This window comes from Legionella sp. ST3F1 (assembly GCF_048553315.1).
Taxonomy (GTDB): domain Bacteria; phylum Pseudomonadota; class Gammaproteobacteria; order Legionellales; family Legionellaceae; genus Tatlockia; species Tatlockia donaldsonii.
This window is the reverse complement of the sequence record NZ_JBLZIO010000010.1, coordinates 57,672-114,672: the sequence shown is the minus strand read 5'-3', so window position 1 is coordinate 114,672 and position 57,001 is coordinate 57,672. Positions and strand designations below refer to the sequence as shown.

Here is a 57,001-nt window from a genome sequence, read left to right as displayed (position 1 = left end):
TACGTCACGTTGGTTTTTGCTGGAACCCATATCAATAAAATCAATGACTACCAAACCTCCCAAATCACGTAAGCGCAATTGACGAGCGATCTCATCAGCGGCCTCAAGATTGGTGTTTAATGCAGTCGTTTCAATATCTGAACCACTGGTTGCTTTTGCCGAGTTGATATCGATAGAAACCAGCGCTTCAGTACGATCAATGACCAGCGCGCCACCAGAAGGAAGAAGAACTTCCCGTTGAAAGGCCGTTTCGATCTGGCTTTCAACTTGATAGAAATTAAACAAGGGGATCGTATTGTTGTAGAGTTTAAGGTTAGGCAGAAAATCAGGTTTAACTTGCTCAATGTATTGTTTTGCCTTTACGTAAGAAATTTGATCATCAATGATGATTTCACCGATAGACTTGCGCAGATTATCGCGAATGGAACGAATAATGACATCACCTTCCTGATGAATCAGGCAAGGCGCAAGCTGAGAATTATAGGCCTGGCGAATGGCTTGCCATTGATTGCAGAGCATATCCAGATCGCCTTGCAATTCATCCTGGCTTTTACCAACACCAGCTGTGCGGATGATAAGCCCCATTTCTTCCGGCAATTGCAAAGCATTTAAAGTTTCTTTTAGCTCATCTCGATCATCGCCTTCAATACGACGGGAGATACCCCCAGAATTGGGATTATTAGGCATTAATACCAGGTAACAACCTGCCAAAGTAATGTAGGTTGTTAAGGCCGCGCCTTTATTGCCGCGTTCTTCTTTGTCTACCTGGATAAGCAATTCCTGGCCTTCGCGAAGAAGAGTCGTGATGGGCGGTTTTTCATCACCAAAATCATCAGGATGTTTACTTAAGTATTCAGGCGCAATTTCTTTAAGAGGCAGAAATCCTTGACGTTTTGCTCCATATTCAACAAATACGGCATCCAGGCTTGGTTCGCGACGAGTCACTACTGCCTTGTAGATATTACCTTTCTTCTTCACCTCTGCAGGACATTCGATGTCCAAATCATACAGATAATTATTTTTTACCAGTGCAACACGTACCTCTTCGGTTTGAGTTGCATTTATTAACATTCTTTCCATTATTCACCCCATAAAAGGGCGCTACCTCAAGTAAGGATAGTAAGGCTATTCATCCTTGCCTTTTTGAAGCTATGCGATACTACAAAGCTCGTTCCTGATTTATTCAGAATGAGCGTTGTGCATCTTGGTTTTTGCAAATAACATGAAAACAAGTTCAGGTTATTAACCATAGCTTGCAAATGACAAAAAATATTCTCTTTAAGCATGACCCAAGACCATAGGGACAGACCACATGCATGGTACCGGCAAATATTGCGGCGCATACTGGATATGTACATCTGTAGTGACAGAGCGATGTGGGGGAGAGGCTGAATAGATGGAATTTCATGCATATGAAAACATCCTTTGCCTAAAATCCGCAAAATGAGCTGTAACTGATGTAAAGCATGTCTGACATGCGTGGGTATCTGATGAGTTCGTTTTCAATTTTGCTCTGGTACTGGGTTACTTCCTTCTATCATTCACTTAAGGGAAGCGCGTTTTCAAACTCCTAGGATTTGTTTTCAATTCGGTTACTATGAGCCTAAAATATTGATTTTCTTATGCTATTTACTTGCAAATTTTGGTACTGTCGTACCACCAAAAATCTGTATTGCAGGATTCATACTGGCTAATTGGCAACTCATCCTATGTATGGCCGGTTTTTTATAGTCGGCCGATAAACTTTTTCTTTGTTTATGCGTTATAATTCGGTTGCGCGAACAATTTCCACGCAGTTCTAATAGTACCAAAAAAAAACAATTTCAGCAAATAGGTTTATGCATAAATGAGTGATGTACGTTACACAGAAATTAGTGCTGACGAAGAAGGCCAGCGCTTAGATAATTATTTGATGCGTATTTTGAAAGGTGTGCCTAAGAGTCATATCTATCGCATTATTCGTGCTGGAGAAGTGCGTATTAATAAAAAAAGGGCACAGGCGTCTTCGCGCCTCATGCAGGGTGACTGTGTGCGTATCCCTCCAGTACGTACAAGTCAGGGTAAAGATATTTTTGTTGGCGAAAAACTCGAGCAACGCTTGCGAGAAAGCATTTTGTTTGAAGACAATAGTTTGTTGGTAATTAATAAACCCGCCGGTATTGCGGTACATGGCGGCAGTGGTTTGAGTTTAGGCGTTATTGAGGCTTTACGAAAAACGCGTGATGATTTGTCTTATCTTGAACTGGTGCATCGTTTGGATAAAGAAACTTCAGGATGCTTGTTGCTGGCCAAAAAACGAAGTATGTTGCGAGCGATTCAAGCGTTATTAGAGGCGCGTGAGGTACAAAAAACCTATTGGGCACTTCTTAGTAATTCGTGGCAGGGCAAAAAAACAAAATTAGTGGATGCCGCATTGGAAAAGAATACTTTAAAATCAGGGGAACGAGTTGTCGCTGTGAAGGAAGAGGGGAAAGCATCACAAACTTCCTTTAAGTTGCTGGAAAATTATCAGCAGGCTTGCTGGGTCGAGGCCTCTCCCAAAACAGGACGTACTCACCAAATCAGGGTGCATAGCGCGTACTTGGGACATCCAATTGTGGGTGATGAAAAGTATGGGACAGAAGAATTGATAACAGGTTTGGAGTCGGTTAAATCACGACTTTATTTGCATGCCAGAGCAATTCAATTTAACCTGAACGGAAAAAATTATTTGTTTGAAGCAAATTTAGATGAACGGTTTGCAGAAACACTAAAAAAATTACGTGCGGGGAGCTTGTTGACTCATGGGTAAGCCATATCGCTTAGTAGTGTTTGACTGGGAAGGAACCTTAGGGGATACACTGGGACAAATTTTGGATACAGTGGCTACAGAGGCCAGGCGTTTGAATTTTGGTGAAATTGATGAAGAGCTGGCTCGCCAATCGGTTGAGCTGGGTTTGGTCAAGGCAGTAAACAAGGTATTTCCACACTTGAGTTTGCAACAGCAAGAACAACTACTATTAGCTGTACATCAATCATTGGTATCACGTACTACCCATGTTTATTTAATCCCTGGTGCAAAAGAGGTCGCTCGGCAGTTACATCGAGCAGGCATTAATCTGGCGATTGCAACCAATAAAGGCTATCAATCGTTACAAAGGATTTTGCATGCTTCCGGTTTGGATGAGTTTTTTAAAGTAACCCGTTCTGCGGGACAAACACCGCCTAAACCCTGTCCACAAATGTTAGAAGAAATTTTGGCTGAATTTGATGTAGGAATTCACGAGACACTGATGGTGGGAGATTCGGTAATTGATATCGAAATGGCAAAAAATCTCGGTGTTGATGCCATTGGAGTCGATTTTTACCATCAACAAGAAGCTGCATTACGCGCGGCAGGTGCCATGGAAGTTTTTGATGACTACCAACACCTTGCTGCTTACCTCCAATTACCTGAACAAGGGGGACTTTAGTGAGTAACCTGACCAGTTTACCCAATCTGTTAACGTTAATGCGTATTGTCTTGATACCCATCTTTATTATTGCTTTTTATATGCCTTTTCCCTGGGCACATGGGTTGGCTGCAGCCATTTTTGCTTTGGCTAGTTTTACGGATTGGTTGGATGGTTATTTAGCGCGTAAACTCAAGCAAATGTCACCTTTTGGTGCTTTTCTCGATCCTGTCGCAGATAAATTATTAGTCGCTTGTAGTCTACTCTTGTTGGTTGGTACCAAGAGCATGGATTACATCACCATTCCTGCTATTGTGATTGTGGGGCGTGAAATTGTTATTTCTGCACTCCGAGAGTGGATGGCTGAAATAGGGAGCCGCGCCAGTGTGACAGTAAGCTATGTCGGCAAAATCAAAACGATGATGCAAATGGTTGCCCTTTTTCTTTTGATTGCTTTTACACCAGCTCAATCCTGGTGGGGCGTTTTTGGTTTCATAATGCTTTATTTGGCAGCCATTTTAACGATTTGGTCGATGGTTATTTATTTAATGATTGCCTGGCCGCAACTGATGAAAAAAAGTCACAATATTGCTTAAAAAATTAAGGTTTTTCTGTTGACAGCATTCTAATTTACGGTAGAATTGCACCCCGTAGAGACGCGGGAATAGCTCAGTTGGTAGAGCACAACCTTGCCAAGGTTGGGGTCGCGAGTTCGAGTCTCGTTTCCCGCTCCAAATTAAAGCGACGCCATAGTCGCTTTTTTTTTACCGTTGAAGAGTGGCTGTGTGGCAGAGTGGTTATGCAGCGGCCTGCAAAGCCGTGTACGCCGGTTCGATTCCGGCCTCAGCCTCCATGACAAGAATATGCCCAGGTGGCGAAACAGGTAGACGCAAGGGACTTAAAATCCCTCGGAGGTTAAACTCCGTGCCGGTTCGACTCCGGCCCTGGGCACCAATTATATTTTATCTTTTCCAATTTTGAGGACATGCTCAATTAATAGCAGAGAACACTAACCCAAGTTCTATGTTTTTAATAGGTTTAAAAAGTTGCTGCAATCAGTTCAACGCTGTTCTTAGCTCTATCTTTTAATCCTGGCGCATCTAAGAGAGTCTGTGCCTTATCTCGAAGTCGTTCATCGCCTGTAATCAAAAAAGCGCGTTTTAAGTAATCAATTGCAAGAACTGGATTACGTTCTAGTTGATCAGATACTGTTTCATAATGTTCTGCTATCCCATTGAGGGATTGAAGATATTTTGTAAATTTATTTTGAAAGCTGCTATTAAATTCTACGTATTCAGTGCGCACAAAATCACTAGGAATTTTTGCTTTAACTGATTTAATTATGATGGTTTCTTTGCCTAGAGCTTGAGCTGCGCCCATCTCATAATAAATATTTTCCTGTGTTTGGGCAGGAATTTTTTCATGGCATATTCCAATAGCAATCGGGCATGACGCTATTAATTTCCATATTTTTAATAAAAAATCACGGCCTGTGACCTCGGTACTTGCATTTATTACTTCATAATTTTGCGATTTACATAGCTTGATAATTATATTTCCAATTTCTACAATTTCTTTACAGATCGGAGATCCTAGCCTTGTCATTAAAAAACAGTGCCGGGGTTTACTTGGAATAGAAGAAGTTAAGGCATCTCCATCTAATGGATTGTATATAATCACTTGGATTTTCTTCCAACGGGCACTCCTTTATAAGGGCCAGGGCTTTGCTTATGGGATATAATTTTACCCTCAGTACGGTCAATTTTTACGTAACGATCGGTTTTAGGATTTTTAACCTGCACAACGTCATGCCTTTTATTGGTTGGTTTATCTTTTTGGGTTCCCATGATCGATATCTCATTAGGTAGTATCTAATACTATTATAATTGCTAATGCCTCTGTGTATAAATTATCTGTTTATTATATGCAAGAAAATTTTCATGCCTTTTTGCAATTCCTCGAATATGTTATCATGCTTAAAATAAAGTAAGACTTTGGGTTAAATCCCTCGGAGGTTAAACTCCGTGCCGGTTCGACTCCGGCCCTGGGCACCATCCATCATTATCTCAGAATGCAACATATAATCATTGGCAATTTCGGAAATCATTCGTTGGCTGCAATGCAAGCCTTAATTGAAAAAGGCTTATCAGGAATTCACTTTGTCTATGTGGAAACAGGGTGGGCAGCTGCTTCCTGGGCAATGAGAGTGGCTGCTTGTGCTGACTATGCCCGCAAACAAGGGATTGTCGTGCATGTCTTATCTGCACAGGCGACTTTTGCCGAGATGGTTATTGACCGTAAACAATTCCCAAGTCAAAAATTTCAATGGTGTGCCGGTTTTCTCAAAGGATTGGCCATTCTTACGCATTTAGATGATTTGGATCCGGCCTGTGAGGCTTACATTGTCTCTGGGAAGCGGCGCTTCGATTCAAGGCGTTATGCCAACTTGCAAGAGTTTGAGCAACAAGATGATTTATATCAAGGACGAACGTTATGGTACCCTCTTTGGCAAACAGGGGATGAAGAATTGGGTGCCTTAATTAAGCGCACTGGCTTTCGCTTTTTACCTCATCAAAGTCGAGAATGTAGCCCTTGCATTCATGCAAATCTTGACGAGTTAAGGAGCCTGGATGCACACGCATTGCAGCGTTTGGACAAGCTTGAACAGCAAATTAGCCAAACCATGTTTCAGCAACCGATTTCTCAATTAGCGCAGTCACCGGCAGAGGGCAAGGCTAACGAAAACCTGGGGTTACAACAGTTTGATTTGGGCTGTGGAGCGCCTTGGGGATGCGGTGAGTAGACTCGCTACTGCCCAGGGAGAATTGCTTCGTCGATACGGTCCTCGAATCCTCATGCATTGACGGGGACACTGTAGGCCTGCAGCCGTTTCTCCTCGTACTTCTCCATAAGCAGCGAGTTTCGCAAGAAGTGGGAGCCCCCGATCTCTCTATTTCGTCGTTGCGAGCCTCGGCGAAGCAATCCAGAACGATGCTTTATGGAAGATTTGCACTGACTTGTTTCACTTTGTTCGCCAGACGCCCGGGACTTATTCTTCGCGTGGGGAACGGTTCAATAAATTGATTGCTGCTTGTTGTGGTGTGATCTCGCCTTTTAAAAGCGCATTGACCTGGGTACAAATCGGCATATCAATCCCTAATTCCCCGGCAAGCATGCAAATTTGTGCGGCGTTATGCTTTCCTTCAACGACTTGGCCTATTTGCTTCTCTGCTTCCACAAGGTTAATGCTTCGGCCTAATTGTAAACCAAAACGTCGATTACGTGATTGATCATCCGTACACGTCAATACCAGATCACCAACGCCAGCCAAACCCATAAATGTTTCTTCGCGGGCTCCCATACGAATGCCTAAACGGCTCATTTCCGCGAGCCCTCGCGTGATTAGGGCAGCTTTGGCATTTGCGCCATAACCCAAGCCATCACTAATACCGCAGGCGATAGCCAGTACATTCTTTATTGCACCGCAGATTTGAACGCCAACAACATCGTTGCTTAAGTAAACACGTAAATTATCGTGGTGCAAGAGTGATTGGATGGCATGTTGATAAGGCAAATTATTACTCGCCAGGGTCAGTGCGGTAGGTAATAATTTGGCGACCTCCGTTGCAAATGAGGGGCCTGAAATAATCGCTATGGGGTATGATTCGCCCCATTTTTCTGCAACCAATTGGCTCGGTAGTTTGTGACTAAGCGGGTCGATCCCTTTGGTGAGCCAAGACAAGCCATGGGCTGGTTTCGGTAATTGCTCTAATAATCCAGCAAAGGCATGAGAGGGAACGGCAATAATCACTTCGTTGGCTAACTTTAAGCATTGAGAGAGGTCAGCGATGGGTTGCAGCGAGTCTGGAAACCTATCGGAAGGCAGATAACGTTTATTACAACGCTGTTCAATCATGTCTTGAACATGCTGGGGGTTATGACCCCACAGCATGATCTGATTACCATAATTTGCTAGGTGAATGGCAACAGCAGTGCCCCATGAACCAGCGCCAAGTATGGCAATCGTTGATTTTTTCATAATTAATGGCTTGTTGTCTCAGTTTTGTCCGCTGCTTTTTGATTCTCTTCTAACTGTTGCATATAAAGCGCGTCGAAATTAATAGGTGCTAATACCAATTGTGGGAAACTGCCACGAATAACTTGTGAAGTAATGGCTTCACGCGCATAAGGGAAAAGAATGCTTGGGCAGAAACTACCTAATAAATGATCGAGTTGTTGGCCAGCGGCACCCTGGATTGTGAAAATACCGGCTTGCTTCACTTCTACTAAAAAAGCGACCGCCTTTTGATTTTTGACAGTTGCAGTCACAGAAAGTACAACCTCATAAACCCCTTCCTCTAATTGTGTGTTCTGGGTATTCAAATCCAGCGTTAACTCTGGTTCCCACTGTTGTTGGAAAACTGCAGGTGTATTAGGGGTTTCAAACGATAAATCTTTCGTATAAATTCGTTGAATCATAAATTGAGCTTCTGTATTTTGTTGCATATCACTGGTGTGTTCTGACATTGTTTATTTATCCTCGTAAAAGTTCATCTAATCGCCCCTGGTGTTCCAGAGCGTACATATCATCGCAGCCACCTATTGGTTGGCCGTTTATGAATATTTGTGGCACGGTATGTCTACCACTTTTTGCTATCATTTCATCCCGTTTAGCAGGTTCATCATCGATACGGATATCGGTATAGGAGACTCCCTTACTTTCCAATAACTGCCGTGCGCGCATGCAATAAGGGCAGTAGGCAGTGCTATACATAATTACTTCAGCCATGATTTTATTTTCCTTTGACTACTGGCAATTCAGCGGTTTGCCATGCGGCCATGCCACCCGCTAAAGCCATTGGTTGCGTAAATCCTTTTTCACGTAATTTGGTGGCGAGTTGAGAGGATTGCAAGCCACGTGCACAAACAAGAATTAGCGGCTTTGTTTTATATTTGTCCATGCGCTGTTCGTTAAAGTCATCAGCCGTAGCACGGATAGCGTCAAGGATGTGGCCATTCCGGAAAACCTCCGCTTCGCGGAGATCAATCACCACAGCATTTTCATGATTGATCAGATTAACAGCCGCTTGTGGTGAAAGTTCCTTGGCCCGCTTTTTCTGGGTTTGTAATTCATTAATAAAAATGATTAATAAAACAATGACCAAGGCAAGCCAGAGCCCCCAATGATTTACAATAAATTGACCTAACTGTTCCATACCTAACCTAATTAATGGCTGCAAATAGGCGAATTATCCTTAGAATGTTGTGATAACGCAAGTTATCCATGGCCCATCTTATTAATTAGCGTGAGGACATAAAAAATACCCATACTTTATTATGTCATTAACCCGGAAAAGCGACCCTCTTTTGAATGCGATTCAGTCCAATTCGACCTGGAAAAGTAATTCTATTTTCCTAAATCGAATTCAGGCTGATTATTAATTGCACGGTTTGGCAATTGGTTTTAGCAGCAAAGCTGCCGATATTAAACAAGGAAAAAATAGCCCTTGAATCTAAGGGGCGCTTCTTGCCATTTCTTGTAAACGCCTTATCCGTTCGCTGGTTAAAGGATGCGTTTTAAACAGTGCTGCTAATTGTTCCCCACTTAAAGGATTAACAATAAACATATGAGCAGTGGTTGGATGTTCTTCAGCCGCTTGAAATTGGCCCTGTTGGTTAGCATTTTCAAGTTTAGCTAAAGCACTGGCGAGCCATAAGGGATGCCCGCATAATTGAGCGCCACCGGCATCGGCTTCATACTCGCGCGAGCGCGAAACAGCCATTTGAATCAAACCAGCTGCCAGAGGGGCAAGCACCATCATCAGTATGCTTACCAACGCATTAGGGCGCTCCTCATCGGAGGAGTGGCTGAACATCGAGGTCCACATGAACAAATTAGCAACACTGCTGATTGCTCCGGCAAGCGTAGCAGCTACGACACTAATTAAGGTATCGCGATGGATAACATGCGACATCTCATGAGCAAGGACGCCCGTTAACTCTTCCTGGGTCATACGGCTTAACAAACCGCTGGTTACAGCAATACTTGCATGTTCAGGGTTACGGCCTGTCGCAAAGGCGTTTGGTGTGGGGTTATCGATGGCGTAAACCTTCGGCATGGGAATTTGAGCTTTGGCGGCTAATTGTGCCACGATGCTATAGACCGGATGGCTCGGATCCAATGGTTGGGCATTGTACATGCGTAAAACCAATTGATCAGAGTACCAATAAGCACCGAAATTCATAATAACGGTAAATCCAAGCGCTATTAATAAACCTGTACGCCCACCCAATAGACTACCAATGACCAGTAACAAGGCAGTTAAGGCAGCCAACAAAATGAAGGTTTTCATATTATTCATGACTAATCCCTACCCGTATTTAAGATCGTTTAACGATATAAAAACCGGATTCTGCTTTTTATATCGAACTGACGTAATTTAGATTAAAGGTAGTGGCAGCTATTGTTAATTTCAAGTCCTTGCTCCAAATAGTTCCATGACTTCCGGCAACGGCTGTCCGACAGCCGCAGAGGGGTATTTTATCGCCAGGATAGCTGCAAGGGTCGGTGCTATATCGGTGGTGCTGACTATTTTGCTAATTCGCTGCGCTTTGAAGGCTGGATTAACAAATAGCAAAGGAACGTAACTATCGTATTGCCAAGGGGTTCCATGGGCTACACGCTGTTCACTTTTGTCGGCCAGGGCTTGATAAGGCGGAGCAACCAGATACAGATCCCCGGAACGATTGGGAAAAGCCATTTTATCTACTTTGGCACTTAACCAATCATGCTCGGTGTTAGCAAGTGGCATTGGATAAGCTTGAAAAATGGCTGCTTGCTGCCGGAGAGCCTCAGCGAGGTAAGTACTGATTTCATTAACGGATAACCGGTGCTCGTTAATCAGTTGATGGTTAAGGTAGATGTAAGGTAGGGAAATAGCTTGCAAACTTTCAGGAGGTAATTGAAAACGTTTCGCTAATGTTTGTTCGATTAATGTTTGTAATGCTGGCAATTTTAGGGAATTATTTTCCTTGATTTGATGGGCAGCAAGGTAGACCGGCGAATCACTGACGCCGTGATCAGCGGTTAATACAATCAGGGTGTTTTCAAGGCCAACTTGTTTGTCAATGGCGGCTAATAATTTTGCCAATGTTTTATCGAGCCGTAATAGATTATCTTCCGATTCAAGGCTATTGGGGCCGAATTGATGTCCAATTGCATCAACGGCAGAAAAGCTGATGGCTAAATAATCGGTTTTATCAGTGCTGGCGCCTAATTTTTCTTCACGTAAGAGATGGATGGCAAAATCAGCGGTTAATTCATCGGCAATAGGAGTCATGGATAAAAATTTATAATAGGTTGGTGAGTCAGGGGCTCCCAAATGATGGGGGAATTCACGGCCAAAACCTGGGAAGCGATTTTTGAAGGTAGGGGCATTCGCATAGTGGTAATTAACCGCTTCATTGCTCAAAGCCCAGGTTTCATTTTTCGCTTCATAACGTTTATTCCATTGATTGACCCATTGCGGATACGCTTCGTAATAGTGACGACTGGTCACAAAACCACCGTTTTCTTTGTCAAACCAAAAAGCCTTCCCCGCGTGGCCGGCCAGGGTAATGGCGCCGCGATCTTTCAGGGAGACAGCAAACGCCCGACCCGCTTGAGACAATACAAGCTCATCACTTAAGGTGGAGGCCAACAAATTATGGGGAGAGCGCCCGACTAGCTCTTTTCTCGTGCGTGACGTGGGTAAGATCTTACTTTGCTTATCTTCAACACAATAAATACTTTGCTGTGTCTGTTTATCATACCAATCATTGTTGACGATGCCATGCAAGGCTGGGTAACTGCCTGTGGCAATAGTGGCATGGCCTACACAGGTGACGGTATTTGCATGTGGATGATGGGCATTATTGTAATCAAGACCATGCGCCAACAAATAATTGAAGCCGTCTTGACCAAATTTTCGATGATATTGGTTAATTAAATCGCCACGCAATTGATCGACAACAAGCTGGACAACAAGTCTGGGGGGCTTTATTTCGGCAAACACCGTGCTAACACAAAGTAAGAGTAAGACGCTGATGCTTTTTTTCATTATTGCTCCCGGGCATTAATAAAATTTAAATAGCGGCATCCTAAAGGAGTTTGAGCAGCTGGTAAATAGAAGGAGATGCCTATAATTTGGAAAATTTGCCCAAATTTGTGAATAACGTTTTGATTTTTAAAAGAAAAGCCAATTAGGCAGGACGCTTTAAAATTTAATCATGGGAATATAAATTGATTAATTAGATTAAAGAAAAGCCATGACGAATGAATTTAGTTAGTTTACACTGGTCGATGGTGAAATAGATTTCACTTAACCATTCATGGATTTTTAAGGAGAAACACAATGGTTTTTAAGGTAAGAGAATATCAACACATTATGGATGGTACTACCAGGGAGGACAGTACCAGGAATGAGGATGGCTTCACGGATACTAGAGCTACTCTTAGAGGGGAGCATCGTGCTGAATCTGTAGACAAGCTAAGACAACCACGACGCCATCAGGTGCAATTTATCGATCAGTCAAAATTGCTATTACATTCTGCAGGGAAAACGCAACCCGAAAAAGCACGGATTATGACCGGGTTAATGCTGCTTGAGTTAGCGATTATCGCTGACAGCTACGGCGAAAATATTTTCGATGTTATTGCAAAGGATTTGAAAGCTACCAAGCCTTCTGAGAAAAGTAAATCTTATCAGGGGAGTACTTACTTCCGTTGCTTGCTTGTTAATATAGGTTTAAAACCGGACAATCCGCTTGATTATGAAGACTACCGTTTGTTAATTGGTAAGGCCAAAAATTTTATTGCCTCTCATGTCTATGTTGAAGGGGCTTCTCTCAATGGCTTTAAAGAAGAACATGAGTTTTCAAAGATTGAAGAATTAAGTATTCCTATTTATCTTCATATGTGTACTACGGTTAGTACAGAAGCAGAGCACCGTATTATAACCCGAAATGAATTAAAGCAGGCTGAAGAATTGCGTAAAGCCGAAGAATTACGTAAAGCTGAAGAATTACGTAAAGCCGAAGAGTTAAGTAAAAAATCGGGTGCCAGTACGTCTTGGGGATTTAGGTTATGGTCATCACCAGCCCCTGCTGCGGAATCTGAGAAACGGGAGGAAGGCAAGGCTAAGGAAGAAGTCAAGGCACAGACAGAAGAGATTGTATCAATTCAATATCAATAGCCAATTCAGCACCCTGCAAAACGCAGGGTGTTTCTTTTACTATTTACACCTCTACGGGATAGCCAGACATCGCCCACTCAATAATACCGCCCTCTATGGAATAAACTTCCCGATATCCCATGGCTATCAGGGATTGTCCGGCGTACAGGGATCTCACACCGCCTTTGCAATAAAGGTAAATCGCTTTATGTCGCTCAGGAACTTCGGTCTCGATACAGGCAGGCAGGGTATCCTTAGGAATATGTAGAGCGCCAGGAATGCGGGCCTCCTCCCATTCATCGGGTTCGCGAACATCAATCAAACATAAATGAGGCTCAAGCGCTTGGCGTTTTTTTAATTCATGAACATCAATGATAGTAACAGTAGGGTCAGTCATGGTGTCTCTCTTAGGGCTGGTCGGGTGAGTGTTGAATGATGGATAAACCAGTATATAGCGGCTGTAATAACACCGCCAATCAGCGTAGCGAAAGCCCAGGTTGCTGCAGATACCAAAGCAGGGCGTTGTCCCAGCTTGTATAAATGACCTGCATCACGTGCTACTGCTCCGGCAAAGAGAACGTGCAGGATGGCAGTGATTAGCATGAGAAGATAATGCATGGTTTGAATCTGGTTTTCATATTGCTGCATGATTTCAGTTAACATTTACAGAAGCTCCCTGCGTTTGTCTTGATTGTCGCCATGATATCAGAAAAAGAGCGCTGATGACGCAAAAAATAGCCAGGCTTTGTAAGTAGTTTGGTGTTTCATTAAACACAACAAACCCCCAGAATAACCCCGTCAAGGCAACCATGCCGCCTGTCAAACTATAGAAAACAGGGCCAGCCAGGCGAACGAGTTGGAAAAAAAGTATATAACCGAGGCTGGATAGTATGATTTCTAACAGAACGACTTGTTTGGCTGTCGTGAAAGGCATGCTGAGAGGATAAAATGCCTGTTGTTGGATGACCATGGGGGTTAACAACAGCGATGCGGCGAGTAACATGCCGCTGGCAGCTTGTAAGGCGTTTAATTTTTCGGGTTGATAGGCGGCAATATAAATCGAACAAAGTGCAAAACACAGTGGGCTAATTAAAGCAAGTAAAGTCCAGCTTGAGAATAAATGCCCATTGTCTGGAGCAATGATAAGCAAAATACCTGTCATACCTAATAGAAGGGCAAGGATGCGCCATACATCAAAACGTTCCTGACCAGCCGCCAAAGCCAGGGGATAAACCAATAGGGGAACAGTGTTCACCAAAACTGCCAGTAAGCCTGCTGGAATATGAGGTGCGATGAAGTACATATTGGTATTGGGTATTGCAATACCTACCAAACCGCATACAAGGAAAAAGGGCCAATTTCCGGGTTGGAGTAACGCGTTATTTTGGGTGATAAAACTGGTCAGTAATAATAACAGGGCTGGCCCCAATGCTTGCCAAAATGCATAACCTAAGGGCGGCACGCCGTGAGTCATTGCATATTTAGCCAAGCTATAACCTGAGCCCCAGATAAAACCCAGTATTATTAACAGAAGGATTGCCAATAAAGTTTTAGAGTGACTCACGCTTCATCCTCATTCATTAAAAATCCTGTTGAGAATTAGAAACCATCAACCATAAGCGGATCATTGGAATGAGGAAAACGGTGTCAATACATCGGATACGTCCCTCAAACAGCCCTGGCACTTATAGAAAAGAACAATTATAACGCGGATAAAATCAGAGTGATATCTGGGTGTTTAGATTGTTCTGCTGGATTAAGAATAGTTTTCATCCTTTGATTCAGTCTTTAACCTGGGTTACCATCTTTTGATAATTTATCACGGGAGAGAGCATGCAAGCTGAGGATGTTCCTGTACCTCATTTGACTACAGCCCATTACGGCCCTTTACATCATGTAGAAAAAGTTATCTTGAATCAGGTGGCGACAATCGAAACATGGTTCCGGCAAAAATGGCGGGAAACACCGCCGCCACTAACTTCTTCAGTGGATTTGCGCCATGCAGGGTTTAAATTGGCACCAGTAGATACCAATTTATTTCCTGCGGGTTTTAATAACCTGAATCGTGATTTTCTGCCTTTGTGTGTCCAGGCTGCCCAATCCGTCTTGGATGACTACCTGCCTACTTGTAAAAAAATTTTGTTGCTACCGGAGAGCCATACCCGTAATCGCTTTTATTTACAGAGTCTCGCTGTCTTGCGTGATATTTTTATGAAAGCAGGTTTTATAGTACGTATAGGCAGTTTGGATCCGGAATTAACATCCCCTACCGAAATGCGTACTGATGAGGGGATAAGCTTGCTCATTGAACCCATACACCGACGTGGCGACCGAGTTGAGTTAGCTGATTTTAATCCTTGCATGTTATTGTTAAATAATGATTTATCCTCAGGAATACCGGAAATTTTACAAGGCATAAAGCAAGCGATAAGACCAACTGCAAAATTGGGCTGGTCCTCAAGACTAAAATCCAGTCATTTCCATTTTTTTGATCAGGTCGCTACGGAGTTTGCGCAATTAGTAAATATTGATTCCTGGTTTATTAATCCCTATTTTTCTGCGGTGGATGGTGTCGATTTCATGGCTCAGGAAGGGGTGGATGATTTAGCTGAACAAGCTGATAAATTGCTCGCTTTGATCAAAGATAAATACGCCACTTATGAAATTTCAGAAAAGCCTTTCCTAGTCGTCAAGGCAGATAATGGTACCTATGGAATGAGTGTAATGATGGTGCATGATGCAGAGGAATTACGCCAGCTGAATCGCAAGCAACGTACCCGTATGGCTGTCAGTAAAGGGAGTCGAAAAGTAGACCGTGTAATGATTCAGGAAGGCGTATACACTTTTGAAACCATGCCGGATGGCGCAGTAGCAGAACCTGTTGTTTATATGATTGGCCAATTTGTAGTAGGCGGTTTTTATCGTGTCCATCAAGGGCGAGGAACGAATGAAAATCTGAATGCACCCGGTATGCATTTTGAACCTTTAGCGTTTGCCCAAGCGTGTAATATGCCACGTAATGATTTGGCGGTAGTTGATTGCCCTAACCGGTTTTACGCGTACGGCGTTATAGCGCGTCTTGCTGCTCTTGCTGCAGCAAGGGAAATTGCAGCGGTCGGAGGGGAGTAGACATGAAACTTGCTGTGCTGATGGATCCTTTGCACAAATTAAAGCCTTATAAAGATTCAACCATTGCTATGCTTAAAAGTGCACAAGCCCTGGGTTGGTCTTGTGTTTATTTTACTCTTGCCGATTTGTATTGTCAGGGTGGGCGTGCCTATGGACAAATGTCTACCATTAAAGTCGGAGATGAAACCAGTACGAATTGGGCAGAAAGCACTTTTTTGGGTGAGTGTGCTTTAGCCGAGTTTGACATTATCCTGATGCGTAAAGATCCGCCCTTTGATATGGAATACATTTATGCAACCTATGCGCTCGATTTAGCGGAGCAGGAAGGGGTTTTGGTAGCCAATAAACCGCAAAGTTTACGTGACGCCAATGAAAAATTTTTTACCCTCAATTTTCCGCAATGCTGTCCGCCCACCTTAGTTAGCCGGGATATGGATCGCTTACGTGCTTTCTGGCATGAGCATCGCAATGTTATTTTTAAACCCCTTGAAGGCATGGGAGGGAGTTCAGTTTTTCATGTTAATGAGAAAGCTCATAATTTATCGGTGATACTGGAGGTGTTGACTAAGGGGCAACAGATTAGCGTGATGGCACAGCAATACATTCCGGAAATTATTACCGCGGGTGATAAGCGCATCATACTGATTAATGGTGAACCTGTGCCGTATGCACTGGCACGTATTCCTGCGAAAGGGGAGTTACGTGGCAATCTTGCTGCAGGCGCTCACGGTAAGGTTGTAGCGATTACAGACCGGGATCGTTGGCTTTGCCAGCAAATTGCGCCAACACTGAAAGCCAAGGGATTATATTTTGTTGGAATCGATGTGATAGGTGATTATTTAACCGAAATTAATGTTACAAGTCCTACCTGTATTAAAGAAATAGAAGCGGAAACCGGGTTAGATATTGCGGGGGATTATATGCGTTGCTTGGCTACTTTAGTTTCTTCTTAGGTTGCCAGCTTATTAGAGGAGAGAGGTTTCCTCCTCTAGCTTAAACGCTACCCTCAAACTGCAATTGGCGCCAAGCTTCAAAAAGAATAATCGCCACAGAATTAGATAAATTTAAACTTCGGCTGTTCGCACACATTGGAATGCGGATGGCTGTATAGCGCTCTCTTAAATCGGCCGGTAAGCCTCTTGTTTCAGGTCCAAAAAGTAAAAGATCCTCATCTTGATAGTCGACTGTACTATAATTTTTTTGACTTTTAGTTGTACAGGCGAAGATCCGACGCTGTTGATTTTTTTCTATAAAGCATTGCTCATCAGGATAGTGGATTATATTGGCCCATTCGTGATAATCCAGACCAGCACGTCGCATGCGCTTGTCATCCAACTCAAATCCTAATGGATGAATGAGATGAAGCTGTGCGCCGCTGTTAGCGCACAGACGAATGATGTTACCTGTATTGGGTGGAATTTCAGGCTGGTAGAGTGCTATGTGCAGCATGGCTATTGTTTTTTAGATTCTGGTTTAGATGCAGCCGGGGCTGACTCTTCTTCGTCATCAATATAATCTTCCCCGCCTTCCTCATTCTCATCAACATAGAGAGAACCATTATCTTGTTCACCGGTGATGCGGAAATGACGGTGCTGCAAATAGGCATCACGGATAAAGGCATATTTATCCAAGGCTTGGTCCATTAAACGCTCATTCTCAAGGAATTGCGAGCGTAGATCGACATACCTCAGTCCAGCTAATGCATAGATAATCCCATCACTAAAAAGATAGGGATAGGGAGTAAACACCGTATAATCGAAGACCATACCCATGCCATCACGGATGGTACTGGGTCCCAGGAAAGGAATCACAATGTAGGGGGACTTTTTATCGCCCCATTTGGCAAAAGTTAACCCTAAATCATTATAGTGCGGCGGCAAACCAAAGCGTTTATCCGCTACATCAAAAATACCCACCACGCCGATGGTGGAGTTGATCAAAAAGCGCCAGCTATCCTTGACCGTATAGCGCCAGTCAGCCTGGAGTACATCATTCGCGACGGTCGGAAGCATTGCCACATTATTGTAGGCATTATTGATGCCCAGTCGCACCAGTGGAGGTAAAACGGCTTTATAAAATTTTGCTGGGGGTTTTAAAAAGGTTGCATCAAACGCCATATTAAATTTGTGTATTTCGCGGTTAAGCGGCTCGTAAGGATCGTCAGGATTTGGACCTTTGTGTACACAGGCAGATAAAATGAACGAGCTGATCAAGGTCGCGAAGATACCAATTAAGCGCATGATTATTTTAATTTTTGATTGCGAGAGTTGATGTTACAACACTTTCTGTGTCTTGAAAACGATTCCTGGCAGACAAATCAAAGGAATACTCGCATCTTGATGTTAATTTTAGAGTTTATTGACGGAGTGGAAAAGCATTGATTTGCTACGTCGCTGTTCATTGACTACCCTATAAACTGCGTTGCGATGCTCGTAAATCAATGCTTTTCGGCCATGATAGTAGACCTGCCAACAGACCCTAAAATTGCAGTAAAAAAGTGACTGGACCATCGTTACAAAGATGAACTTGCATATCAGCACCAAACTGACCACTGGCTACCTTCGGATGCATTTTAAAAGCAAAATGCAGGAGTTGATTAAATAGTAATCGTCCTGTTTCTGGTGTTGCTGCTTTAGAAAAGCTGGGGCGTAAACCTTTCTTTGTGTCTGCTACTAAGGTAAATTGAGGTACTAATAATAAACCACCTCCTATCTCCTTGAGGCTTAAATTCATTTTGCCTTGCTCATCACTAAAAATGCGATAATTAAGGCATTTTTCCAGCATACGAAGCAGGGTAGATTCTTCATCAGCCTGTTCAAAACCACAAAGAATCAATAAGCCTTGAGCAATCTCGCCCATAATCTGGTCATTAATAACGACTTTTGCTTCACTAACCCGTTGTACTACAACTAACATACATCCAAACCTTGACGAGAAATTTCTTTGCCGGCGGCAATTAGAGCATCAATAATCCCTGTTTCTTGATCCGAATGGCCTGCTTCTCTCACTATTCTTAAATTTGAAGCAGGCAGGGCTTGATGTAATTCCCAAGCCCCTGCCAATGGACATATCATATCGTAACGACCGTGAATAAGATAAGCAGGCAGATGTCTAATTTTATGCACATTAGCCAGAACCTGATTTTCTTCAATAAAAAAGTGATTATTAATAAAATACGACTCCAGGGTGGCAAGTGCCAGAGCAAAATGGGGTTCGCTATAGTGTTCAATAACGTTCGCATGCGGTTGTAAACTACTGCAGCGTGCTTGCCATAATGCCCAGTGTTTGGCAGCAGCCATACGAGCGACTTCATTGTCGCCTTGCAGGCATCTGGCATAATAATGAGTAAGGTGATTTTGCTCTTCCAAGGGTACAAGGCTAATGAATTCTTGCCAATAATCCGGATAGATTAGATTTGCACCTTGACGGTAAAACCAATCTATATCCCGTTGTCGGCCTAAAAAAACATGATGTAATAGCAAGGCGTGTACCTGCTGCGGATATAATTGAGCATAGAGCAAAGCCAGCAGTGAACCCCAACCCCCACCAAATAATACAAAGCGTGTTATGTTTAAGTAATCGCGAATGGTATCGATGTCATCAAGCAAATTTTGCGTGTTATTATTCTTAAATTCAGCATGGGGCGTTGAGCGTCCGCAACCACGCTGATCAAATAAGACGATGCGATAAATTTGCGGATCAAAAAAACGACGTAGATGATTGGCTCCCTCGGCCCCTGGACCCGGATGTAGCACGAGCACTGGTAAACCATTTGGGTTACCGGTTTCTTCCACATAAAGTACATGGGGTTCACTAACCGGCAATTCGCTGCATTTGTAAGGCTTAATGGGAGGATAGAGAGTATGCATAATAGGCTCGCTAATTTTTAATATCATCTTATACTTGCACAGGGATATTGAAAAGATACTCTCAGGACTTACGAAAAAATCCGATCTCTTCGTTAAAATTTGATTTTAATTCGGTCATTTAGTCAGCCTAAACTCCCTGGTTAAAATCAAATTTTTCCTCGGCCTCGGCGTTTTTGTAATTCCTGACCCTGTGAACCGGATAAAATTAGCATAGCAAAACTTTGTCTTTGACTGCTAAATTTAAGATAATACTTTTTTTGAAATCTAATGCGTCTACAAGAGGGGATTAATGAAAGCACTGCTTGATGGATTAAATGAGAAACAGCGTGAAGCGGTGACTGCGCCTTTAGGCAATATCCTTGTTTTGGCTGGTGCAGGGAGTGGTAAGACACAAGTCCTGGTTAGTCGTATTGCCTGGCTTATTGAGCAAGAGCAATTATCTCCGCATGCGATTCTGGCGGTAACTTTTACCAATAAAGCAGCCGGTGAGATGAAGGCACGACTAAACGCCATGCTTGAAACACCCTTGTTGGGACTTTGGGTCGGTACTTTTCATGGCTTATGCCACCGTTTACTGCGTCGGCATTACCAGGCAGCTAAATTACCTGAACAATTTCACATTCTGGATAGTGAAGATCAGGCGCGTATTATTAAGCGGGTTATTGCTGCTTTGAATCTCGATGATGAGCAGTGGCCGGTAAAACAAGCCCAAGCGTTTATTAATAGTAAAAAAGATGAAGGTTTAAGGCCGCAGCATATTAATGCACTGCCTTATGGTCCAACTCGCACGCTAATCCAGATTTACAAGGCTTATGAACAAGCATGTCAGACTGCCGGAGTGATTGATTTTGCTGAGTTATTGTTACGTACCCATGAATTATTGCGCGATAACGCTGATCTCTTGGCTCATTACCGCCAACGGTTCCAGGCTATTTTGGTGGATGAATTTCAAGATTCTAATACAATACAGTACGCTTGGATTCGCTTACTTGCAGGTGAACATACGGCGGTAATGGCTGTAGGTGATGATGATCAATCTATCTATGGTTGGCGTGGTGCCAAGGTAGAAAATATTGAGCAATTTTCGCACGATTTTAAAGGCACCCAAATTATTAAACTGGAACAAAATTATCGTTCAACAGCGACCATTCTCGATGCTGCCAATGCATTGATTACCAACAATAATTCACGCATGGGTAAACGTTTGTGGACTGCTGGTGCTGCTGGCGAAAAGATTGTTGTCTATAGTGCTTTCAATGAATTGGAAGAAGCGCGTTTTGTCAGTGAACGCATTACTATGGAAATTAATCAGGGGCGCGGTGCTCATGAAATTGCAGTTTTGTATCGTTCCAATGCTCAATCACGTGTTATAGAAGAAGCGTTATTGCGTGCCGGTATTGCTTATCGTATTCATGGTGGTGTACGTTTTTTTGAACGGGCAGAGGTAAAAGATACACTGGCTTACCTGCGTCTCCTGGCTAATTGTGATGATGATACAGCATTTGAACGCATTGTGAATTTTCCTACCCGCGGTATCGGCGAAAAAACGCTGGAAGAGTTGCGTCAGCAAGCGAAAACAGAACAGATTTCGTTATGGCGCTCGGCCAAGCTTCTCTTACAAAAAGAGTTTTTGCCGCAACGAGCTGCTTCCGCCTTAGCTAATTTTATGGCACTCATTGAAAAACTGCAGACCCATACTCTCTCTATGGAGTTAGATGGTCAAATCGAGGCCGTCATTGAACTTAGTGGTTTGTATGCGCACTTTGCAAAAATAAAGGGTGATAAATCAGAATCGCGTTTGGACAACTTGCAAGAATTGATCAATGCAGCCAAACAGTTTCGTTATGAACAAGATGCTGAGGAAGAATTGCCTTTATTGGTTGCCTTCCTGGCTCATGCTTCTTTGGAAGCAGGCGAGATGCAGGCTGAGGAGCATGAACGTTATGTGCATCTGATGACCTTGCATGCCGCTAAAGGTTTGGAATTCCCATTAGTTTTCTTGGTTGGTATGGAAGAAGGGGTCTTCCCCGGAAGACAGTCTGTAGAGGAGCCTGGCCGTTTAGAAGAGGAGCGTCGCTTGTGTTATGTGGGTATGACGCGAGCGATGGAGAAATTAGTCCTGTCATATGCCGAAGTTCGCCGTCAATATGGGCGGGAAGAGTACCATCGACCCTCACGTTTTTTACGGGAATTACCAGAAGGATTGGTGGATGAAGTCCGTGTCAAATCACGTATGCAAATGCCAGTATCGCCAAAAAACTTAGCTTCTGCGGTTGCTAAAGAAGCAGGCTTAAAGCTTGGTCAAAATGTAACCCATGCTAAATTTGGCCAGGGAGTAGTGCTTGCTGTTGAGGGCAGCGGTGCTCAAACACGGGTGCAAATAAAATTTGCAGAGGAAGGCAGCAAATGGCTGGTTTTAGCCTATGCCAATTTGACCATACTTGAGGATTGCATGCCCTTTTAAGTAACGTGGATTCGATACAAAAAACAGGTTTCTGTTTGAACGTTATCTTATAAAATGCATCGTACTTATACAAGATCCAGGGATAATGATGAAGCAATAGGCCGCTACAACCCAGTTTCGAAAAAAAGTCTATTGAATTTAGCGTAAGCTGGTGCTACGTTTCTGTTGTCAAAATAAAGGATAGTCCTAACCAATCTGAGTTCGATTTTCGAAATTCAGCCTACGTAGGTCTGACAATCTAATCATCAATAAGGGGAAAGGTGTGAAATTTACAAGTTTATTAGCAGCGGGCGCATTGATCACAGCAATGAACTCGCCGGTAGTAATGGCTGCCGATACTGATACTATGACTGACGCGCAAAAAAAAGCGATTGAAAAAGTAGTCCATGATTATCTAGTGAATAATCCTGAAGTGTTAATAGAAGCTTCCCAAGCGTTGCAGCAAAAGCAGCAGCAAACCATGCAACAGCAAGCACAGGCGGCGATTAAAGATAATGCCAGTCAATTGTTTAATGATAGTATGGCTGTTGCCGGCAATCCAAAAGGTAACGTAACCCTGGTTGAATTTTTTGATTACCAATGCATTCATTGCAAGAAAATGGCATCTGTACTTAGTGATTTAGTCAAGAAAGACAATAATCTCCGTATTGTTTATAAAGAGTTTCCTATTTTCGGTAAAAGTTCCGAATTAGCATCCAGAGCAGCGTTGGCAGCTGGCATGCAAGGAAAATATCAAGCGATGCATGATGCTTTACTCAAGCAAGAAAAGCGTTTGAATGAAGAACTGATATTGAGTACTGCAAAATCACTCGGTCTGAATATGGCAAAACTTAAAACAGATATGAACAGTAAAGCAGTGACTGATGCTTTAAATGCTAATCGTGAGCTTGCAGAAAAATTGCGTTTGATGGGTACACCAGCATTTATTGTTGCTGCTACGCCAGCCGGTAAATTCAAAGAAGGCAGCGCGCCATCATTTATTCCAGGTGCTGCCGGGGAAGAAGCCTTGCAAGAATTGATTAAGAAAGCAGCTTCCAATCAATAAACCGGTTGAATTCTCTGGTTAGTAAAACAGAGTCATTGCGTTAAGGATAATTAGCAAGAGAACTGCCGCTAAAGCAGATACTGACTAAGCCTGTTATAATGGGATATGTAATAGGCTTAGTCCTTGGATTATCTTTCGAAATACGACTGAATTCGATGTGGCGCTCGAATCCTGCATACCAGGGTTCCGAGCTCCGTGTTTTCTTTTTCTGCCTTCAATGCAGCAAGTTTCGAAAGAAGTCTACTTATTCCTTCTGGTGTGAACGGAAAGAATGATAGTATCTTGCCATTCATAAAGAGCTTTACTCGTTATTTTGAGACAAACATGACAAAACCCAGTACTTTCCAGGATATTATATTAGCCCTGCAGCAATTTTGGGCTGCAGAAGGCTGTGTATTATTACAACCTTTGGATATGGAAGTAGGGGCTGGGACTTTTCACCCGGCTACTTTTTTACGAGCGATAGGCCCTGAACCATGGTCAGTAGCCTATGTGCAACCTTCGCGACGACCAACTGATGGGCGCTACGGGGAAAACCCTAACCGGGGCCAGCATTATTATCAGTTTCAGGTAATTTTGAAACCATCTCCCCTCGATATACAAGAAAAGTACTTGAACTCTCTACGTGCCTTGGGTGTTGATCCGTTGGCAGATGATCTTCGTTTTGTCGAAGATAATTGGGAATCACCTACGTTGGGGGCCTGGGGACTAGGCTGGGAAGTGTGGCAAAATGGTATGGAGGTATCGCAGTTCACCTATTTTCAACAAGTGGGTGGTTTAGTATGTAAACCAATTACAGGTGAATTGACTTATGGCCTTGAGCGATTGGCCATGTATCTGTTAGGCGTGGATAATATGTTCGATTTGCCTTGGTGTGAAACAGCACAGGGTGTAGTCACCTATGGTGATGTGTTTCATCAAAACGAAGTTGAAATGTCAGCTTACAATTTCGAATACGCCAATGTGGATGCTTTGTTTAAACAGTTTGATTACTACGAAGGGGAGGCAGAAAAGCTGGTTGCTTTGAATCTGCCTTTACCGGCGTATGAAATGGTCATTAAAGCGTCTCATGCCTTTAACTTGTTAGATGCACGACGAGCGATTTCTGTAACGGAAAGGCAGCGCTATATTTTACGAGTACGCCATTTATCCCGATCAGTGGCACAAGCTTATTATGAGGCGCGCGAGGCGCTAGGATTCCCTATGCAAAAGGTGTGTGATGGCAAATGATTTTTTATTTGAATTAGGTTGTGAAGAGCTTCCTTCTGCGGCTGTTTGGCCTTTAGCTGATGCTTTGGCAAATAATTTTTTAGCCCTGTTGGAAAAAGCAAAGATTCATCACGCTGGGATAAAGTCTTTCGCAACACCAAGACGTTTGGCTTTTCTAGTGTCTGGCTTGCAAGATGAACAGCCTAGCCAAATTATATCTCGACGTGGTCCTGCTCTGGCCGCTGCTTATGATACAGAGGGTAAACCTACAGCAGCCTTATTAGGTTTTGCTAAATCTTGTGGTGTAGATGTACGTGATTTAGTCTCCATTAAAACGGATAAAGGTGAATGGCTGGTTCATGAATCTACTGTTAAGGGGGCAAAAACAAGTGAATTATTGCCCACGATGATTAACCAGGTATTAGCAACTTTACCCATTGCTAAACCCATGCGTTGGGGGAATGGTGATGTTGAATTTGCGCGGCCAGTCCACTGGGCGGTTATGCTGTTCGGAAATGAAGTAATAGCTTGTGATATTTTAGGGGTAAAGACTGGATGTCATAGCTATGGCCACCGTTTTCATCACCCGCAAGCAATAGAAATAAAAAAACCACAAGATTATGAAGCATTATTACAAGAGGCGTTTGTGATTGCTGATTTTAGTAAGCGTCGGGCATTGATTGTTAAACAAGTAGAACAACTTGCCAAAGAACAGGGTGCGCAAGCAATCATGCCAGATGAGTTGCTTGATGAAGTCACCTCAATTGTTGAATGGCCGCAAGCATTGAATGCCAGCTTTGATCAGGATTTTCTGGAGGTACCTGCAGAAGCCTTGATTGCATCCATGCAGTCACATCAAAAATGTTTTGCTTTACAAAATAGCAGTGGAAAATTGCTGGCAAATTTCATTACAGTTAGTAACATTCGCAGTACCAACCCCAAGCAGGTTATCAACGGTAATGAGAAAGTCATGCGTGCCAGGTTAAGTGATGCCGCTTTCTTCTTTCGCAAGGATAAAGAGCGGGCGTTGAGCGATCATATTGAGGCCACTAAGAAAGTTGTTTTTCAGGCACGTTTAGGTAGCCTGTATGATAAAACCAAACGTATGCAAGGTTTAATGACTTACCTGGCTTCGCCACTTCGATTAAATGAAAAGGAAGCCCAGCGAGCAGCAGAATTAAGTAAATGTGATCTCTTGACTGGGATGGTCGGGGAATTTCCTGAGTTACAAGGTTTGATGGGGTATTATTATGCCCATCATGACAAGGAAACAGAGGACGTGGCAATTGCCTTGAATGAGCAGTATATGCCTCGGTTTGCAGCGGATCAATTACCTAAAACCGATTTGGGACTGGCCTTATCCCTGGTTGAACGATTGGATACTTTGGTTGGTATTTTTGCTATTGGTCAAAAACCTTCTGGGGTTAAGGATCCATTTAAGTTACGTCGTCACGCACTCGCAGTTGTACGGTTGTTGCTTGCTACGCCAGTAAAACTTCGTTTGTCTGAGTTAATAGAAAAAACAGTGACAATGTATGCTGATACCTTGCCGGCAGAAGCAAACGTCTCTTTGGCAGAACTGCAGCCCTTTATATTGGAACGGATGCAGTCTTATTATCAGAGCCACAATTTGGGTATTGATCTGGTCCACGCGGTTCGTGCCCGTCAAGAGGATTGGTTGTATGACTTTGATAAACGGATTAAAGCGCTGGCAGTCTTTACTAGACAACCGGAAGCAGTTGTTTTATCAGCAGCCTGTAAACGCGTAAATAATTTGTTACAGCAAGCGGAGCAAAGTGGCTTTTCAGCTATTGATGAAGCGTTGTTGGAAGAAGGCGCTGAAAAGGCACTTTATACGCATTTACATGCAATGGAAACTATTGTGCAGCCTCTTTACGCAACAGGTGATTATGGGCATATTCTTACTCAGCTTGCCAGTTTACGCGAACCAGTAGACGCTTTTTTTGAACATGTCATGGTGATGGTTGATAATAAAGACGTTAAAATGAATCGGTTGAGTTTATTGGCTCGTTTGCAAACACTGTTACAAGGCGTTGCAGATATTTCTCTCTTACAAATTGACTTATGAATAGACTTCTTTCGAAAGTAGTTCTGTTAGACAGAGATGGCGTAATTAACCAGGACTCTCTTCACTATATTAAATCAGTTGATGAGTTTATCTTTTTACCTGGTAGTGTTGAGGCGATCGCCGCTTTAACCAAGGCCGGGTATCGTATTGGTGTTGCTACGAATCAATCGGGTGTTTCCCGTGGTTATTATAATGAGGAAGCCCTTGCTGCTATTCATGAAAAACTCTTGCAACATGTACGTGCTGCAGGAGGAGAAATTGAAGCAATAGAGTATTGTATCCACATGCCCGATCAAGGTTGTTTTTGTCGCAAACCAAATCCAGGGATGTTATATGCATTAGCAAGAAAATTAGAGTGTACTTTGATTGATACGCCCTTTATTGGAGACAGAGTATCTGATATTCAGGCCGCAGAAGCTGTAGGCGCAAAACCACTGCTGGTTTTTTCACCAATGACCGATAGAATTGCTTTACAAGCCTATTCCCATGTCCCTGTTTTTAATTCGCTTGCGCAATGTGTCGAGCAGTTATTAGCACCATGAATGATCAGTTGGCAATTGGCTACGAAAATGAAGCGCTGGAGGAGGAAGCAGAACAGCTTGCTGTACAATTGGGACTCGAGATAAATAATCAAGCTGCCAGGCAATTGTTAGTGACCAGCGAGAGATTGGTTCTTAAAATTCCTGCTTTTTCACCCTTGTATGCGGATTTTACCACGTCGACCTGGCAAAAACGCCGTGATGCGGGGAAAAAACAGGGATTGGTACGTGCTTGCAAACCGGGTCCAGGGACGCGAATTATTGACGTAACGGCTGGGTGGGGGAGAGACGCTGCTGTACTCGCCAGTTTCGGTGCGGAAGTGCTTATGATAGAGCGTCAGCCGATAATGGCTGTCTTACTTGCTGATGCGTTGATGCGCCGTGATGAGCATTCCAAAGAGCGCTTGAAACTCAAAGTAAAACACGGTGATGCGCTTCATTATTTACAAGATTTGCCTTTGAATGCCTACCCAGAAGTTATTTATATGGATCCCATGCATCCACAACGGCAAAAAGCGGCACTGGTCAAGAAAGACATGCAAGCTTTGCAACAGCTAATTGGTACTGATGAAGATTCATTAGCGCTTTTAGCGTTAGCCAAAACCAAGGCTCTTAAACGAGTAGTCGTTAAATGGCCGCAGCATTTGCCTGCCCTGTTGCCACCGACTAGCAGTATCGCAGGCAAAACAGTTCGGTTCGATATCTATGCAAATGCTTCTGCTTTTGACAGTAAAACTTAAAGGTTAATGACACTATCTAAGTACCTAAACTTTGATTTTCTATACCTTGCTGCTCACAGATTAGTGAATATGCTCCGCGATGATATCCGAAAAGCAACGCTTAGGCACTCAAGCTAGCACCATGTTTCAATCAGCCTTAAGCCAGATCGAATTCGCCCAACTCTTCGCGCAAACGTTTTTGTTCAAAAATGTCTTCAATACGCCGGCGTCGTTCCAATTTGGTACTTAGATGAGTTTCAGTGCTCATTTCCGTTGAGTTAATACTTTCTTCAAGCCCTATCTCAAAATCATCAAAACGTTGAGTACTCATGGTTGTCCTCCTTTACTGGGCTGTATTAGACCTCTTGCATAACTGTTCTTTGCTTCCATTGCTGCGTTGCAACGTTATGCAGTGTTCATTGACGACTTGTAAACTCTGCTTCTTGAAACGTTTATGCTTTGCGCAAAAACAAAATACGCAGTTATGCAAGAGGTCTATTGAATTCCATAACAACATTTTGGGTTGTGGATCTTTAACCTCTTGGCAAGGCGCTCCAGACTTCAGTGTTTTATCTACTCAAGTACCAGGAGTAAAAATCCAGTAATAATCCTCTGAATTTTCTAATAAAAATAACAGAATTCCACTGTCAGGGACAGTGGAATTTTTTAAACATTGGCTGCAAGAGGTAATCAGAGTGTGTGGGGTTAAATAGTACCGCCTCCAAGACTAGGTGCCGTAGAACCTGTTGGTGGTGGAGGCGTAGTCCGCATTTCCTGGAGTTTTTGCTTGATGCTGACTGATTCTGTTTTAGCGCCCGGTGAGTTAAAGACTCGTCCTTCACGTTCCTGGGCAATTTTAGTGGCTTCATTTTTAGCTTTTCGCAACCGACTGGGTTCATCGTCAAACAATTTATCTTCTTCTTTGAGCTTTCCTTTTTCATATTTTTCGGTAAGCGATTTACCATTGACTACGATATTGATATCTCTCGGCTCAAAACCTGCCTTAATAGCGGCTTCGTAAGCTTTTTTCCCTAATTCTTTTGCTTTATCAGGATCTGCTGCAGTGAGTTCCATGGTAATCGTTTCGGCACCCGTCGCTTTGATAGTATGCGCGAGACTGGCTAAATCCTTTTCAACACTCTTTGTTACATCGCGGGCTTTACGATCAAAGAAAATCCAATCCTTAGATAGTTTCATTGAATAGGAACCATCCGTATTTTTGGTAAGAGGCCTGCCAGTTAAAGTATTGATTGTGTCTAAATCCTGAACTTTAATCCCTCTCAAAATCGCGGTTGATTGATCGGCTTGAATTGAAACAGTGGTCGATCGACGCGGTTCGTTGGCTGCTCGTTGCGCAGCCAGCGTATCAATTGCTGCCCTCATTTGTTTATCGCGCTCATAGCGATCACCGAGTAATGCAATACGATCGAATTCCTTTTGCATAGCCGAATAAAATTTTTTAATGCTGTAGTTAAACTCCGCCTCAGCCCGTTTTATTTGTGAGGCATGGGATGCTTTCGTCGCATTAACCATATCATCCTTAACTTTGTTCACCTGTTCTTCGGTGGTGCCTGGTCCCATGGCAGCTTTTATTTTTTCGCGAAATTCATTACGAGCAGGGGGATTAGCAGGCGCAAATTTATCATTGAGCCGTTCAAGCTCTTTCGCTTGTTGGGCCTTGATTGCTGCCAATGCGTCAGATTTCTTTTCTTGTAAAACATTGGCTATTCCGGCAGCACTGTATTGAGGAGGATTTGCCATCACTAACGTATGCAAGTTAGTGACATCTTTGGTAAAATCACTAATCGCTTTATCAGTGGCTGGGGTTTTGGCAAATACTTCTTTTATACCATTAACAAGATCTGGATCCGATCCAAATTTTTCAGTAATTGATTTGCCATCTGGTGTTGTGGTCTTAAGGGGTTTTTTATCGCCATCGACTATTTTATCAAAATCACTCAGATCTTTAAGCCTTTTTGATGAGTAATTTTCCATAGTAGTGCGAGCCGTGATACCGCCCTCAATACCCACGCTTTTTCTGTGTTCATCCCAATAAGCAACCTGCTGTTCAGTGCTCATTGCTCCCAGAGTGAATGCATTTTTGATTTTTTGCCCTCTGGTCTTAATATTTGTAGGGTCAGCCATAATGTCTATCTCTGTTAAGGTAGTAGTCAGATAAGAAAAGTATAACACCTAAATAATTAAAATAGGATTAAGCCGATTCTTCTTAACTTTTTCTTAACATATATAGAATGCCGGGGGTAAAGTATCTTATTTTTGTTTTAATAGTTAAGAGTGGATTCGCGGAACCAGCGCAGTACAAAGCTGCTTCCGCGAATGCAGGAGGTTACCAGGCTGGTATTGCAGCGTCACCAAAAAGCTCTTGCGCTTTATTCGTTACTTCCTTGGAGTTCATTGCTTTAACAAACTCTTCAAGTTGAGCCTTTTTAGGACTGTCACGACGAATCACAATTAAATTGGCATAGGGGGAATCTTTTCCTTCGACATAGATTGCATCGCGGGAAGGACTGAGACCTGCTGGAATTGCAAAGGTGGTATTGATAACTGCTGCATCCACATCGTCTAAAATACGTGGTAATTGAGCTGCATCCAATTCTTTAATGGCGAGGTGTTTGGGATTGCTGGCAATATCAGCGACACTAGCCAAGTCTGTTTTTTTCAGGGTAATTAAACCGGCTTTTTGCAGTAGTAATAAAGCCCTCGCTTCATTGCTCGGATCATTAGGAATAGCAATGGTGGCTTTATCGGGTAACTGGTTTAGTTTTTTGATTTTTTTGCTGTAAACCCCTGTGGGGTAAACAAAGGTTTTACCTATTGCTTCGAGATCATAGCCATGTGCTTTGTTAGCGGCTTGTAAATAAGGTAAATGTTGGTAAACATTGGCATCCAGGCTTCCGTCTTGTAAGGCTTCATTGGGTAAATTATAGTCGTTAAATTCGACAATTTTAATGGTTAAGCCGTATTTTTGCTCGGCTACCTCTTTTGCTGTTTCAACCAAATCAGTTTCGGGACCTGCAATAGTGCCGATGGTTAGGGTATTGGGTGAGGGTTTATGGCATGCCACTAAGCTGACTAACAAAACTAAGATACTAAAAAAACGCATGATGACTCCTAAATTTCTACCCTATCTAATTGTGCGAAAATCGGCGTGCTAAACGATCGCCACCCATTTGGAGTAATTGGACAATTAATACCAAAATAAAGACGGTTGCTAACATGACACTCACATTAAAACGTTGATAACCGTAACGAATTGCCAAATCACCTAAACCACCTCCACCTACGGTACCTGCCATGGCGGAGTAATTCACCAAGGTAATCGCAGTAATAGTGACAGCATGAATTAACGCAGGAAAAGCTTCTGGAAACAAGAGATGACGAATCATTTGCCAGGTATTTGCCCCCATGGAAAAACCAGTTTCGATCAGACCATTGGGTAAACTTTGATAGATGTTATCCACTAAACGAGCAAAAAAAGGAGTAGCGCCAAGCGTAAGTGGAACCATGGCGGCATGTAAACCAATCGAGGTCCCCACAATAAAACGGGTAATTGGAATCAAGGCAACAAGCAGGATAATAAAAGGGATGGAGCGACTCATGTTGATAATTGCAGCAATGAAGCGATGCAACCCTGGGTGGGGTTTGATTTTTGCAGAGGTGAAAAGAAGAGTACCTAAAGGTAATCCTAGTAAGACGGCAAATACAGTGCTGACAATCACCATGTAGAGCGTTTCACCACTGGCCACCATTAAATCATAAAACATCGTCAGTGACATAACCTAAAATCTCCACCGTTAAATTAGATTCTTCGCAACGTTTGATAAATTTTTGCAGCAATGCCTGATTAGCGGCTAATTCGACTATCAGCACACCGCAGGTAACCGCATCAAATTGGTCAATATTAGCAAGGAGGATATTAATATCTAAATTCAGCTCACGACTGGTTTTGCTAATAAAGGGAATAGTCGCATTATCACCCTGGAAAAAGAGGCGTAACAAGGGTTTATTATTGGCTACGCTGGATAGTGAACTCTGCAGGCAAGTTGGTAGTTGCGGGCTTAACTGAGTATATAGCATGCTTCGTGCTGGGCTGGCTGGATTACTGAATACGCTCGCCAAGGAGGTTATTTCAACAATCTCACCAGCCTCCATGACAGCGAGGCGATGGCAGATTCGTTTTACTACTTCCATTTCATGAGTAATTAATACAATGGTAATACCGTACAAAGTATTAATTTTCTTTAGTAATTCAAGAATGGCATTGGTTGTTTCCGGATCGAGGGCAGATGTTGCTTCATCACAGAGAAGAATTTTAGGTGAGCAGCTGAGGGCACGCGCAATGGCAACGCGCTGCTTTTGTCCCCCGCTAAGCTGTCCTGGATAATGATGTATTTTTTCCTCAAGCTCAACAAGAGGGAGTAATTCGTGAATTTTTTCATGGATAACCGATTCGGTTATTCCCTGGATGCGCATAGGCAGTGCAATATTGTCATAAACCGTTTTGGAATTGAGTAAATTAAAATGCTGGAAAATCATTGCCATTTTGTGGCGGGCTTTACGCAAACCCTGCATAGATAGGTGTGTAATATTTTCATTATCAACAATGACTTCTCCACTACTCGGTCTTTCCAGTAGATTAATGGAGCGTAATAAAGTGGATTTTCCAGCACCACTTTTGCCTATGATGCCAAAAATCTCACCTTCCTGAATGAATAAATTGATATCACGCAAGGCAATGTTCGTTGCATAGGATTTGGTTAATCCATTTAATTCTATCATTACATCAACCTAAGGGTATTGCAGCATGCGGAGGCAAGGAGGGAAATTACCCGCTTTAGCCGTATTTACAATAAAATGAGCCTAGACCATATTACTGAGCGCCCGCAAGCTGAAGTTTCAAATCGGCGCAAGCGCGTATCATACAATATCTCTTTAGTGAAAGAAACTAAAAGCGTGTCTCTGCCTCTTTGAGGGTTTAATCTTTTTGTTTTTTAGGCACTTTGAGTTTATGTAGTTTTCCCTTCTTTAAAAAACAATAAACCAGGCCTAAAACTAAACCATAAACCAAATGGCCAATTAACGGTTGTATATTACTTTGCAGACCAGCAAGATTCCATTTTACAAACAAAGGGTCACCTGCAGATAAAGTCGGTAACAGGGTCATAGGACCTATTATCCACATGCCTATACCAAAGAAGAGTCCCCAGAAAATCGAAGTAAACCATGAATGGATTAGCCAGCCGAAGACAAAAGCGAAGACAAGTCCCGCGATAATACTGATTATAAAGTGAACCATCATCCCGCCTAGTTTAGTAGGCATGCCGATGATACTGCCCAGGGTTTCAGACATACCGCCAAGAATTAAAAAAAAGGCAAAGACAATACCAGCCACTACACCCGAAAGCACACCATTGGTAAAGCATTTACGATCGCACATCCAAATCTCCTTATAAATTTTTCTTTTTATCTTTTAACAGATATGGCTACGTGTTAGCTTGATTATCAGGTCTTACCTGGAACTCCAATGTTAAAATCAAATTTTGCCTGGACCTCGATGTTTTTTCGTAAGTCCTGTTTATTATAGATCCGATTTTCATAATAGGAGAAGAATCAAAGATTGAGGTTAAATTGACAAGCCTTAAATTTATTGGCAACCTCAACTCTCACTATTGATCGGATGAAGGAGCTGTGTTAATGAAAAAGCAATTAATGTCAATTCTTGCGCTGTTATCATTCTCAGTACATGCCAGTGAGCTTAGTACTTTTGCTGAAGTGGCAGATGCTGTAGTTGGAGGGAAACAAATAAATTTTGTAGTATCCTTCAAGGATTGTGAAACAGAGAATCCAACCGCTAATATTAAAGCATCCTTCAGGCCTCATGCGCTGATGTTAATTGCCAATAACCGAGTTACTGCCTCTGATAAGCATTTCACGTTGGATAATCTCGGAAATCCTATTATCGAGTTCGTGAAGTACAATATTCATGCAGATACTAGCGTTGAAGTACAAGTGGCTATTATGAACGCCAAAGATTATCATCCTGTAGAGCGCCATCAAATCCATTGTCAATTAGGAAAGAGTTTTCAAGTGTTTAGCAATGAGCGCCAAATTACTTAAGATTATTTCCAGATACCGATAGCTTGGTTTTCTGTGCTTTATTGCAATACCTGAAAATCATAACTCTTGGTTTGGGGTTAGCCTGGTTTCGTTGCCCTCTTCATCCTTGTTTCGCGTTGTATAAATTTTCTCGGTGGCTTTAGAAGGGGCAAACAGGGAGAGATAGGGGGGGGGTGGTGACATGTCTGGTAACTCCCTATCATCTAAGGTTGTCTCTTTCTGTTGTGATTTAGTCAAAACAGCCTCCATGGCAAAAAAGGAAAACTGGGTTGTTGTAGCGGGGGCTCTTCCTCCTGTTTCCAATGTTGATGGGCAGCCGTAAAACATGGGATCATAGGCTTTGATAGGGGAGGAGGATTTAGATGGCGCTATGGAGTGGATTCGCTCCAAGGGATTGCCAAAAGCAAAAAAAGAGAAGGAACTCTCCCGATCAGCTTCATATCCCTTTGTTATTGCTTCCATTTCAAGCTGATTTTTTAACCGGTACAGTTCTATGACAAAATGACCGAATTTATCATTCTTCTCTATATAGGGGTAACAAATTGGTATGAAAGGCTGAAAAGAATTGAGCATTGCCTCGATCAGTTGATGCGATTTTCTTTGAGTAACAATCATTAAAACATGGGCTAAATCAACTTCTAACGAATTTTTATGTAAGGGGTTTGAGCTGTCTATGACAGTAAAATTTTTCAGAATAATGCGTTCTATAAGATTAATCCTGGCTAAAGGCGCCTTTCTGGCGAATCGTTTATCGTTGCCAAAATTAAGGGCAGCAACCATTCTTTCCTGGTTAATAAAATCAGTAAAGATACTGTTCTTAATAAGATGGTCATCGGTAATTTTGATGTAAAGGATACTAAGGCCTAAAAGATCTCGTGTAAAAGCAGCTAAATGAACAGAGTTATTGCGTCTTAAACTGTATTTGGCGTACATTTTCTCATTAACACCTAATAACAGTTCAATAGGTAGTGGTTGATAGAGGGTGTCTAAAAAAAGGAATAATTCTTCAATAAAATAGCGGGCTGCTTTTCTCTTATGATGAAATACCTTGGATGTTAGGGATATAAGGAGTTCTTCATACCACATCAGATTGCCTATAATGTGTAAAAATTTTTTCTAGAGGCGATATTTTACTTTAATCGTACTAAATTTGTCATTGTTGCTGTAGTGCCCCTGATAAGCCAGGGGCTGCTTTTTGATCCTGTCGAATTAATCATCCCGCCATCCAAGGCTAGTCAGCTAGTTCCTGACGATTTTTAAAATCGTTTAACGCTTCGGGATTGGCAAGTGATTGGAGATTGTTAATGGTCTGCCCATGGACTGTTTGTCGTACAGCGACTTCCACTGTTTTACCACTCATCGTGCGTGGTATATCGTTCACTTGCAGGATTTTGGCTGGTACGTGGCGAGGAGAAGCATTATGGCGTATGGTTTGACGAATGGTATTAATCAACTCGTCATTTAACTGTAGGCCTTCTCTTAATTTAACAAATAACACCACACGAACATCTTCTTGCCAGTCTTGACCTATCACTACACTGTCGACCACTTCAGGAATTTTTTCTACCTGACGATAAATTTCAGCGGTTCCTATGCGTACACCACCAGGATTTAATACAGCATCGGAACGACCATAAATAATAAGACCGTGGTGCTTGGTCACTTCGGCAAAGTCACCATGGGCCCAGACGTCGTTAAAACGCTCAAAATAAGCACGTTTATAAGCTTGTTTATCTGGATCTTGCCAAAAACCCACTGGCATGGATGGAAAGGGTTTGGTGCACACTAACTCTCCACGCTCCTCACTGACTGGTTTCCCCTGTTCATTGAAAACCTTAACCGCCATGCCAAGCCCCAAACATTGTAATTCGCCGCGATAAACAGGCAGAATTGGATTACCCAATGCAAAGCAGGAAACGATATCAGTCCCGCCTGATATGGAGCTCAATTGCACATCGGATTTAACCTGTTGATAGACAAAATCATAGTTTTTAGGCAACAGTGGTGAGCCAGTAGAGAGAATTGTACGCAGGGTTTTTAAGGAAAATTGTTGATTTGGCTTCGTATCTGCTTTTTCTACGGCTGAGATAAATTTGGCACTTGTACCGAAGACAGTAATTTTTTCATTCTCAATTAATTGGAACAGACGACTGGCATCTGGGTAGGTCGGAGCCCCTTCATAAAGCGTCAGTGTTGCACCAAGCGCTAAAACCGACACCATCCAATTCCACATCATCCAGCCACAGGTTGTGTAAAAACAGAGGTTGTCCTCTGCCTTGATGTCCGTGTGCAGGCCCAATTCTTTTAGATGTTGCAAGAGGGTTCCACCGGCACCATGCATGATGCATTTTGGTTTACCTGTTGTTCCTGATGAAAAGAGAATATACAGCGGATGAGCGAAGGGGAGTGCCGCAAACTCACAATCTTTAACCGGTTTAACAAACTTATCAACAGTGATCGCTTTGGTAAGGGCGTCAAAGTTAGCTTCAGTATGGATAACGGGACAAACAACTATTTTAACCAGTGAAGGAATCGCTTTACTCACTTCTATTATCTTGCTGGTGGCTTCGTGCTTTTTGCCCAGATATTGATGGCCATCACAAACGAACAAAACTTTGGGCTCTATTTGACCTAAACGATCTATAGCAGCCTGAGCACCAAAATCAGGGGAACAGGAAGACCAGATAGCGCCGATTGAAGCAGTCGCTAACATGGCGATAATGGTATAAGAGACATTCGGCATGATGGCGGCAACGCGATCCCCCTTAACAACACCAACCTGCTTTAAACCAGCTGCACAGCGAGCAACTTCTTGATACAGTTCTTTATAACTTAAAACCTGGCGTTCTCCCTCTTCATTAACGCTGATCAAGGCAGGATGTTCATCACGTCGAGTTAATAATTTTTCAGCAAAATTAAATGTTGCTCCCTCGAACCAACGGGCATCTAACATATGGTCATAGGTGTTTAAGGCTTGTTTGGCTGAACTATTAAAGGTTAAGTGAAAATAATCGCATAGAGCCTGCCAGAAAAGGGCCGGTTCTTGCACGGACCATGCATGCAACTGTTGATAATCAGCAAACTGTCGCTGCTGTTTTTGGGCAACGAATTGCATAAATTGCCACATTCTGCTTTTTTGGGGCTCTTTGGGTTGCCATACCGCTGTGTTCATTATTGACTTCCTTTTAACTGTATTTTTTGTCTAAGAAGGGTGGGAAATGTGTTCAGTTGGCCGATTCCACTGCATGCCTAAATGATAACCGGCATTACTCTGAGCAACAACGTATGTCGGGTTATTTTTTGCTGTGTAGTAGGCGACTCATTCGTATTTTATAGAGTGGAAAATTTAATTATAAGATTAACCATTCGTCATTGTGATTTGGTTTTAACCTGCTATTATACGGCGCATTTACTATCATTCCTCGACTGAGTTAGACAACATGCGCTTAACGACCAAAATCCGAACTTCAACAAATCAGCCAGTTAATTACGCGATTCGTAAGCGCTCCGGGGAAACATTCTCTGGTCCACGTACCGACGTGAAAGTTTTTGTAAATGGTAAAGAAATAGGTTATATGCAGTATTCTATTCAGGAGAATTGTCTTTATATCCATCGTATGGATAATTATTCGATCAACGCAGATGCTCCATTTAAACATGTTGGCTCTCTTTTGATGGAGTATGCCTTTCACAAGAGTATTCAGGCGGGTAAAGAGGGACGTATAGAGCTCGATGCTATTAAGAATTCGCCGCCTGCCTATTTTCATATGGGACTAAGAAAAAAGGGAACAGGAGTGATGTGGCTGCAGAAAGAAATAGCTGACTATATGGCTACGAAATCACCGACTATAAAACGAAAAATAGAAGAAAATGTTTTTTATCAGACCTTAAAGAAAGATGCAGAGGCAGCCGCCCGGAAAAAGGGTTTAACATCACTTTCTTTTGAACAGGTGTTAGAGTACGGTGAATATAGTGCATGGAATGATGAGTTTGCCGAGAGAATTGCTAAGGCCAGGGCTTCTGGGGAAAAATTAACTGAAACGGATTCATTGGAATCTTATATGCATGGCATCATGTACCTGCCTCCTGAGACGATAGTCGCCAAAAAATTAGAATTCTGTCAATTTAAGCCTATTGGGAGTAATTGGTTTTTTAGCACCGAGTATGCTCGCTCCAAGTTAAAGAATCCCAGACTAATTGAGCTGGTTAATAATGGAAAACTGGACTCATCCAATGCCGTAGAAATTGACGCAAAACTATCTGATAACCCTAAACTTGAACCACTAGTCGAATTACTCTTGTCACCGATTGGCTTAAAAATGATGAGAAAAAATTACATTTCAGGTTGGTTTGCAATCATTTATTTTACCAAGGATTCACTGGCACATGTCATTTCTGCTAACGGTTTGAAGTTATTTGAAAATAACTCGATTCAATCCATGAGCCAGTTGGTCAATCTTCATCCTTCTTACTACCCAAAATTGTTTAGCGATACTGGCGTGAGAGCCTTTGAAAGTGGGGAAGTAGTGATGTCTGAGACAGGTTATTTAAAAGACTCCCACGGGACATTCTTAGATAATAGTCAATTTGAACTGTTACTTGAAAAAATCGAAGAATCGCAGAAAAAGAGAGCACTTGTGGGTTGAAAGGTAATTCTTCTATTGAGTAAGGTTCGCTTGCGTAGCTCTTTAATGAATTCATAATTTAAAGTCGGCGTTTAAGATCTCTACTCCTGAACGCTGTACCTTTGTTTATGTAGCGATAAAAGACCGAATAACACGCAGGATTGGATGGCATTACTCAGCGCAACAACCTTCGCCCTTACCTTTTCTTTCAAACTTACTTTAGTTTCTTTGTTGCCAAATGGATTCCCGTAAAAATAGGTTGGGCGATTTCATTTGGAAAATCTCCAGGTAATTTGGCAGCTACTTCATTGATGACAGCATCGCTTCTTTCTAACATCTCATCCAGGATGGTTTCGGCTCTTTCGGTGGAGTAATTGACTGCTTTTGCAGTATCTAAAAAATGCCTTCTTTGCATACTATGCCAGTGATAATGGGTATTTTTCCCCCTCAACGCCATGGCCATTTTAATTTTTTGGGCTTGTAATTGCTTTTTCTCTATCAAGGGATAGGCTGACATAATGTCATAGAGCGGTGTGAGGTGATATTTTCCTTGAGGCTCGATAAACACACTAAAATTTTTTGCATGGCCATCAATTGCAGCTAATAGCCAAAATAAAACTTGAGCTCGATAAAACATATCTCGATCAGCAATAGGATTGGTAGCGCCGAGTAATAATTGCATAATTTCGCTAATACCCGCTCCTCCGTCTGATTGATATTTTAAATTAGGGGAAATGCCGAGAACCTGGCATATATCTTCTTGCGGCAATCGCATGATCCAAGCGTTATCGCTAGACATTTTGCGATCAAACCGCTCTACCACAAGCACTTTGGTTTCTTCAAAGTGAAGAATTTCGCACTTTGCGACGGGTAATCCAAAAGCTGCAGCAAGGTGTGAACATAACCATTCATTTTCACAACTATCCCTTAAATCCATATTTTGATGTGGGATGTAGCCAATAGGCAATTTAAAAATATGGCTGGTTGGGGTTTCTTCTAAGGGACGGCACCATTTTTTTTGATGGTACAAGAATGCCGATTTTTCTTGCGCTCCTGCAATGGAAATTCGAAACTCCCTTGTAGGATCAGTCATACCAAGCGGATTGTTTTGATAGCCCCGTAAAATAGCGGCTATTGTTTTTTCATCTAGGGGTTCAGCCTTTATTTCTTTTTTAAAGGCTGGTATTTCTCCATCGATAATTTGAACAGCCCCCACACAATCTCTACCAATACTAGCCAATAGATCAAATGGTTGGTTTATTGCCACATGAAATTTAGCCTGAATTCGCGATCTAATTTGTTGATTATCAGGCAGGAGATTATCAAAAAAATTATAAACGATATCGCCAGAAAAAGGCTGTTCGGTCAAAGGCAATGATAATGAAATGGGCCGTGCACCTGGGGTATTAAGCCATTGCTGGTCATAAATAAAAATTAACCCACCTGTTGTTGTTTTCTCAAGTTTTCCGATCAAAATCCCATTCATTAATATACTGAGTATTCGATTTTTTCGTTTTGCTGTTACCATTCTTCAGTCCATTGGGTTTCATTGTTAGAAGTTTCGTGTTTTGATAACATCTTAATGTCTAAATTAAGCGCAGATAGTATGCGAAATAAGGTATCGAGTTGTGTGCTCTCAGGCCTGAGTTCAAACTCTGAAATTGTTTGCTGCTTTAATCCTACAAGCTTACCTACCTTTGCCTGACTTAATTTAAGTTTTTTGCGTTGACTAATAACAAAAAAAGCTAATTCTCTGGGTGAATGGATTAGCATGGTTAATTTCCTTAGGCCTATTATTTACCCGCTAGAGAGGGTAAATTCAATATTACCCGCTAGAGAGGGTAAATTCAATATTACCCGCTAGAGAGGGTAATATTTGAATTTGTAAACCTGGTAGAATTTCGCTTTTCCGAGTAGAAAGTTCTTAACACTATTTCCTGGAGATGGGTTGTTGTTGCGTAATACAATGAATACCGCCACCGCCAGCAAAAACATCTAACGCATCAATTTGTGTAATATGATGGTTTGGAAACAACTGGCAAAACAGTTCGTAAGCTGCTTTGTCATATTTGGCATGACCAAAAGCGGGCATCACGATTCCCTGATTAGCGAGATAGAAATTGATATAGGAAAGAGTTAAACGTTCCTCACCCATAAACGTTGCCGGTGGCTGTTCTACGGTAAAAACTTCCAGATTTCTTCCTTTGGCATCAGTCACTGATTTTAGGATCTCGAGGTTTTCGTGCAGGGTTTGGTAATTGGCATCCTCTTTATCATGGGTAATTAAAGCCAGGACTTTACCCGGTGCAATAAAACAGGCAATTTCATCAATGTGGCCATCGGTCTCATCGCCAAGCAGTCCTTTATTTAACCAAATAATTTTTTCTGCATTGAGATAATTGTAAAGATAGTCTTCTATCTCGGCTTGAGAGAGGTGGGGATTACGATTGGGATTTAACAGGCATTCACGGCTAGTTAAAATAGTACCCTCACCATCGACATGGAAGGAACCGCCTTCCATAACCAGAGGTGCTTTAAAATGGCGGGCTCCTGTTTGTTTGATGACGGCCGCAGCAATTTGATTATCCAGGGCGCAATCCTCATAATTACCACCCCAGGCATTATGAATCCAATCAACACCGGCTAACTCGTTTTGTTCATTCAGTAAAAACGTGGGACCTGTATCACGCGTCCAGGAGTCATTGAGTGCCAAAGGAACCAAGTGGATTTCCTCACCACATAATTTTTTTGCCTGCGCCATATCGGCAGGTTTAACCAGCATGGTAACAGGTTCATATTGTGCGATGGCTTGGGCAACCCGTGCATAAGCAATTCCCGCACGCTCCAAACCGATGGCCGCCCAACTATCCTGGTGACAAGGCCAGGCCATCCAGCAACCAGCATGAGGATACCATTCGGGGGGCATATGAAAGCCGGCTTGTTTTGGTGTTGTCATGGCTTATCCTTTTATTTTATTACTGTCGAGGTACGTTTGTTGTGAAAAAATACTGCGTAACTCATTGAGATAATTCTGAATTTTTTCATGAGGTAATTCACTACTTATCAATTGTTTTTCATAGGAGAGTAGCAATTTTTTAGTATCAAAATGAGCGAAATTCAAGACATTGGTTACCGTATCACCGCTGACTAGATCATTGATCTCAAATTGCCCTTCGCCGGTTAATTTCACATCCAGTGAATTCGTATCCCCAAATAAATTGTGCAAATTGCCAAGTATTTCCTGATAGGCGCCTACTAAAAAGAAAGCAATGGCATAGGGATCATGTTCATTAAACGGGGGCAACATTAAGGTGGTATTGATGCAGGAACTACCCGTGTATTCCTTTAAAGTACCGTCGGAATCACAAGTCAAATCTTGCAAAATACTGTGCATGGTTGGTTTTTCGGTAAGCTGCGAAATCGGTGCAACTGGGAAAATCTGCCCTATTGCCCATGCATCCGGTAATGATTGGAAAAATGACAGATTACAAAATATTTTTGCTGCCAAGCGTTCGTTAATATGCTTGATGAGTTCATTATCACCAGGATTGTTTTCATCCAGGCGTTCTTGAATTTCAAGGCAAATCGCAGTAAAAAATTGTTCTACTTTTGCTTTTTCCTGCAAACTAATGACGCCATGTTTAAACATGGAATGAGCCTCATCCAGTGAGTGAGCAGCATAATTATAAATTTCGCTGGGAGAATTATCAGAAATAGATTGATAAGTGTCCCAAATATCACGAATAACGTGAGAATCGTCTGCCTCAATGAAGGGCAATTCTCTGGTTTTTTTGACTAGCTCCACATCAGTGATATTGCTAATTAGAACCGCGTGATGGGCTGTGAGTGCACGCCCAGATTCAGAAATAAGATTGGGTTCCGGCATACCCGCTTCTTCACAAAGAGGACGAAGCGCCAGCAAGATATTAGTAGCATATTCTTTTACAGAATAGTTCATTGAACAACCTGTATTGGAACGTGTACCCTCATAATCCACCCCAAGACCACCACCAACATCAACGGTATTGATTGGTGCGTTCAGGCGACGCAGTTCAACATAATAGCGGGCAACTTCCTGCATGCAGTGGCGAATATCATGGATGTTGGCAATTTGCGAGCCCAAATGGCAATGCATTAATTGCAGGCAATCCAACGAATTGTGTGCCTTGAGATGATTGACTAATTCAAGAACCTGTTCTGCATTTAAACCAAATTTGGATTTAGCTCCGCCGGTATTTTCCCATTTACCTGCACCTTTGGTGACTAAACGGATACGCACACCAATTTTAGGTTTGATATCTAGCCGTGCAGATTCTTTCAGGATAATGTCTAATTCCGAGCGTTTTTCTATGACAATGAAGACTTCATGGCCCATTTGTTGAGCAATTAAAGCCGTGCGAATATAACTGTTATCTTTATAGCCATTACAGACAATGGTGGAAGGCGTTTGGCCCAATAACCCAATCACTGCCATTAATTCAGGTTTGCTACCGGCTTCTAAACCCACTGGGTAGCGGGGTGCTTTTAAAATTTCCCTCACTACGCAATATTCCTGGTTAACTTTAATCGGGTAGACCAGTTTATAGCTTCCTCGATAATCGTTTTCTTCAATGGCTTGCGCAAAGGCTTCATTTAATTTTACGACTCTGTCATGAAGAATATCGGTAAAACGAATCAAGAGCGGTAATTGTAAACCTGCTCGATTAGCAGCATTTACAATCGCTTGCAATTCAACGCCTTTTTCTTCCGGCGTTTTGCTGATAGCAATATTTCCTGCTGCGTTTATATTGAAATAACCTTCACCCCAGTTATTAATATTGTATAGATTTTCATCTTGGAATGCGTTGTCAGTCATTAGGGTTTTCCCACATCGGATTTACGGGCTTTGAGGAGCTCATGATACGTTTCAGGTTCTCGCTGATCTGCAAAAGGAAACAGCCGCCCCCATAATGCGCGTTGACTGAAATCCAATTCAGCGACGAGCACAGCAGGCTCATTGCGTGGCGCTTGCACTAAAACTTCACCCATTGGGTTAGAGATAAAGCTAGAGCCGTAAAATTCAAGCCCATCCTCACAGCCAACACGGTTAACAGCCACGACGAAGGTGTTTGCCATAATACCTTGAGCAACCATCACTTTTTGCCACATGGGTTGGCTATCAAAACCTGGTGCAGTGGGTTCTCCACCAATGGCAGTAGGATAAACCAGAACTTCTGCTCCTTTTAAACCGTAAATGCGCGACAACTCAGGGAACCATTGATCATAACAGGTAGGTAAACCAAATCGATGTCCAACCAGGTTGTGGACCGGATAATCGGAATCACCTGGTTTGAAGTAATAATTTTCATGGTATTTTTCACCACTGGGAATATGCTGTTTGCGGGTTACAGCAACCAATTCACCTGACTCATTAAAAGCTACGGCAGTGTTATAGCCTGCTTTTTCAAATAAGGAGGACGTAATAGTTACTTTCGCTGCTTTTGCCATGGCACTGACAAATTGTGCTGTAGGGCCTGTGAGCAGCTCTTCTTGATAAGCTGTACCATCGACATCATGGCGGGTACAAAAATAAGGTGACAACGTTAATTCTTGCAGGCAGACGAGTTGAGCCCCTTGTTTAGCAGCGGCAAAAATGCCTGAGGCAAGACGGTCTTGATGTTCTTGTAGATTTTCAGACCACTTCTCCTGTACTAAGCCTACTTTTAATTTACTACTCGTCATCTTGAGCCTCACGTTTAATCTATAAAAAGAATATCAACAACTCTTGGACTGGTTGGATATCTCGAATAAAAAGTTGCTGTATGATATAACCAATTGGTTTTTATGTATACAGTTTACTTCGAGTTTTAGGTAGGATTCCAACCTTGGTCAAACCCAGTCCCGCGAAGGAGTTTAGAGTGATTTCCTGGTAAGTACAATCATGAATTTTCAGTGGACTTCTTCAGAAACTCGCTACAGAGGAGAAGTGCGAGGAGACACGGAGCACAGAACCGTAGTGTACGCCGCCAGTACATGAGGATTCGAGCACCTTATCGACGCAGCAATTCTTCTCTGTAGTAGAGTTCCCGAAGAAGTCTATTGATTTAGCTTTGATTTGCCAGCAGGGCATTCGCTACTTTCGATTGGTTCTTTTTCCCTAACAGCTTACATATTTTATCGCCTGCAGCGACGATCTTGAAAATATCAACACCGGTTTCAATCCCCAGTCCGTGCATCAAGTATAAAACATCCTCCGTTGCAACATTTCCACTTGCACCTCGGGCATATGGACAGCCGCCAAGACCAGCGACAGAACTGTCAAAACGATAGATACCATATTCAAGAGAGGCATAAATATTGGCAATTGCCTGGCCGTATGTATCATGAAAATGCATCGCTAACTGAGGCAAAGGTAAAAATTCCAGGACTTGTTGTAAAACAGCGATAGTTTGTTTGGGGGTGCCAACACCAATGGTATCGCCCAGGCAAATTTCATCAACCTCGAGAGCCAGCAACTGACGTGTAACCTTAGCGACCTGTTGCGGGGCAATTTCACCTTCATAAGGACAGCCGAGAACACAGGAAATGTAAGCCCGTACGCGAATTTTGTTTGCCTTAGCCAAAGCGATAACGGGCTCAAAGCGATGAATACTCTCGCTGATTGAACAATTAATATTACGTTGATTAAAGGCTTCACTCGCTGCTGTAAAGACTGCAATTTCTTTTACGCCTGCTTCGAGTGCTTTTAACATGCCGCGTTCGTTGGGTACTAATGCTGAATAATGAATGCCTGCTGGTTTAGCGATGCTGGTAAAGACCGTTTCATTGTCAGCCAGTTGAGGAATCGCTTTTGCTGAAACAAAGCTGGTGACTTCAATGTGTTTTAAACCACTTTGGCTCAGTAAATTGATCAATTCTACTTTGCTTTCAGTAGCAACAAAGGATGATTCATTCTGTAACCCATCCCGTGGCCCCACTTCAACTATCGTGACTTGTTGTGGATAGTTCATGCTTGTCCCTAGTCAATCTTTTAAAGCTAACAATTCAGCGCCTTCACTCACTTGCGAGCCCACATCGTAAAATAATTCAGCCAGTATACCGTCTTTGGGGGCATGAATAGTGTGTTCCATTTTCATTGCTTCCAAAACGATTAAACTCTCACCCTCTTTAACTTTATCACCCTTATTTTTCAGGATAGCCACTACGGTTGCTGGCATCGGGGCGGTGAGTTGTCCTTTTTTTGTGGCAACTTGCGGATCAAAATTCTGCCAATTAAACCGTTCAATCACCAACGGACCTTGCGCCAGATATAGAGTGATTTTGGGCCCCTGGTTATCAACGAGGATTTCTCTCATTTGCTGACCGTCATCGAGATATAATTTATCAGCAATCAAGCGTGGCGACAAAGTGAATTCTTCTTCGCTGATTTTTACTTTAAAGGAGGTATTTGTCAGAGGAAGGATCTTGATTTCTTGTTGTTGACCTTCAATGAAGTAACGCCAATACCAATAACTGGACAAATGCATTTGCCAGGCAAAACTACTGTTACGAAGCGGATCTGTTTCATTGTTGTTGAGTACCAGGTAATCATAACTAGCCACTGCCAGGAGTGCCAGGCGTTCGTCAGGGAGGGGAAGATTAATCGCTTCCTGAGTTAAAAAATCAGTGCTTAAATCTGCTTTAGCGAAGCGGGGATGTCTACAAATAGCTTGTAAAAAAGCAATGTTAGTTTTCACTCCACCTACTGCATAGTTTGCAAGTGCGTATTGCATGCGTTGTAGGGCTTGGTCTCTTGTTTCCCCCCAGGTAATTAATTTGGCAATCATTGGATCATAATGCATGGTAATGTGCGAATGAAGTGATACACCACTATCTATTCGAATACCCGAGCCTGCCGGTTCGTGTAAAAAACGCAGTTGGCCGATCGATGGCAGGAAGCCTTGTTGGGGATCTTCAGCATAGATCCGGCACTCAAATGCATGGCCATGAGCTGCAATCGTTTCCTGGAGGCAGGGGAGTGGTTCATTAGCTGCTATTTTCAATTGCCATGCTACCAGATCAAAACCGGTTATCATTTCAGTGACGGGATGTTCGACTTGTAAACGCGTATTCATTTCCATGAAATAAAAATGGTTTTTGTCACCATCTACTAAAAACTCAACTGTGCCCGCACCACGATAGGCAATCGAACGAGCAACTTCACAGGCTGCCTCTGCCAAACCCTGCCGCATGGTCGCTGTTAAATTAGGTGCTGGTGCTTCTTCAATAATTTTTTGATGCCGTCGCTGAATGGAGCAATCCCGTTCGAAAAGATGGACAATCTGATCATAATTATCCGCCATGATCTGGACTTCTACGTGGCGTGGATTGCTGATTAATTTTTCAATGAGCATGGTGTCATCTCTAAAACTCGCCATCGCTTCACGACGAGCACCTGCTAACGCTTGAGAAAATTCAGCTTCTTTATATACAGCACGCATACCTTTGCCACCGCCGCCACTGGCTGCTTTTAGCAAGACTGGAAAACCAATCTGACGTGCCTCCTGTAATAAGCGCTCATCGGATTGATCGCTACCATGATAGCCTGGGGTAAGAGGTACGCCAGTTTTTTCCAGTAATTGTTTGGCTACTTGTTTTGATGCCATTGCTTCCATCGCTGCAATCGAGGGGCCAACAAATACGATTCCTGCATCGGCGCAAGCTTGGGCAAATAAGGGATTTTCAGATAAAAAACCATAGCCGGGATGAATGGCTTGGGCACCACTGGTTTTAGCCGCAGCAATAATCGCTTCAATATTGAGATAACTGTTTTTGGCTGTTGCATCACCTACACAAAATGCACTATCGGCCTGTGACACATGTTGACTGTCTTTATCCGCGGTTGAATAAATAGCAACAGTGTGGATACCCATTTGTCGTGCAGTTTTAATAACCCGACAGGCAATTTCACCGCGGTTAGCGATAAGAATTTTGTTAAACATGAAAGCCCCTAATCCCAAATGGGTGTTTCTTTATTAAGAAATGCGGTTAATCCCCGTTGCCCTTCTGCGGAAACCCGTTTCTTGGCAATGAGCGTCGCAGTTTGCTGCAACAACTCCTCATTAATAGGCCGAGCTGCAACCTGTGAAACCAGCGTTTTACAAGCCTTCACTGCTTCAGGAGCTAGTCTGGCTATTTGTTGAGCATAATTGACAGTAAAGGCCAACAATTCCTCTTCAGCTACACAGTGTTGTACTAATTGTAATTTCTTTGCTTCTTCGGCATCAAAGATCTCTGCTGTCATAAATAGCCATTTTGCAGTTCGCTCACCTATCGCTTTTACGACATAAGGACTAATGACAGCAGGGACTAAACCCAGTTTTACTTCTGAAAAACAAAATCGGGCAGTTGGCGAAGCAATTGCCAGATCAGAAGCGGCTACTAAACCAGCGCCACCACCATAAGCGGCACCCTGTACCATCGCTATAGTGGGTTTAGGGCTGATATGTAGAGTGTGCATGACACGAGCAAGTACCAGGGCATCCTGTAAGTTTTCTTCTTCGCTAAATTGAGCCATGCGTTGCATCCAGGCAAGGTCCGCGCCTGCTGAAAAATGTTTTCCATTTGCTTTTAGTAAAATAACTCTTGCTTGCGGATTACTAATGGCTTCATCAAGTAGCTGTTGCAATGCTGCCAGCAAGTTGTCATCAAAAGCATTATGTTTACCTGGTCGATTTAAAGTAATTATAAAAACGCGATCATGCAACTCACTTAGTAAATCAGTCATTGTTTTTCCCTATCGTGCTGTTTTGGCATTTTGTCATTAGATTCTCTTACATGCGAAATACACCAAAATTGGTTGCAGGGATGGGAGCATTTAAGGCAGCAGACAAGCTTAAGCCAAGGATTTTACGAGTATCTTCCGGGGCAATAACACCATCATCCCAGAGTCTTGCGCTCGCGTAATAGGGATTGCCTTGAGTTTCATATTGGTTGCGTAAATCAGCTTTAAATTTCTCTTCTTCCTCAACAGACCAGGTTGTTCCATGCTTCAAATGTTTATCGCGGTTAACTTGCGCTAAAACATTTGCGGCTTGCTCCCCTCCCATGACCGAGATACGGGTATTCGGCCAGGACCATAAAAAACGCGGCTCATAAGCGCGACCACACATGGCATAATTACCCGCACCGAAACTACCGCCTACTATTACAGTGAATTTAGGAACGTTAGCATTGGCAACAGCGGTCACCATCTTGGCACCGTGTTTGGCTATACCCGCTGCTTCGTATTTGCTACCCACCATAAAACCAGTGATATTTTGCAGAAATAATAAAGGGATACGACGTTGAGCGCATAGCTCGATAAAATGCGCTCCTTTTAAAGCACTTTCAGCAAATAAAACACCATTATTGGCAATTACGCCGATAGGATAACCAAACAAATGGGCAAAACCACAAACCAGGGTGGTACCATAAAGTGCTTTAAATTCGTCCAACTCTGAACCATCAACAAGGCGGGCAATTACTTCCCGGATATCGAAAGGTTTTCGTGGATCGGCTGGTACAACACCATTTAATTCTTTGGGATCATAGAGAGGTTCTCTGCTGGCAATACGACAAAGACCATCAGGTTTCTTACGGTTTAGATGACTTACCGAGACACGGGCCAAGTGTAACGCATGGGCATCATTCTCGGCATAGTGATCAGCTACACCAGATTGCCTGCAATGGACATCAGCACCACCCAATTCCTCGGCACTGATAATTTCGCCGGTAGCCGCTTTTACCAGGGGTGGGCCAGCTAAAAAGATAGTAGCCTGATTTTGTACCATAATGGATTCATCAGCCATCGCGGGTACATAAGCACCGCCTGCGGTGCAAGAGCCCATCACCACCGCAATCTGAGGAATATTGTTTGCTGATAACATGGCTTGATTATAAAAAATACGGCCGAAATGATCTCGATCCGGAAAAACTTCATCTTGACGGGGTAGAAAAGCGCCTCCTGAATCAACTAAATAAACACAGGGAAGGTGATTAGCTTTAGCAATCTCCTGGGCTCGCAAATGTTTTTTAACAGTAAGGGGATAGTAGGTTCCCCCCTTAACCGTGGCATCATTCACCACAATCATACATTCAGTACCAGCAATACGTCCTATTCCAGTAATAATTCCTGCAGCAGGAACCTTATCTTCATAAACCCGGTAGGCGGCCAGCTGGGATAATTCAAGAAAAGGACTGCCTGGATCAAGTAAGTACTGTAAGCGCTCACGGGGTAATAATTTGCCATGTTTTAAATGTCTTTGACGCGCTTTTTCATCACCACCCTGAGCAATTTCCTGGATAGTGTTCTGCAGTTCACCAAGCAATTTTTGCATAACCGCTTCATTGTCTTTGAAATCCTTGCTGGCGGGATTTAATTGACTAGTGATTTTAGCCATCGATAATCCTTAATGTATCAAGATATTACTGAGTACAATTACCAGCCATAGGCACCAGGTGAATTCGATAAGATAGGGCATGTCATTCCCTTTGATGAGCCGGTAAGTGAGCGCTGGAACGGCCGCAATTAGAACTGGGATAAATACGAGAAGAATCACTTTGCGGATCATTAATCCCAAACCACTTTGGCTAAAAATGGGTGTCAATTTGACATTAATAAAAGCATAGAGCATCCCTATATAAACAATGAGCATATGGGCATATTTAGCAAAAATTACAACCACAATACTTAACGCTAAATAAATAAGACTTTGTCTAAGCATGTACATCCTTAAGCAGTTAGTGCATCACTCTGCGGACTGAAGAGTGATGCGGACTTTATTTCTACTAGACCCAAGTAAATTCATAATACCTAGGGGTTACACCATTTCGATAGCAACAGCAGTTGCTTCACCACCACCGATACATAAGGCCGCTACACCACGTGCTTTGCGTTGTTGTTTTAGAGCATGCATTAAGGTAACAATAATGCGTGCACCCGATGCTCCAATAGGATGGCCGAGGGCACAGGCCCCACCATGAACATTGACTTTTTCATCATTGAGTTCAAGTTGTGTAATTGCTGCCATAGCGACTACAGCAAACGCTTCATTAATCTCAAAAAGATCAACCTCACTTTGATGCCAACCAGCTCTGTTTAATACTTTGCGAATTGCGTCAACAGGAGCGGTAGTAAACCATTGTGGTGCCTGTGCATGGGTTGCATGAGCGATAATTCGAGCCAACGGCGTTAAACCACGTTTTTTTGCATTAGCTGCAGTCATTAAAATCAGGCTGGCTGCACCATCTGAGATTGAGGAAGAATTCGCGGCAGTTACAGTACCATCAGTCTTGAAAGCAGGGCGGAGTTGCGGAATTTTAGCCAGTTTACTGGCGTCTGGGCCTTCATCCAGAGAAACAACGATATCACCTTTACGTCCGGCAATAGTGACGGGCGCTATTTCTTCAGCGAAAGAATTATCTTGTTGTGCTTGCAGTGCCCGAGTCAAGGAGCGAATAGCATAGTCATCTTGTTGCTGGCGGGTAAATTGAAAATGGGTTGCTGTTGCTTCAGCAAAACAGCCCATTAATTGGCCGCGCTCGTATGCATCTTCAAGGCCGTCAAGAAACATATGATCTTTTAGTTCACCATGACCCAAACGATAACCTGCTCGTGCCTTGCTCAGTAAATAGGGCGCGTTACTCATGCTTTCCATACCGCTGGCAAGAACGATGTTTGCCGAACCAACTTTCAATAAATCATGGGCTAACATGACGGCTTTCATACCTGAACCACACATTTTATTGATCGTAGTCGCACCAGCTGAATTGGGAATGCCGGCTTTGATCGCTGCTTGTCTTCCTGGCGCTTGACCGATGCCTGCTTGCAATACACAACCAGTGATCACTTCATCAATGTCTGCAGGGGAAAGGCCAGCTTGTTCAATAACCGCTTGATGGGCTACCGCGCCTAACTCGGGTGCTGATAAAGCGGATAAGCTACCAAGCATATTACCCATTGGTGTTCTTTTGGCTGCAACAATAACAATATCATTTGGTTCCATATTCATTTTCCTTATGCAGTTTCGTTAAATAGTTCGCGTCCAATCAACATCCGTCTGATTTCAGACGTACCAGCACCGATCTCGTAGAGTTTTGCATCACGCAGCAAGCGCCCAGTAGGGTACTCATTAATATAACCATTCCCGCCTAAAGTTTGAATGGCCTGCAGAGCCATTTGTGTGGCTCTTTCGGCTGTATATAAAATAACGCCCGCTGCGTCTTTACGGCTAACCATGCCCTGATCACAGGCCCGAGCTACGGTGTACAGATAAGCCCGTGATGCGCTCAATTCCGTATACATGTCTGCTAACTTACCTTGAATAAATTGGAATTCGCCAATGGCTTGTTCAAATTGCTTGCGTTCATGAATATAAGGTAAGACCACATCCAGACAGGCTTGCATGATTCCAACAGGACCTGCTGCTAATACCGTGCGTTCATAATCAAGACCGCTCATTAATACTCTTACACCTTTATTCACTTCTCCTAACACGTTTTTCGCAGGTACTTCACAATTGTCAAATACTAATTCGCAGGTATTTGAACCGCGCATACCGAGTTTATCAAGTTTCTGTGCCGTCCGAAAACCGTTAAATCCTTTCTCAATGATAAACGCGGTGATGCCTTTGCTGGCTGCTTGTTTATCGGTTTTTGCATAAACAACCAAAACATCTGCATCTGGACCATTTGTGATCCACATCTTGGTACCATTGAGAATGAATTTGTCGCCCACAGCCTGCGCTTGAAGTTGCATGCTGACAACATCGGAGCCAGCATTTGACTCGCTCATTGCCAACGCGCCAACATATTCTCCACTTATTAGTTTAGGCAAATAACGGTGCTTTTGCTCCGTTGTGCCATTGAGGTAAATTTGGTTCACACATAAATTGGAATGAGCCCCATAACTTAGGCCAACAGAGGCTGATGCGCGGGAAATTTCCTCCATCGCAATGGCATGCGCAAGATAACCCATGTTCGCGCCGCCATATTCTTCACTAACCGTGATGCCCAATAAACCCATTTCGCCCAATTTTTGCCATAGATGATTGGGGAAAGTATTATCTGCATCGATCTGAGCTGCCAGAGGAGCGATTTCTTTTTGGGCGAATTGATAAACACTATCTCGCAAAAGATCATAGGTTTCGCCAAGTTGATGTTGTATACCGACGTGCATAGATGACTTCCTGTTACTGAAGCAAATAGGCTAGACTATACCCAATCAAATTCAAGTTGCAACATCAATTTAAATGAGAATTTGTTGCAAGCGTTTGTCTTGGACTGTGCCAAGTGAATGAAGAGCACCTGTTTTGAAATAGGTAATCGACAAAGGAAGGGGATGTATATGCGTAAACTTGTGCTGTGGGGCCATCATGCTGATGAATATCAGGAAATGTTTGATTTATCAAAAGCAGATATGGAAACTCGCCTGTTGGAATATGGTTGTGGTCCAAGTGCAGTGAACGCGGAATTAACTGCCCATACACAGCAAATAGTGAGTTGTGATCCACTGTTTAATTTGGATAAGGATACTTTATACAGCAAAGTTACTTTAATTTTTGCTGATATGGTCAGTAGAGTGGTAAGGGATCAAGAGAAATTTGATTTTAGTCGCTATGGTAATCCTGAGGCCTTATTTGCAAAAAGGCGCGAAGGAATGGCTCGGTTTTTTGCTGATTATGAAAAAGGTAAGATGGCTAAGCGTTATATAGGAATAGGGAATTATGCCTTGCCGTTTGCTGATTTTTCCTTTGAATTTGCTTTAAGTTCTCATTATTTATTTGCTGATCTTGATGATCAGGATGTGGATTTTCACCTGCAAGTGATAAAAGAACTGGCACGTGTAGCCAAAGAGGTGAGAATTTTTCCTCTGATTGATCGTTACGGCCACCCATCTCCCTTTTTAGGACCTGTCCTTCTCGGCTTACAACAGGATAATTTAGGGGTAGAGGTGCGAGAGGTCGCTTATCATTTGCAACCCGGCGGGAACGCGATGCTGCGAGTCTGGGCACAACAATGCCAGCTTTAGCTGAAAACCTCTTGTCTTTAAGATCCTGGATTTGTTGGGATAGGACTGAGTTTAAAGTTTTGTGCCCAGATTTATCTAAATACCACCTATGAAAAAAAACGTTTCTTCATCTATACTCCCAATTATATTGTTGACTGTATGGTGAAAAGTAAACTTGTCCCTATGATTTGAGAATGTCATTAGCGATTTGATATTTTGTAAAACATGTTGATACCTATCAATCAGGAGGTGAGAAATTATTTTAGATAACGTCTTTATTAATTTAGTAAAAAGATGTAAGAATGTTTTGCTAGTATTAAATTTGTTTTAATTATTAATTTTGCAAGGAAGGCTCACTATGAAAAAGTCATCATTAGCTGTTGCTGCTCTGTTATCTGCACTTTCAACTGCTGCTGTAGTTCCTGTTGCTTTTGCAGACAATCAAGCTGCTGGTTCTCAAATTTCCTGTACTGGCTGCAAAGGTTGCAAAGGCTGCACTGGCTGCAAGGGCTGCAAAGGTTGTAACGGTTGCAAAGGCTGCAACGGTTGTAAAGGTTGCGGTGGTTGCGGCGGTTGCTCTGGTAGTTAATCGCTTGTTAAATAAAGAGGTAGTATGAAATTACTACCTCTTTATTATCGGTGTATTCTATGTTAACAATTGCTGAATTTAAGTTGCCTTCTCTGACAAACGGTAGCAAAGAGCGATATCTGCGTTATGCGATGCAAGTGCTTGAAGCACAGCAGCAAATGACTACCAAGAAAGGCAAGAATATTCTCCACTACACGTTGGAAAAGAAACGTCGCCATGTGCGAATGAATCATTATCCTAAAGGGGATCGTATCGATCATGATACTGGTGCGCAGTATTTTTATCACTGTCATCGCGAAGATCTTGCGAGTAATGAACACGGCCATTTCCACTGTTTTTTACGCTATAAACATATTCCAAAACAGATAAAACCGACTGATTTGCCAGACTGGGATAAAAATATCGATAATCCTATGACGCACCTAGTTGCTATTGCAATGAATCGTTTTGGCCAACCTATTCGTTTATTTACGGTTAATCGCTGGATTTCATATGAAATTTGGTACGATGCCAAACACATCTCGCGTTTTATCAAACAATTCAAAATGACCTTAGCTGATCCTTATTGGAAAATTCTCGATCAATGGGTAGAGGGTATGCTGCATTTGTTTTCCCCGCAAATTGCCTGGCTACATCAAGCACGAGATGCGGCTGTTGCCCGACACAAAACACTTTTTCCCAAAGAGAATGCTTATGAAGATAAGCAGATTGAAGAATGGTCGGCAATTACAATTGATCTTAACCAGCAGATACAGTGGTTATTGACTACCGAAACGGCTCCGAAGAATGAAATCGTTATTTAGTGGTTTAGGATGTATTCCTTAATTCTCAGCAGTATCTAATAGGTCAAAATAACAGGCATGGTTCTCTTGGAAATAAACTGATTTAATCGCTTTCTCCCCTTATGAACCTATTGTAAGATTGCTTTTTTTGGAGCTGTCATGTATTCACTTCTTCGTCCATTGCTTTTTAAACTAGATGCTGAGAAAGCGCACCAGCTGGTGCTTTCTACCCTCCATTATTTACCGAAAAGCTGCTTTAAACAGCCGCAAAAAACAGTTATTAAGGCTATGGGCCTAGAGTTTCCTCATGCTGTTGGTTTAGCGGCAGGATTAGATAAAAACGGTGAGCATTTGGATGCTTTAAGCAAACTGGGATTCTCCTTCATCGAATTGGGGACAGTAACACCTCGTGCGCAGGCAGGTAATCCTAAACCTCGTCTTTTTCGCCTGCCGCAGGCTGAAGCCATCATCAATCGCATGGGGTTTAACAATCTTGGTGTTGATGCCTTAATAGCGAATGTGGCTAAAGCTCGTTACAAAGGTATCTTGGGGATTAATATTGGTAAAAACAAAGAGACTCCCCTGACGAGCGCGGTTGAAGATTATCTTTATTGTTTACAGAAGGTGTACCAATACGCGTCCTATATCACTATCAATATTTCTTCACCTAACACGCCGGATTTACGTTTATTGCAGCAAGATAAATTTTTCCGTGTACTGCTTGGCCAATTGTGTGAAGAGCAAAAACGTTTAGCCGATGAGCAACAACGCCTGGTTCCTTTAGTCATTAAATTATCACCCGATGAATCAGATGAGACATTAAAACAAATGGCTGACGTGATCCTCCAACATCAGGTAGCTGGCATTATAGCGACTAATACTACTTGCAGACGGGATACTGTCAGTGCGTTGGCTCATGGAAATGAAACAGGCGGATTAAGTGGTAAACCCCTTGCTGAGCGTTCAACCCAGTGTTTGCGTTTATTAAAGCAGGTAGTGGGTAATGAAGTAACCTTAATCGGTGTTGGTGGTATTGATAATAGCCAGGTGGCCCGTGAAAAACTGCAGGCTGGAGCTTCTTTATTGCAAGTGTATACTGGCCTCATTTATAAAGGGCCTGATTTGATTGACACCCTGGCGAGAAATTTACAACAACCCTTATAAGTTCACCTTTAAACGGCTTGTTGTTTGAGTCGTTTTTTGACCCGATAAATTGGCAGTTTCCTCTAATTACGGTACAATTCGCCCCCTGAATGCCAACCCTAGCGCTTAGCCCATGCAAAAAAACACAATTGGTAAAACAGGCCTGCTTTATCGACGGTTACTGTCTTATGTTAAGCCTTTTTGGCCTATTCTTCTGCTTGGCATTTTTGCCAATATCTTGTATTCGGCTATTGATGCTGGCCTTACGTACATGATGCGGCCTTTTCTGGATAAAGGCTTTATTGATGTCGACATGACCTTTGTTAAGAAAATTCCTCTCATCATATTACTGGGGATTACAATCCGGGGCTTGGTAAGTTCTGCTGGCAGTTACTGTATGACCTGGGTTGCCCGCTCTGTGGTCAAAGTGCTTCGTCAGCGTGTTTTTGCGCATATTATTCGTCTGCCTGCTGACTATTATGATGAAGCTACTTCAGGACAACTATTATCTAAAATCCTCTACGATGTTGAGCAGGTAGCCCAAGTCAGTGCTGATGCATTGACTGACTTTGTCCAAAATACCTGTTTAGTGATAGGACTATTAACAGTGATGATGGTTATTTGCTGGCAACTGTCATTGATGTTTCTGCTGACTGTCCCTTTTGTGGGGCTCATTGTCAGTTACACTAATAAACGAGTGCGAAGAATTAGCCACAAAGTGCAAAAATCGATGGGAGAGGTGACTGAAATTGCTGGGGAAGCGATTGAAGGTTATCGGGTTGTAAGGATTTTTGGCGGCGAGAGCCACGAAGTGACCAAATTTAATCAAGCGACAGAAACGTCACGCAAAAATGATATGAAAGTCGCTGTAACCAAGGTAATGAATGTTGCCGGGGTACAATTTGTGATTGCTGTGGGGATTGCTTTAATCATTCTGGCTGCTATTAAGTTAGCAACCGTCATTACGATTACCGCTGGAGCTTTCCTGGCTATTATTGCTGCGATGTTCCA

At 42.7% G+C, this 57,001-nt stretch carries 56 protein-coding genes and 3 tRNA genes (2 of these 59 only partly in view); 23 read left to right on the top strand and 36 right to left on the bottom strand.

The window, feature by feature from the left end:
• Positions 1 to 1,080 carry the 5' portion of an Rne/Rng family ribonuclease gene (locus tag ACN4Z1_RS08805; protein ID WP_228363329.1) on the bottom strand. Its footprint begins 918 nt before the window's first position, so the window shows 1,080 of its 1,998 coding nt (coding positions 1-1,080); its start codon is at positions 1,078 to 1,080; its stop codon lies beyond the left edge, outside the window.
• 766 nt (positions 1,081 to 1,846) lie between these two features.
• Here ACN4Z1_RS08805 and ACN4Z1_RS08800 point away from each other — a divergent pair.
• The 6 genes from ACN4Z1_RS08800 to ACN4Z1_RS08775 all read left to right on the top strand — a co-directional run bounded on the left by ACN4Z1_RS08800 (position 1,847) and on the right by ACN4Z1_RS08775 (position 4,385).
• Positions 1,847 to 2,791, top strand: coding sequence for an RluA family pseudouridine synthase (locus ACN4Z1_RS08800; protein ID WP_115221856.1), 945 nt, complete (start codon positions 1,847 to 1,849; stop codon positions 2,789 to 2,791).
• Entirely contained in the window at positions 2,784 to 3,452 is a 669-nt protein-coding gene (locus ACN4Z1_RS08795; RefSeq protein ID WP_115221855.1) for an HAD family hydrolase, read from the top strand. Before ACN4Z1_RS08800 ends, ACN4Z1_RS08795 begins: the two co-directional genes overlap by 8 nt.
• The gene (pgsA, locus tag ACN4Z1_RS08790; protein WP_115221854.1) at positions 3,452 to 4,027 is read left to right on the top strand and encodes a CDP-diacylglycerol--glycerol-3-phosphate 3-phosphatidyltransferase; all 576 of its coding nucleotides are present in this window, start codon (positions 3,452 to 3,454) and stop codon (positions 4,025 to 4,027) included. Before ACN4Z1_RS08795 ends, pgsA begins: the two co-directional genes overlap by 1 nt.
• 62 nt (positions 4,028 to 4,089) lie before the next feature.
• A tRNA-Gly gene (locus ACN4Z1_RS08785) sits at positions 4,090 to 4,165 on the top strand.
• Between the two features lie 45 nt (positions 4,166 to 4,210).
• Positions 4,211 to 4,284: transfer RNA gene (locus ACN4Z1_RS08780), tRNA-Cys, on the top strand.
• A gap of 12 nt (positions 4,285 to 4,296) precedes the next feature.
• Positions 4,297 to 4,385, top strand: a tRNA-Leu gene (locus ACN4Z1_RS08775).
• Between the two features lie 84 nt (positions 4,386 to 4,469).
• On the opposite strand, the gene ACN4Z1_RS08770 is transcribed toward ACN4Z1_RS08775, so the two are convergent.
• Both ACN4Z1_RS08770 and ACN4Z1_RS08765 read right to left on the bottom strand, forming a co-directional pair.
• Entirely contained in the window at positions 4,470 to 5,111 is a 642-nt protein-coding gene (locus ACN4Z1_RS08770; protein WP_228363328.1) for a hypothetical protein, read from the bottom strand.
• Complete coding sequence (locus tag ACN4Z1_RS08765; protein WP_228363327.1) at positions 5,108 to 5,278, bottom strand: hypothetical protein; 171 nt, start codon at positions 5,276 to 5,278, stop codon at positions 5,108 to 5,110. The genes ACN4Z1_RS08770 and ACN4Z1_RS08765 overlap by 4 nt, the downstream gene beginning before the upstream one ends.
• A 224-nt stretch (positions 5,279 to 5,502) precedes the next feature.
• On the opposite strand from ACN4Z1_RS08765, the gene ACN4Z1_RS08760 reads away from it, so the two are divergent.
• Complete coding sequence (locus tag ACN4Z1_RS08760; RefSeq protein WP_228363326.1) at positions 5,503 to 6,234, top strand: phosphoadenosine phosphosulfate reductase family protein; 732 nt, start codon at positions 5,503 to 5,505, stop codon at positions 6,232 to 6,234.
• Between the two features lie 246 nt (positions 6,235 to 6,480).
• On the opposite strand, the gene ACN4Z1_RS08755 is transcribed toward ACN4Z1_RS08760, so the two are convergent.
• From ACN4Z1_RS08755 to ACN4Z1_RS08730, 6 genes are all read right to left on the bottom strand, one after another.
• Complete coding sequence (locus tag ACN4Z1_RS08755) at positions 6,481 to 7,470, bottom strand: NAD(P)H-dependent glycerol-3-phosphate dehydrogenase (protein WP_228363325.1); 990 nt, start codon at positions 7,468 to 7,470, stop codon at positions 6,481 to 6,483.
• Positions 7,471 to 7,472: 2 nt separating this feature from the next.
• Positions 7,473 to 7,958, bottom strand: a complete 486-nt coding sequence (gene secB / locus ACN4Z1_RS08750) for a protein-export chaperone SecB (protein ID WP_115221851.1) — start codon at positions 7,956 to 7,958, stop codon at positions 7,473 to 7,475.
• Positions 7,959 to 7,965: 7 nt separating this feature from the next.
• On the bottom strand, positions 7,966 to 8,220 hold the full coding sequence (gene grxC, locus ACN4Z1_RS08745) for a glutaredoxin 3 (protein WP_228363324.1): 255 nt from the start codon (positions 8,218 to 8,220) through the stop codon (positions 7,966 to 7,968).
• A 4-nt stretch (positions 8,221 to 8,224) separates the two neighbouring features.
• Entirely contained in the window at positions 8,225 to 8,647 is a 423-nt protein-coding gene (locus ACN4Z1_RS08740) for a rhodanese-like domain-containing protein (protein WP_228363323.1), read from the bottom strand.
• 297 nt (positions 8,648 to 8,944) lie between these two features.
• Positions 8,945 to 9,793, bottom strand: a complete 849-nt coding sequence (htpX, locus tag ACN4Z1_RS08735; protein ID WP_228363322.1) for a zinc metalloprotease HtpX — start codon at positions 9,791 to 9,793, stop codon at positions 8,945 to 8,947.
• A 111-nt stretch (positions 9,794 to 9,904) separates the two neighbouring features.
• Entirely contained in the window at positions 9,905 to 11,530 is a 1,626-nt protein-coding gene (locus ACN4Z1_RS08730; protein WP_228363321.1) for an alkaline phosphatase family protein, read from the bottom strand.
• Positions 11,531 to 11,824: 294 nt separating this feature from the next.
• Here ACN4Z1_RS08730 and ACN4Z1_RS08725 point away from each other — a divergent pair, with 294 nt between their 5' ends.
• Positions 11,825 to 12,664 (top strand): hypothetical protein, encoded by an 840-nt coding sequence (locus ACN4Z1_RS08725; protein WP_419386880.1) that lies wholly within the window; start codon positions 11,825 to 11,827, stop codon positions 12,662 to 12,664.
• Between the two features lie 43 nt (positions 12,665 to 12,707).
• Here ACN4Z1_RS08725 and ACN4Z1_RS08720 read toward each other — a convergent pair whose 3' ends face one another.
• The 3 genes from ACN4Z1_RS08720 to ACN4Z1_RS08710 are packed head-to-tail and all read right to left on the bottom strand — an operon-like array spanning position 12,708 to position 14,207.
• Positions 12,708 to 13,040: a rhodanese-like domain-containing protein gene (locus ACN4Z1_RS08720; protein ID WP_228363319.1), complete on the bottom strand. Its 333-nt coding sequence runs from the start codon at positions 13,038 to 13,040 to the stop codon at positions 12,708 to 12,710.
• Positions 13,037 to 13,306, bottom strand: coding sequence for a hypothetical protein (locus ACN4Z1_RS08715; RefSeq protein WP_115221845.1), 270 nt, complete (start codon positions 13,304 to 13,306; stop codon positions 13,037 to 13,039). The genes ACN4Z1_RS08720 and ACN4Z1_RS08715 overlap by 4 nt, the downstream gene beginning before the upstream one ends.
• Entirely contained in the window at positions 13,296 to 14,207 is a 912-nt protein-coding gene (locus tag ACN4Z1_RS08710) for a DMT family transporter (protein ID WP_228363318.1), read from the bottom strand. Before ACN4Z1_RS08710 ends, ACN4Z1_RS08715 begins: the two co-directional genes overlap by 11 nt.
• 269 nt (positions 14,208 to 14,476) lie before the next feature.
• On the opposite strand from ACN4Z1_RS08710, the gene gshA reads away from it, so the two are divergent.
• Positions 14,477 to 15,772, top strand: a complete 1,296-nt coding sequence (gene gshA / locus ACN4Z1_RS08705; RefSeq protein ID WP_115221843.1) for a glutamate--cysteine ligase — start codon at positions 14,477 to 14,479, stop codon at positions 15,770 to 15,772.
• A 2-nt stretch (positions 15,773 to 15,774) separates the two neighbouring features.
• The gene (gene gshB, locus ACN4Z1_RS08700; protein ID WP_228363317.1) at positions 15,775 to 16,725 is read left to right on the top strand and encodes a glutathione synthase; all 951 of its coding nucleotides are present in this window, start codon (positions 15,775 to 15,777) and stop codon (positions 16,723 to 16,725) included.
• Positions 16,726 to 16,765: 40 nt separating this feature from the next.
• Here the strand turns inward: gshB and trmL are convergent, their stop codons facing one another.
• The 4 genes from trmL to pip all read right to left on the bottom strand — a co-directional run bounded on the left by trmL (position 16,766) and on the right by pip (position 19,641).
• The gene (trmL, locus tag ACN4Z1_RS08695; RefSeq protein ID WP_228363316.1) at positions 16,766 to 17,221 is read right to left on the bottom strand and encodes a tRNA (uridine(34)/cytosine(34)/5-carboxymethylaminomethyluridine(34)-2'-O)-methyltransferase TrmL; all 456 of its coding nucleotides are present in this window, start codon (positions 17,219 to 17,221) and stop codon (positions 16,766 to 16,768) included.
• 2 nt (positions 17,222 to 17,223) lie between these two features.
• Positions 17,224 to 18,012, bottom strand: coding sequence for a VacJ family lipoprotein (locus ACN4Z1_RS08690; RefSeq protein WP_228363315.1), 789 nt, complete (start codon positions 18,010 to 18,012; stop codon positions 17,224 to 17,226).
• A 238-nt stretch (positions 18,013 to 18,250) separates the two neighbouring features.
• Positions 18,251 to 18,688, bottom strand: a complete 438-nt coding sequence (gene dtd / locus ACN4Z1_RS08685; protein WP_228363314.1) for a D-aminoacyl-tRNA deacylase — start codon at positions 18,686 to 18,688, stop codon at positions 18,251 to 18,253.
• Positions 18,682 to 19,641 (bottom strand): prolyl aminopeptidase, encoded by a 960-nt coding sequence (gene pip / locus ACN4Z1_RS08680; RefSeq protein WP_370634571.1) that lies wholly within the window; start codon positions 19,639 to 19,641, stop codon positions 18,682 to 18,684. Before pip ends, dtd begins: the two co-directional genes overlap by 7 nt.
• Before the next feature lie 289 nt (positions 19,642 to 19,930).
• On the opposite strand from pip, the gene uvrD reads away from it, so the two are divergent.
• From uvrD to ACN4Z1_RS08650, 6 genes are all read left to right on the top strand, one after another.
• Positions 19,931 to 22,105, top strand: a complete 2,175-nt coding sequence (uvrD, locus tag ACN4Z1_RS08675) for a DNA helicase II (RefSeq protein ID WP_228363312.1) — start codon at positions 19,931 to 19,933, stop codon at positions 22,103 to 22,105.
• 262 nt (positions 22,106 to 22,367) lie between these two features.
• On the top strand, positions 22,368 to 23,150 hold the full coding sequence (locus tag ACN4Z1_RS08670; protein ID WP_228363311.1) for a DsbA family protein: 783 nt from the start codon (positions 22,368 to 22,370) through the stop codon (positions 23,148 to 23,150).
• A gap of 324 nt (positions 23,151 to 23,474) precedes the next feature.
• Positions 23,475 to 24,380 carry a glycine--tRNA ligase subunit alpha gene (glyQ, locus tag ACN4Z1_RS08665; protein WP_228363310.1) on the top strand — a complete coding sequence of 302 codons (906 nt, stop codon included), beginning with the start codon at positions 23,475 to 23,477 and terminating at the stop codon, positions 24,378 to 24,380.
• On the top strand, positions 24,370 to 26,448 hold the full coding sequence (glyS, locus tag ACN4Z1_RS08660) for a glycine--tRNA ligase subunit beta (protein ID WP_228363309.1): 2,079 nt from the start codon (positions 24,370 to 24,372) through the stop codon (positions 26,446 to 26,448). The genes glyQ and glyS overlap by 11 nt, the downstream gene beginning before the upstream one ends.
• Complete coding sequence (gene gmhB / locus ACN4Z1_RS08655) at positions 26,445 to 26,990, top strand: D-glycero-beta-D-manno-heptose 1,7-bisphosphate 7-phosphatase (RefSeq protein ID WP_228363308.1); 546 nt, start codon at positions 26,445 to 26,447, stop codon at positions 26,988 to 26,990. Before glyS ends, gmhB begins: the two co-directional genes overlap by 4 nt.
• On the top strand, positions 26,987 to 27,727 hold the full coding sequence (locus tag ACN4Z1_RS08650; RefSeq protein ID WP_228363307.1) for a class I SAM-dependent methyltransferase: 741 nt from the start codon (positions 26,987 to 26,989) through the stop codon (positions 27,725 to 27,727). Before gmhB ends, ACN4Z1_RS08650 begins: the two co-directional genes overlap by 4 nt.
• A gap of 136 nt (positions 27,728 to 27,863) precedes the next feature.
• Here ACN4Z1_RS08650 and ACN4Z1_RS08645 read toward each other — a convergent pair whose 3' ends face one another.
• The 6 genes from ACN4Z1_RS08645 to ACN4Z1_RS08620 form a co-directional block, all read right to left on the bottom strand.
• Positions 27,864 to 28,037, bottom strand: coding sequence for a PA3496 family putative envelope integrity protein (locus ACN4Z1_RS08645; RefSeq protein ID WP_181879383.1), 174 nt, complete (start codon positions 28,035 to 28,037; stop codon positions 27,864 to 27,866).
• A 374-nt stretch (positions 28,038 to 28,411) separates the two neighbouring features.
• Positions 28,412 to 29,851, bottom strand: coding sequence for a hypothetical protein (locus ACN4Z1_RS08640; RefSeq protein ID WP_228363306.1), 1,440 nt, complete (start codon positions 29,849 to 29,851; stop codon positions 28,412 to 28,414).
• Between the two features lie 202 nt (positions 29,852 to 30,053).
• The gene (locus tag ACN4Z1_RS08635; protein ID WP_115221830.1) at positions 30,054 to 30,830 is read right to left on the bottom strand and encodes a MetQ/NlpA family ABC transporter substrate-binding protein; all 777 of its coding nucleotides are present in this window, start codon (positions 30,828 to 30,830) and stop codon (positions 30,054 to 30,056) included.
• A 25-nt stretch (positions 30,831 to 30,855) separates the two neighbouring features.
• Positions 30,856 to 31,503, bottom strand: a complete 648-nt coding sequence (locus ACN4Z1_RS08630; RefSeq protein ID WP_228363305.1) for a methionine ABC transporter permease — start codon at positions 31,501 to 31,503, stop codon at positions 30,856 to 30,858.
• Positions 31,481 to 32,506, bottom strand: a complete 1,026-nt coding sequence (locus ACN4Z1_RS08625; RefSeq protein ID WP_228363304.1) for an ATP-binding cassette domain-containing protein — start codon at positions 32,504 to 32,506, stop codon at positions 31,481 to 31,483. The genes ACN4Z1_RS08630 and ACN4Z1_RS08625 overlap by 23 nt, the downstream gene beginning before the upstream one ends.
• Positions 32,507 to 32,702: 196 nt before the next feature.
• Positions 32,703 to 33,164 carry a DUF1440 domain-containing protein gene (locus ACN4Z1_RS08620; protein ID WP_228363303.1) on the bottom strand — a complete coding sequence of 154 codons (462 nt, stop codon included), beginning with the start codon at positions 33,162 to 33,164 and terminating at the stop codon, positions 32,703 to 32,705.
• Between the two features lie 257 nt (positions 33,165 to 33,421).
• Between ACN4Z1_RS08620 and ACN4Z1_RS08615 the strand changes: the two genes are divergently transcribed.
• Complete coding sequence (locus tag ACN4Z1_RS08615; protein WP_228363302.1) at positions 33,422 to 33,844, top strand: VirK family protein; 423 nt, start codon at positions 33,422 to 33,424, stop codon at positions 33,842 to 33,844.
• A gap of 57 nt (positions 33,845 to 33,901) precedes the next feature.
• Here the strand turns inward: ACN4Z1_RS08615 and ACN4Z1_RS08610 are convergent, their stop codons facing one another.
• Together ACN4Z1_RS08610 and ACN4Z1_RS08605 are read right to left on the bottom strand one after the other, a co-directional pair.
• Complete coding sequence (locus ACN4Z1_RS08610) at positions 33,902 to 34,930, bottom strand: hypothetical protein (RefSeq protein WP_228363301.1); 1,029 nt, start codon at positions 34,928 to 34,930, stop codon at positions 33,902 to 33,904.
• A 145-nt stretch (positions 34,931 to 35,075) separates the two neighbouring features.
• Positions 35,076 to 37,016: an acetoacetate--CoA ligase gene (locus ACN4Z1_RS08605; RefSeq protein ID WP_228363300.1), complete on the bottom strand. Its 1,941-nt coding sequence runs from the start codon at positions 37,014 to 37,016 to the stop codon at positions 35,076 to 35,078.
• 268 nt (positions 37,017 to 37,284) lie between these two features.
• Between ACN4Z1_RS08605 and ACN4Z1_RS08600 the strand changes: the two genes are divergently transcribed.
• Positions 37,285 to 38,490: a hypothetical protein gene (locus tag ACN4Z1_RS08600; RefSeq protein ID WP_228363299.1), complete on the top strand. Its 1,206-nt coding sequence runs from the start codon at positions 37,285 to 37,287 to the stop codon at positions 38,488 to 38,490.
• A 193-nt stretch (positions 38,491 to 38,683) separates the two neighbouring features.
• Here ACN4Z1_RS08600 and ACN4Z1_RS08595 read toward each other — a convergent pair whose 3' ends face one another.
• The 12 genes from ACN4Z1_RS08595 to ACN4Z1_RS08540 all read right to left on the bottom strand — a co-directional run bounded on the left by ACN4Z1_RS08595 (position 38,684) and on the right by ACN4Z1_RS08540 (position 52,645).
• Complete coding sequence (locus tag ACN4Z1_RS08595) at positions 38,684 to 39,997, bottom strand: type II toxin-antitoxin system HipA family toxin (RefSeq protein ID WP_228363298.1); 1,314 nt, start codon at positions 39,995 to 39,997, stop codon at positions 38,684 to 38,686.
• Positions 39,991 to 40,242: a helix-turn-helix domain-containing protein gene (locus ACN4Z1_RS08590; RefSeq protein WP_115221821.1), complete on the bottom strand. Its 252-nt coding sequence runs from the start codon at positions 40,240 to 40,242 to the stop codon at positions 39,991 to 39,993. The genes ACN4Z1_RS08595 and ACN4Z1_RS08590 overlap by 7 nt, the downstream gene beginning before the upstream one ends.
• A 157-nt stretch (positions 40,243 to 40,399) precedes the next feature.
• Positions 40,400 to 41,425 (bottom strand): agmatine deiminase family protein, encoded by a 1,026-nt coding sequence (locus ACN4Z1_RS08585; RefSeq protein WP_115221820.1) that lies wholly within the window; start codon positions 41,423 to 41,425, stop codon positions 40,400 to 40,402.
• Positions 41,426 to 41,428: 3 nt separating this feature from the next.
• Positions 41,429 to 43,324: a biosynthetic arginine decarboxylase gene (speA, locus tag ACN4Z1_RS08580; protein ID WP_228363297.1), complete on the bottom strand. Its 1,896-nt coding sequence runs from the start codon at positions 43,322 to 43,324 to the stop codon at positions 41,429 to 41,431.
• Entirely contained in the window at positions 43,324 to 44,190 is an 867-nt protein-coding gene (locus tag ACN4Z1_RS08575; RefSeq protein ID WP_228363296.1) for a carbon-nitrogen hydrolase, read from the bottom strand. The genes speA and ACN4Z1_RS08575 overlap by 1 nt, the downstream gene beginning before the upstream one ends.
• A gap of 362 nt (positions 44,191 to 44,552) precedes the next feature.
• Complete coding sequence (locus ACN4Z1_RS08570; RefSeq protein WP_228363295.1) at positions 44,553 to 45,458, bottom strand: hydroxymethylglutaryl-CoA lyase; 906 nt, start codon at positions 45,456 to 45,458, stop codon at positions 44,553 to 44,555.
• Positions 45,459 to 45,470: 12 nt separating this feature from the next.
• Complete coding sequence (locus tag ACN4Z1_RS08565) at positions 45,471 to 47,429, bottom strand: acetyl/propionyl/methylcrotonyl-CoA carboxylase subunit alpha (protein ID WP_228363294.1); 1,959 nt, start codon at positions 47,427 to 47,429, stop codon at positions 45,471 to 45,473.
• 8 nt (positions 47,430 to 47,437) lie between these two features.
• On the bottom strand, positions 47,438 to 48,214 hold the full coding sequence (locus tag ACN4Z1_RS08560; RefSeq protein ID WP_228363293.1) for an enoyl-CoA hydratase-related protein: 777 nt from the start codon (positions 48,212 to 48,214) through the stop codon (positions 47,438 to 47,440).
• 46 nt (positions 48,215 to 48,260) lie between these two features.
• Entirely contained in the window at positions 48,261 to 49,868 is a 1,608-nt protein-coding gene (locus ACN4Z1_RS08555) for a carboxyl transferase domain-containing protein (protein WP_228363292.1), read from the bottom strand.
• A gap of 9 nt (positions 49,869 to 49,877) precedes the next feature.
• A complete protein-coding gene (locus ACN4Z1_RS08550; RefSeq protein WP_115221813.1) occupies positions 49,878 to 50,192 on the bottom strand; it encodes a hypothetical protein in 315 nt (104 codons plus the stop codon).
• Positions 50,193 to 50,288: 96 nt separating this feature from the next.
• Positions 50,289 to 51,473: an acetyl-CoA C-acyltransferase gene (locus ACN4Z1_RS08545; RefSeq protein ID WP_115221812.1), complete on the bottom strand. Its 1,185-nt coding sequence runs from the start codon at positions 51,471 to 51,473 to the stop codon at positions 50,289 to 50,291.
• Positions 51,474 to 51,484: 11 nt separating this feature from the next.
• Positions 51,485 to 52,645 (bottom strand): isovaleryl-CoA dehydrogenase, encoded by a 1,161-nt coding sequence (locus ACN4Z1_RS08540; protein ID WP_228363291.1) that lies wholly within the window; start codon positions 52,643 to 52,645, stop codon positions 51,485 to 51,487.
• Between the two features lie 168 nt (positions 52,646 to 52,813).
• Here ACN4Z1_RS08540 and ACN4Z1_RS08535 point away from each other — a divergent pair, with 168 nt between their 5' ends.
• The 5 genes from ACN4Z1_RS08535 to msbA all read left to right on the top strand — a co-directional run.
• A complete protein-coding gene (locus ACN4Z1_RS08535; protein ID WP_228363290.1) occupies positions 52,814 to 53,497 on the top strand; it encodes a hypothetical protein in 684 nt (227 codons plus the stop codon).
• A 410-nt stretch (positions 53,498 to 53,907) separates the two neighbouring features.
• The gene (locus ACN4Z1_RS08530; RefSeq protein ID WP_228363289.1) at positions 53,908 to 54,093 is read left to right on the top strand and encodes a hypothetical protein; all 186 of its coding nucleotides are present in this window, start codon (positions 53,908 to 53,910) and stop codon (positions 54,091 to 54,093) included.
• 31 nt (positions 54,094 to 54,124) lie between these two features.
• On the top strand, positions 54,125 to 54,868 hold the full coding sequence (locus ACN4Z1_RS08525) for a DUF6969 family protein (RefSeq protein ID WP_228363288.1): 744 nt from the start codon (positions 54,125 to 54,127) through the stop codon (positions 54,866 to 54,868).
• A 138-nt stretch (positions 54,869 to 55,006) separates the two neighbouring features.
• Positions 55,007 to 56,011: a quinone-dependent dihydroorotate dehydrogenase gene (locus ACN4Z1_RS08520; protein ID WP_228363287.1), complete on the top strand. Its 1,005-nt coding sequence runs from the start codon at positions 55,007 to 55,009 to the stop codon at positions 56,009 to 56,011.
• Positions 56,012 to 56,123: 112 nt separating this feature from the next.
• Positions 56,124 to 57,001: the beginning of a lipid A export permease/ATP-binding protein MsbA gene (msbA, locus tag ACN4Z1_RS08515; RefSeq protein WP_115221807.1), read on the top strand. It continues 883 nt past the right edge of the window; only the first 878 of its 1,761 coding nucleotides appear in the window; its start codon is at positions 56,124 to 56,126; its stop codon lies off the right edge, out of view.

Bases quoted from the DNA above. Each gene is read 5' to 3' on its own strand.
- ACN4Z1_RS08800 (WP_115221856.1), top strand. From the start codon at position 1,847: ATGAGTGATGTACGTTACACAGAAATTAGTGCTGACGAAGAAGGCCAG.
- ACN4Z1_RS08795 (WP_115221855.1), top strand. From the start codon at position 2,784: ATGGGTAAGCCATATCGCTTAGTAGTGTTTGACTGGGAAGGAACCTTA.
- ACN4Z1_RS08765 (WP_228363327.1), bottom strand. From the start codon at position 5,278: ATGGGAACCCAAAAAGATAAACCAACCAATAAAAGGCATGACGTTGTG.
- ACN4Z1_RS08760 (WP_228363326.1), top strand. From the start codon at position 5,503: ATGCAACATATAATCATTGGCAATTTCGGAAATCATTCGTTGGCTGCA.
- ACN4Z1_RS08755 (WP_228363325.1), bottom strand. From the start codon at position 7,470: ATGAAAAAATCAACGATTGCCATACTTGGCGCTGGTTCATGGGGCACT.
- secB (WP_115221851.1), bottom strand. From the start codon at position 7,958: ATGTCAGAACACACCAGTGATATGCAACAAAATACAGAAGCTCAATTT.
- grxC (WP_228363324.1), bottom strand. From the start codon at position 8,220: ATGGCTGAAGTAATTATGTATAGCACTGCCTACTGCCCTTATTGCATG.
- ACN4Z1_RS08740 (WP_228363323.1), bottom strand. From the start codon at position 8,647: ATGGAACAGTTAGGTCAATTTATTGTAAATCATTGGGGGCTCTGGCTT.
- htpX (WP_228363322.1), bottom strand. From the start codon at position 9,793: ATGAATAATATGAAAACCTTCATTTTGTTGGCTGCCTTAACTGCCTTG.
- ACN4Z1_RS08730 (WP_228363321.1), bottom strand. From the start codon at position 11,530: ATGAAAAAAAGCATCAGCGTCTTACTCTTACTTTGTGTTAGCACGGTG.
- ACN4Z1_RS08725 (WP_419386880.1), top strand. From the start codon at position 11,825: ATGGTTTTTAAGGTAAGAGAATATCAACACATTATGGATGGTACTACC.
- ACN4Z1_RS08720 (WP_228363319.1), bottom strand. From the start codon at position 13,040: ATGACTGACCCTACTGTTACTATCATTGATGTTCATGAATTAAAAAAA.
- ACN4Z1_RS08715 (WP_115221845.1), bottom strand. From the start codon at position 13,306: ATGTTAACTGAAATCATGCAGCAATATGAAAACCAGATTCAAACCATG.
- gshA (WP_115221843.1), top strand. From the start codon at position 14,477: ATGCAAGCTGAGGATGTTCCTGTACCTCATTTGACTACAGCCCATTAC.
- gshB (WP_228363317.1), top strand. From the start codon at position 15,775: ATGAAACTTGCTGTGCTGATGGATCCTTTGCACAAATTAAAGCCTTAT.
- trmL (WP_228363316.1), bottom strand. From the start codon at position 17,221: ATGCTGCACATAGCACTCTACCAGCCTGAAATTCCACCCAATACAGGT.
- ACN4Z1_RS08690 (WP_228363315.1), bottom strand. From the start codon at position 18,012: ATGCGCTTAATTGGTATCTTCGCGACCTTGATCAGCTCGTTCATTTTA.
- dtd (WP_228363314.1), bottom strand. From the start codon at position 18,688: ATGTTAGTTGTAGTACAACGGGTTAGTGAAGCAAAAGTCGTTATTAAT.
- pip (WP_370634571.1), bottom strand. From the start codon at position 19,641: ATGCATACTCTCTATCCTCCCATTAAGCCTTACAAATGCAGCGAATTG.
- uvrD (WP_228363312.1), top strand. From the start codon at position 19,931: ATGAAAGCACTGCTTGATGGATTAAATGAGAAACAGCGTGAAGCGGTG.
- glyQ (WP_228363310.1), top strand. From the start codon at position 23,475: ATGACAAAACCCAGTACTTTCCAGGATATTATATTAGCCCTGCAGCAA.
- glyS (WP_228363309.1), top strand. From the start codon at position 24,370: ATGGCAAATGATTTTTTATTTGAATTAGGTTGTGAAGAGCTTCCTTCT.
- gmhB (WP_228363308.1), top strand. From the start codon at position 26,445: ATGAATAGACTTCTTTCGAAAGTAGTTCTGTTAGACAGAGATGGCGTA.
- ACN4Z1_RS08650 (WP_228363307.1), top strand. From the start codon at position 26,987: ATGAATGATCAGTTGGCAATTGGCTACGAAAATGAAGCGCTGGAGGAG.
- ACN4Z1_RS08645 (WP_181879383.1), bottom strand. From the start codon at position 28,037: ATGAGTACTCAACGTTTTGATGATTTTGAGATAGGGCTTGAAGAAAGT.
- ACN4Z1_RS08640 (WP_228363306.1), bottom strand. From the start codon at position 29,851: ATGGCTGACCCTACAAATATTAAGACCAGAGGGCAAAAAATCAAAAAT.
- ACN4Z1_RS08635 (WP_115221830.1), bottom strand. From the start codon at position 30,830: ATGCGTTTTTTTAGTATCTTAGTTTTGTTAGTCAGCTTAGTGGCATGC.
- ACN4Z1_RS08630 (WP_228363305.1), bottom strand. From the start codon at position 31,503: ATGTCACTGACGATGTTTTATGATTTAATGGTGGCCAGTGGTGAAACG.
- ACN4Z1_RS08625 (WP_228363304.1), bottom strand. From the start codon at position 32,506: ATGATAGAATTAAATGGATTAACCAAATCCTATGCAACGAACATTGCC.
- ACN4Z1_RS08620 (WP_228363303.1), bottom strand. From the start codon at position 33,164: ATGTGCGATCGTAAATGCTTTACCAATGGTGTGCTTTCGGGTGTAGTG.
- ACN4Z1_RS08615 (WP_228363302.1), top strand. From the start codon at position 33,422: ATGAAAAAGCAATTAATGTCAATTCTTGCGCTGTTATCATTCTCAGTA.
- ACN4Z1_RS08610 (WP_228363301.1), bottom strand. From the start codon at position 34,930: ATGTGGTATGAAGAACTCCTTATATCCCTAACATCCAAGGTATTTCAT.
- ACN4Z1_RS08605 (WP_228363300.1), bottom strand. From the start codon at position 37,016: ATGAACACAGCGGTATGGCAACCCAAAGAGCCCCAAAAAAGCAGAATG.
- ACN4Z1_RS08600 (WP_228363299.1), top strand. From the start codon at position 37,285: ATGCGCTTAACGACCAAAATCCGAACTTCAACAAATCAGCCAGTTAAT.
- ACN4Z1_RS08595 (WP_228363298.1), bottom strand. From the start codon at position 39,997: ATGGTAACAGCAAAACGAAAAAATCGAATACTCAGTATATTAATGAAT.
- ACN4Z1_RS08590 (WP_115221821.1), bottom strand. From the start codon at position 40,242: ATGCTAATCCATTCACCCAGAGAATTAGCTTTTTTTGTTATTAGTCAA.
- ACN4Z1_RS08585 (WP_115221820.1), bottom strand. From the start codon at position 41,425: ATGACAACACCAAAACAAGCCGGCTTTCATATGCCCCCCGAATGGTAT.
- speA (WP_228363297.1), bottom strand. From the start codon at position 43,324: ATGACTGACAACGCATTCCAAGATGAAAATCTATACAATATTAATAAC.
- ACN4Z1_RS08575 (WP_228363296.1), bottom strand. From the start codon at position 44,190: ATGACGAGTAGTAAATTAAAAGTAGGCTTAGTACAGGAGAAGTGGTCT.
- ACN4Z1_RS08570 (WP_228363295.1), bottom strand. From the start codon at position 45,458: ATGAACTATCCACAACAAGTCACGATAGTTGAAGTGGGGCCACGGGAT.
- ACN4Z1_RS08565 (WP_228363294.1), bottom strand. From the start codon at position 47,429: ATGTTTAACAAAATTCTTATCGCTAACCGCGGTGAAATTGCCTGTCGG.
- ACN4Z1_RS08560 (WP_228363293.1), bottom strand. From the start codon at position 48,214: ATGACTGATTTACTAAGTGAGTTGCATGATCGCGTTTTTATAATTACT.
- ACN4Z1_RS08555 (WP_228363292.1), bottom strand. From the start codon at position 49,868: ATGGCTAAAATCACTAGTCAATTAAATCCCGCCAGCAAGGATTTCAAA.
- ACN4Z1_RS08550 (WP_115221813.1), bottom strand. From the start codon at position 50,192: ATGCTTAGACAAAGTCTTATTTATTTAGCGTTAAGTATTGTGGTTGTA.
- ACN4Z1_RS08545 (WP_115221812.1), bottom strand. From the start codon at position 51,473: ATGGAACCAAATGATATTGTTATTGTTGCAGCCAAAAGAACACCAATG.
- ACN4Z1_RS08540 (WP_228363291.1), bottom strand. From the start codon at position 52,645: ATGCACGTCGGTATACAACATCAACTTGGCGAAACCTATGATCTTTTG.
- ACN4Z1_RS08535 (WP_228363290.1), top strand. From the start codon at position 52,814: ATGCGTAAACTTGTGCTGTGGGGCCATCATGCTGATGAATATCAGGAA.
- ACN4Z1_RS08525 (WP_228363288.1), top strand. From the start codon at position 54,125: ATGTTAACAATTGCTGAATTTAAGTTGCCTTCTCTGACAAACGGTAGC.
- ACN4Z1_RS08520 (WP_228363287.1), top strand. From the start codon at position 55,007: ATGTATTCACTTCTTCGTCCATTGCTTTTTAAACTAGATGCTGAGAAA.